The sequence below is a fragment of the Chryseobacterium sp. UYP7 genome, from assembly GCF_056279225.1.
In genome coordinates, this window is sequence record NZ_JBWBQW010000002.1 from 574,677 (window position 1) to 632,347 (window position 57,671).

Here is a 57,671-nt window from a genome sequence, read left to right on the forward strand (position 1 = left end):
ATCTAAATCCGGCAACCAGCCAATGGTGCCATAAGTCGTGTAAACGATATCGAACTTTTTATCTAAAACATTGGGCAGGTCGTAAACATCAGAGACGATGAATTCTGTATCGGTGTTGCATTGTTTAGCTAGATTTTTTGCCGCTTCGATGGCTTTATCCGACAGATCGATGCCTGTAACTTTCGCGCCCATTCTGGAAAGGGAAATCGAATCCTGACCAAAATGACATTGCAGATGCAAGATCTCTTTGTCTTTCACATTTCCTAAAAGTTCAAGTTCTATGGAATTTAAAGAAGTTCTGCCTTTTATAAATTCATCAACAAAATAGAAATCGGATTTTAAATGCGAATCGACTTTTGCATTCCACAAACTGCGGTTGATCTCCAAATAATTTTCCATCATTAAGTTTTGTCAAAAATAAGAATTTTAAAAATTATTTACTCTAGTTAAAGTTTATTGCAGTGTTTTATTAAAATTGCAATCAAGTCGACGAATTGTGTATGGAATTTTCAGTAGGTAAACCAGCAAGTTGGGCACAAGCCTTAAATAATAACTTTAGATTGAATTTTTGAAATGAAAATTTTATATTAGCAAAATAATTTTCTTTAAAATTGATGTAAGTGATATCAAAGTAGAAAAATTTCATCAAGCCTTCACCAATTAAAATATGAGGAACACTATCATTATTTTTTCTACCATAATCCTTAGTTTACAGGGTAAATCTTCTGCGAATTCTGATGTTTACCTCTGCAACAGTAAAGGCGGAAAAAAATATCATTATTCCAAAACATGTCGTGGTCTCTCTGCCTGCGATCATCAAATTATAAAAGTGAGCATTGAAAAAGCCCGAAAATTAGGTAAGACTCTTTGTGGTTGGGAATAATTTCTATTTATTTCCAGATCAAAAATAGAGTTCCGGCAACGATCAGCGTGCCTCCAACTGCTGTTTTCCAGGTTAAAGTTTCGCCTAAAAAGACAACGGCAAAAATGATGGTTAAGGCCAAACTGAGTTTATCCACTCCCGCAACTTTTGATACTTCGCCCATTTGTAGCGCTTTGAAATAAAAGATCCAGGAAAATCCCGTAGCTAATCCTGAAATCCCCAAAAAGATCCAGTTTCTTTGCGAAAGCTCGCTAATTCCTTTGTATTCATCACGAAAAAATACGATAAGCCAGATCATGACCAGAACGACAACGGTGCGAATCGCAGTTGCCAAATTGGAGTTTACATTTTCAACACCAATTTTCGCAAAAATTGCGGTGAGTGCTGCAAACAAAGCGGAAAGTAAGGCAAAGATCCACCACATTTTTTAGATTTTGAAGATTAAATTACGCGTTCTGCGCTACAAAACTTTCTATGGTAAACACTTTTTGTTCACCGTTTTCCAGATCTTTCACTGTAATATTTCCGTCTGCAATTTCCTGTTCACCAAGAAAAACGAGATTTTTAATTCCTTTCTTTTCCGCGTATGTAAATTGTTTTTTCAGTTTCGCAGATTCTGGATATAATTCTGCGGAGATTCCTTTTGAACGAAGCTGAGCGATAACTTTCATCGCCGCCAAAGATTCATTCTCGCCATAATTAGCAAAAAGATACTGGACTTTCTTTAAAGAATCTTCCGGGAATAATCCAAGTTCTTCCATCACCAAATAAATTCGGTCCAGGCCGAAAGAAATTCCGATGCCGGGAATGTTTTTCACGCCGAAAACTTCGGTCAGATTATCGTAGCGACCGCCACCACCAATGGAACCCATCGCAACGTAATTGGCTTTCACTTCGAAAATCGCTCCCGTGTAATAATCGAGTCCACGTGCTAAAGTGACGTCAAATTTTAAATTTTCTGTCGGAATTCCTAAGTTAAGACATTGGGTCAAAACGAATTCCAGCTCCTCCACTCCATTTGTTCCGATATCATTTCCCCGGAACTTTTCTTTTAATTGCAAAACATTTTCTAAAGCATTTTCACTTTGAGAAAAAAGGAAATCTAATTGGTCAATGGAATTTTGAGAAATATTTTTTTCTAACAATTCTTTGACTACCCCTTCTTTTCCGACCTTGTCGAGTTTGTCTAGTGCAACTGTAAAATCGATCAGTTGTTCCGTAATTCCCGCCAATTCTGCTAATCCGAAAAGAATCTTGCGATTATTTAAATGAATGGTTACCGGGATTTTTAATTCAGAAAAAGATTTCAGATATAATTGCACCAACTCCACTTCCTGCCACAAACTTTCGCTTCCCACAACATCTGCATCACACTGATAAAACTCACGAAAACGACCTTTTTGTGGACGGTCGGCGCGCCAAACGGGTTGGATCTGATAGCGTTTAAAAGGAAAGACCAATTGTCCATGATTCATGGCGACGTATCTTGCGAAAGGAACGGTAAGGTCGTAACGCAAAGCTTTTTCTGAAATTTGGGAGATGAGTTTTTGCGAATTTTTCGCGGACCAATCCTCCTCTTTTGTTTTTGAAGCGTAGTCACCGGAATTCAAGATTTTAAAAATCAGCCGATCGCCTTCTTCACCGTATTTTCCGGTTAAAGTTGAAAGGTTTTCAAAACTTGGTGTTTCTAAAGGCTGAAAACCAAAGAGTTCAAAATTAGTCTGTAAAATATTGGTGATGAATTTTCTGCGGTAAACTTCTTCTGCAGAAAAATCTCGGGTTCCTTTTGCTAAACTGGGCTTCATAGTGCTGAGTGATGAATGATTGATGATGAGTAATGAGTAATTGGCAATGAGTAATTATCAATGCAATGATTTTAAGTTCGACTGCAAAAATACGGAATTGAAAAGGATTTTTATTGGTATTTAAAACGAGGTTTTCTGAAAATTAAATTTTTAAATTTGAAAAAAGATTGTGTTTAGAGTTGATTTTTGAGATGAATTTTAAAAGTAATTATTCAATAACTTTTATTTTTTCTGCTACTCTTTCAGCCAGATTTTCGATATCTTCTCTCTTGGCTAATTGCTTGATCCAATTTTCTGGAATGTTTTCAAAACCATAAAGCAATCCTCCAAGTCCACCAGTGACCGCCGCGGTTGTATCGGTATCTTCCCCTAAATTGACGGCTTTCAAAGTTGCATCCTTGTAATTATCGGTCGTCAATAAGCACCAAATACTTGCTTCAAGCGTGTGAATAACATAACCGCTGCTCGAAATATTTTCTTCTGATAGATCAAAAATATCGCCTGTAAGAAGCCGATCAAAAATAAAAATTTCTTTTTGACTGATGGAGAGCAATTTTAAGAATTCTGGAATTTCAGTTTGTAGATTTTTATAAATCTCGAACTTGTCGATTCCGGAAATAAGTTGTTTAGCAAATTCTAAATAATAAAAACATGAAATTACCGAACGAATATGTCCGTGCGTAATTGAAGAGACTTGTTTTATAATTTGATAGCGCTCATCAACTGTTTTGTCGATGATGTGAAAAAGTAAAGGTAAAATTCTCATTAATGAACCATTACCATTCGACGTGACTTCAAAACCGCCGGCTAAATCAGGTCTTTCTCCTTTTGCAAGCCGGTCAATTGCTTCTCTTGTCGCGATACCAATATCAAAAACATGTCCTCTTGCCGTCCAGTAATTTTCGCGGTACCATTTTCCAAAATTTTCGCTAATTATTTTTAAATCAAAATCCTGCGTTAAAGCTTCTGCAAGGCAAAAAGTAAGCGAACTATCGTCGGAAAAAGTTCCTGGCGGTAAATTATAGGTGCCAAATCCTATCATATCTCTTACTGGATTTCGGCTGATTGTTTCTCTACTTTTAAATTCAACCGGAACGCCAAGTGCATCTCCAACTGTAACGCCAAACAGAGCAGAATTAATATTTCTTTTCAGATCTTTCATTTTTAATTATTGAAGTTTTATTTACTTTCTAGCGTTTTTGTAGCGAATAGAAAACTGTTTTCGCTGTACCTGTTTACAAAATAAATGATTTGATAAAGCAAAAAGCAAGATGCTAATTAAGAGGTAATTCGCACTAAAATTTGGAGAAAAAATTCAGCAAAGAAGAAATTTAGTTTTACTTTTTGATTAGGGAAATATATTTTAACGATATTATTATTCAAAAAAAATACCTCGACAAGCTCAGTCTGACAATTATTAATTAGAACCGTCGAGTTGAGTTTCTCGAAATATAAATTAGAGTAAGATCCGAAAGTAAGAATTCAAAAATTATTAATCTAAATTACTAAAGATGCCTGATCATCCAAAGGTTGCAACCGCTGTGTCCGGAATTTCCGAGTGGTTTTTCCAGATACGTGAAACCCTGCTTTTCGTAAATGGAAACTGCAGTGGAAAATTCGGGTAAGCTTTCAATATAAATTGATTGATAACCTGACTTTTTTGCAAACGCAATACTTGCTTCCATTAATTTTTTGCCTAAACCTTTCCCTCGAAAATCTTTATCTACATAAAACTTAACGAGTTCTGCACATTTTTCCGGGAGACCTTCGGTGGGGAAAATGCCGCAGCAACCGCCTAATTCGCCTTTAGCTTCTGCCACAAACAGTGCGGAATTTTCCTGCTTAAACAATTCGGATAAATTGTCTGTAGTTGGATCTTCGTACACCGTTCCTTTTGTAGCAACTTTGAAATCATGAAAGCAACTGCGAATAATTTTGGCTAATTTTTGATTATCTGATTCCTGAATTTTTCTAATGATCATTTCCATTTTATAAATTTAAAAAAAACTTAGTGACTTCCTCAGCAAAAAAAGAAGAATCTGGAAATCATACGACCGCCAAATCAAAAAAACCGAAGAGAATTTCCCCGGCTTTTCTGAAAATATACAAAGGTTGTGTTATTAAACCATTTCTAAGATCTCGATAATTTCTTCGCCGTAATTTTCGATTTTATACTTGCCGAAACCTTTAATATCAAGAAGTTCCTCTTTTTTAATCGGCTTGTATTTCGCAATAGAAAGCAATTCTTTGTTGGTCGCAATTAAGTAAACCGGCAGGCTTTTTTCTTTGGCTTTTTCACTGCGCCATAATTTCAGGGAATCGAGGATCTTAATTTCGTCTGGATTCATTTGTTCCTGTTCTGCACTGTACTTTTCCGGTTTCCCTTCGTTGAACTGTACTTTCAATTCTTCGTAATAAAGAATGACGGACCAGTAATTTTCTTCCTCTTTTACGAAGGCGGTTTCAAATTTCAGGATGTTGTTTTCCTGTAAAAAATGATCCAGCTTTTTCTGGTCGGCATAAATAAATTCTTCGGAGAGGCGTATTTTAAATAATTTAGTTTTCATGATTGTGTGTTTTGTCCTCACCCCAACCCTCTCCAAAAGAGAGGGAGTAAGATGGGATATTAAATTAATTATGGTGATATAAATTTAAAAGTGGTAATTTATTTAGGTCACAATTTAAATATGATATGCGCTAATCTCAAAGGAAAGAAAGCAGCAAGATATTTTATTGTAATTATTTTCCACTAAGAAGAACAAGTTCGTCGACCCGAATTTCGGTGGTGAAACGTTTGATCCCTTCTTTGTCTTCGTAATTTCTGTAAACTACTTTACCTTCCACGGCGATCTCTTTGCCTTTCTCTACATATTTCTCCATAATGTCAGCCAGTTTCCCATTGACTACCAAATTGTGCCATTGCGTTTCTTCTACTTTTTCGCCAAGAGCATTGGTGTAATGATCGCTTGTTGCTAAACTTACTTTAGCTAATTTTCCGTTTTCGAATTTTACGATTTCGACATCTTTTCCTGTTCTACCGATTAAGGTAACTTTGTTTCTTAGTGACATGGCTTTAAATTTTTATAATTAAACATTAGAATCGAGTCTCACTGAATTTCCTCGAATCTCTGTTGCAAAGGTTCACCAGGTTGCAAAAAATAGTCGGTAATGAGTCGTTTATTATCGTTTGTAGTCGTTTGAATCGCTTATTTAATTCATTATCAATGATTTAAATTTATTTTTTTAGGAGCTCGAAAATTTATTTTTTCTTCGAATATTGTTTCGCGCTGTCCGTTACTCCCTAAAATCGGGATCCACTGCCATCACGGCTAGAATTGAGTGTATCTCTTCTTTCCAAAATTTAAGAAAATATTTTTCAGAATAATTAGTATTCTAAAGTCTACGAATTTCCTTACTTGAAATTGAATTTAAAGATATAAACGGACGCAATTTGTGCGTATATTTGAGAGTTAGCAGATATGCTACAGAAATTGCGCATAACGATAAGTAAATAAAAGAAATGAAAAAACTTTTTGTTTTTGGTTTAATAATAAATTCAATCTTTACGTTCGCTCAAGTTAAGTTGACAGACAAAGAAGTTTGCTTCGCTAGTGGACAAAAAATTTACCTTGAAAAAGACACTGAAAATTATGACCAATTCTTACCAACTGTTAAAAATATAGAAATTGCAAATTCATTACTCAAAAACGAATTACAAAAGGAAAAACTTAACTACTTAAATTATTATTTCCAGTATGTCGGAGTAAAAAAACTTGACAAACAATTTATTTACGTAAATGCATCTTGCAGAAAAATAGAAAATTTTGAATCGCAAATTTTGGTAGTGAAAGGCGGAGGAAAATGCTATTTTAGCGCATTAATAAATGTTGAGATAAACAGCATAGAATACTTAAAATTTAACGCATCAAAATAAAGCACATCTGCTAACAAGGTATTTACACAAGCGGTTCTGAAGTTTTCATCGAAGCTTTTAGCGATTAATTAAGTTTTTAGCAAGTAGAAAGTTTTCGTATTTATATCCCGCCTGCATAAATACCCAACCGTTAACAATAATTAACAACCAACACAAATCAAAATTAAAAGTCACATGAAAAAATCTCTAACGGTATTATTATTACTCATTGTAACCCACATTTTTTCGCAAACCGATCGTAATGGAAATCCTATTTTTAATTCTGTTTCTACTAATGTAGAGACAATTGATGATTTTCAATTTCTTTCTAATTATTATACTTTAAAAAATAATATCGAAAACAAAAATTCTTCAGTATATATCTCAGAGAAACCAACACTCGAAGAGATTGAAAACGCCGCACTGATTTTGCCATCTGACTTTTTTATGATCACCAGGAATCAGGCAATATTGAATATGGTTATGATCATCAATAAACCGACTAGAAAATATTTTGTGATCGATCCTTCAACAGGAAAACAGGAACAATTTCCATGTCTAATTTCTGGAGATATTACAGAAAATAGAGCCAATGAAATCATCAAAGAAAATTATGATCCAACTGCTAAAATTGAAGGAAACGAATTATACTTCAACGATAAAAAATTTGTAATTATTCCAAACAAAGAAATTAAAAGAAACATTTTAAACTTCATAAAAGATCAAAAATTAGCTTCTGCAAATGATTCAAATTTGAAAGTACTTTCTAAATCAGACCTAAAACAGATGGTTCTGAAAGAAAGTAAAAAAGCAGGAAGATTAGATTTTTTCACTGAAATAAAAGGACACGAAATGGATGGTATTCAAATAAAACCAGGTGTTTTTAGCACAAAAATAGGAATTGCATTATATAAATGGGGACGCGCAAATTTTGATCTAGGAACAAATACCGTTGAAGATGCTCTTGAATTTTGGGCTGAATTGAAAGAACGACCAGCAAATCAAAGAGAAATTGAATACATTAAATTGGGTTTCAACAAAGAACTTGAAAAATAGCAATCGCATGAATGATTCTGTCTTCTACTATTGTCGAAAATTAATACTATTGTTACCTCTAATCACAAGTAGAAGATTTTCTATTTAGGTAACAAAAGAGTAAAGTTTTCATCGATATTTAATTCGCTAAATGAATTCTGGCAGCGACGAAGTTTTTGACAGGTCGGGAACGATTCAACTACAAAAATATCATTCCAAACGGGGCGCATGAAAAAAGAGTCCGCATTACAAAAATTACAAAGAAGTTTGACATTTTAATGTTGAATGCTGCATTTTATTCTTGCCGCAGATATATTTGCCTCTATTATTCCGGAGGCATGTAAACCGGAGCAAGTGAAATCGAATATCGGCTCTTTAAATAGAATGATTCTAACCAATTTTTGGGCAGCGTTACAAAGTGAAGGTATGATCTATGAAAAGCACAAACGCCGAAATGATTAGCAAATCTGATTTTAGTCAATCATTCTATTGCAAACAGTTTTAAATAGCGCTTTAAAACTGTTTTTTTATTTTGAATCTGAAATTAATGAATTTTTAGATTTTCTGTCACTGTTTTTCTGTATTTTAACATTCTTAAAACATCATATCGGGTCTCTTGTGTAGAATTCTATATCGAGCTTCTTGATCTTTTGAAATAAATATAGAATTTAACTGACCAGCAATCTCAAATTCATGAAAGATATCCAACGGCAAGACCTTGAAATCATCAGCCGATACAGCTCTATTGATGAGGAAGGTATTTCGAAAATTTTTAAAGAAGAAATTCACAGCGACAAAATAATGTGGCAGACGTTCCTGCGCTTATTTTTCATGACTTTGGGGATAGGATTTGCAGTCTCCGGAATTGTTTTCTTTTTTGCGTACAATTGGGCAGAACTCAACAAATTTGCGAAAATTGGACTCACCGAAATCCTTATTATAGCGACAACTGGCGTTGTATTATTAGGGAAACTCAGCACAACCACCCGAAACATTATTCTCACAGGATCAGCAGTTTTGGTCGGCTCTTTATTTGCGGTTTACGGACAAATCTATCAAACCGGCGCAAATGCCTACGATTTCTTTTTGGGCTGGACGATTTTTATCGCGTTGTGGGTTTTCATTTCCGGTTTTGCACCGCTTTGGTTTATTTTTTTAGCACTCATTAATACAACGTTTTATTTTTATTCGCAACAGATTGCCAAAGACTGGTCCATTCTGTTTGTGCTTACTTTTCTATTTCTTCTGAATGCTGCTGCAGTGATCACGGCTGTTGTAGCTTCAAAATTTAATAAAAACATCGCAGTTCCGACCTGGTTCATCAATACGGTTTCATTAGCTGCAATTGGTTTCGCAACGCTGGGAATGGTCCTCGGCATCATCGATTCCTACGAATCCGCATTTCCCTTATTGATCATTTCTGTGATCATCTTATTTTCTCTAGGAATCTGGTATTCTTTAAAAGAAAAAACGGGTTTTTATCTGGCGGTAATTCCTTTCAGTTTAATTGTAATCATGTCGACTCTGTTTTTCGAAAATTCTCATGAGGGAGAAATGTTCCTGGTTGTGGGCGTATTTATAATTGTGAGCATCACTTTGGTGATTAAAAATTTACTAAACTTTCAAAAGAAATGGAAAAATGAGAAATAAAGAAAATATCCAGAATCTTTTAACTGATCTTCAAAGAAAAAGTGACAAGCCAATAATTTTTGACGAAAGCGCCATAGAAACAGCCTATCAAAAAAAAGAAGATCATCAATCTCTGCCCATAAAAATTTTATCGGTATTCGGCGGTTTGCTTGCCTGTGCAGTTCTTATGGGATTCATCTTTGTTTCAAATCTTTTTGAATCTGAAACCGCAATGCTCATTTTTGGGAGCGCCTGTATTCTTGGTGCTTTGGTATTAAACAGAATTTCGAATAAAATCATTACAGATACGATAAGTGTATCTTCTTACTTAGGAGGGTTTCTGCTTTTAGGCATTGCACTCTCGGAGTTGCTCGAATCAGAAAGCATGGTTTGTCTGATCATTCTATTAATTGGAATTTTAGCACTTTTTGCAGTGCAGAACTATATTCTTTCTTTTGTGTCTGTACTTATTATTAATGCTGCTGTTCTGGCACTCATCAGCATTAGTGAACTGCAGGAGTTGATCTATGTTTATACTGCAATGATCGCCATTATTACCACATTCCTTTTTTTGAACGAAGTAAAGATCATGATGTTTAAAAACAAGATCTCCAGAATTTACGGGCCGCTCCGTTCAGCATTTGTCTTCACTTTTTTAGGAATGATGATCTATTCGAATCACTATAAATTCTGGGAAATTTCGCCGGTCTTTATTTGGATGACTTCCGGCGTTTTTATTTTAGCTATTCTTTATGTTGTTTCTATTCTTTTTTCCATTTTGAACATTACAGAAACCAAACATAAGATAATAATCTTTTTGGCAACCGCTCTTTTACTAGCGCCAACTATTTATTCGCCGGCGATCTCGGGTTCAATTTTGATTATTCTGCTAAGTTTCCTGGTCAGTTATAAAACAGGATTTGCCCTGGGAATTATTGCATTTATCTATTCCATTTCGATGTATTACTACGACCTTAGTTTTACGTTGCTCACTAAATCCATCATTCTTTTCTTTTCTGGAATTTTATTTTTACTCATTTATTTATTCACGCACAAAAAACTGACTACCAATGAAAAAGTATAAATGGTATATGATCCTTCTGAACCTGATCATTTTGCTGGTGTACTTCAACTTTTCGGTTTACAAAAAAGAAGAATTATTAAAGAACGGACAACTGGTCTTATTACAATTGGCACCAATTGATCCAAGATCTTTGATGCAAGGCGATTACATGTCTTTACGTTATGAGATTTCTGAGAACTTCGATGAAAAAAAGTCCCCAAAACGTGGGTATTGCGTTGTAAAAATAGGAAACGATGGGATTGCAAGAAAAGTACGTTTTCAAAAGAATCTCACTCCTTTGAAAGCTGGTGAACATTTGATCGAGTATCGTTCTTCAGACTCCTGGAATGTAAATATTGGAGCGGAATCTTTCTTTTTTCAGGAAGGGCAGGCGGAGAAATACGAAAAAGCAAAATATGGGGCTTTAAAAATAGATGATAAAGGCAACAGTCTGCTGTTTGGACTTTATGATGAGAGGGCAAAACAGATCAAATAATTCCTTTTTTTCCGCAGTCAAAGAGTAAACGATCTGGAAGTTATTTATTGACAATCTAGAAATATAAAAAAGCGCGAATTTTAAATCGCGCTTCTGTTTTTTTTTGAAATTAATGGTTTTACCAATTAGAATTATCTCTTACCGATTATTTACCGTTAAGTAATTTGACAAAACTTTAGCAACCAATTCCTCTTTCTGCTATGATGAAAATTGGTCTTCTACTTTAGCTCTTCTATAAATTAGGAGTCGTTTTTTTATCCGATAGGATTGATCTTAATTTTCGGATTTGCTTCCTTCACTTTTTGTATCAAATACGTTTGTTCCTCGTAATTATTGACTTTGAAATGTAAATTTTTGCCTTTTAAGGTTTTAAAATGTATTCCAAAAATGGCACCCCCACGGTTATATCCTGTAAAAGGACGAATCTCTGTAATTTGGTTGAAATAATATGTCGGCTGAACGACTCCCTGAAAAACTCTCACGTAATCTGCGGTGATGATAAAAGCCGGAAAGATGCTTCTCCATTTTGGTACCGCCGCGTTTCTGATTTTTAATTCTGCAAGATCAGATTCACTCAGTTGAGCAATCGTTTCTTCATAACTGTTGAACCATTTTTTGGAGATAAAGAAAACCCCTAAAAGCAAAATCATTGTCAGAATATCGATAAAGCTGACATGTTCATTATTGTAGAATTGCATGATTCTAATAGCAGCACTTATTACCAGTAAAAAAGCGATTAAAAAAAGTACAATTCTTTTAACGCGTTTTATTGCCTGAAGCCATTTTTCGTTTTCTTTCGTAATCATAATTTTAAGGTCGTAACTGTAATTTGTATTCTTAAATCTAAAACTTTAAATGAAATAAAATTTATTAAAATCTAAAGCTATAAAATCGGAAAATCAGGAATCGTAATAATCGAAAATCTATAGATAATAATTTAGACATCATTAAATATTCACGCATATGAAACTTTTGAAAACATACCTTCGAATATCCCAAATCCCCTAGCCCTGATGGAAGTGGCAGCCTTTTTCGGCCTGCTTCAGGACGAAAAAGCTATAACGGACAGCAGGATAAAGCTTCTGAAAAACTTTCGTCAAATTACCTGGAAAGAGATAAAAAGTTTCTTCAAGAAATTAAGCCTGATGGTTATGCTCCGCTAAATAATTGGACAAAACTTTATCGACCAGTTCTTCTTTTGTCAAGTGGTGAAAAATGGTTTTTACCTGCTGCTTCACCTCTTCCGGAATTTCCCGATTCGGTTTTGTTTTGAAAACTTTTTTTGCCCAAACCAAAGTATTATTCCATTCGATGGCTTCGGAATCTGCTTTTTTAACGGGTTTAAAATGAATTCCCAGTTCATCTTCGAAACCGGCAATATCTTTAACTTCATCCTGCTGAATAATCGTCATCGAAAGTCCGTTTGCTCCGGCTCTACCCGTTCTACCACTTCGGTGAACGTAAGCTTCGTGCGTGTCCGGCAAATGGTAATTCACCACGTAAGCCAGTTCTTTTACATCGATTCCTCTCGCAACCAGATCGGTCGCCACCAGAATATCGATGTAGCCTTCGCGAAACTGATCCATAATCCGATCCCGGATTCCCTGCGTTAAACTGCCGTGCAAAGCGCCGGAAGAAATTTTGCGGATTGCCAGATTTTTTGCCAGTTTGTTCACTGCAGCTTTGGTTTTACAGAAGATAATTCCGCGGCCGCCTTCCTGTGAATTTAAAAAATGCAAAAGCACATCTAATTTCTCAATCGGTTCTACGACAATATATTGATGATCAATACCTTCATGTCCGATCGTTGCCATATCTGAGTTGATGGAAATGGCACTTTTTGATAAATAGTTGTGAACGATATCTTTCAGTTCTCCCGGCATTGTCGCACTAAATAAATACGTGTGACGGTCTTTCGGAACTGCTTTTAAGATCTGCATTAAATCATCTTTCAAAGCCTGAAACATTTCATCGGCTTCGTCTAAAACTAAATTTTTTAAAGATTTAATGTCGAAAGCGCCTTTCTCTAACAGATCTAAAAAACGACCTGGAGTTGCGACAATAATATGAGTGGGCGATTTTAATTCTTCTATTTGCGATTTAACAGAACTTCCACCAGAAAGCAAAACAATGGAAATCTCCGGAATATATTTTGCAAATTCGGTAAGATTGGTGTAGATCTGCTGACTCAGCTCTCTCGTAGGCGACAGGATCAAAGTCTGAACGTTGTCATTTTCAACATCTATCAGTTGCAAAAGTGGCAGTCCGAACGCGGCGGTTTTACCCGTTCCCGTTTTAGCGAGGGCAACCAGATCCTCCTTCTGATCCAGAATTACGGGAATTACCTGCTCTTGAATATCGGTCGCAACAGTGATCTCTAAATCGGTTAAAGCATTTTGAAGTTTCTTTATAATTCCTAAGTCGGATATGAGTCTGGACATATTTCTTTTTTTGCAAAGATAACGACTGTTTTCGTGAATAGATTTAAATCACGATTTTATTGAAGATTAAATGCATAAATATTTAGAACACAGATTTCACAAATTTACACAGATCCTTCAAATTTTTGATTTTGTAATGAAATTAACAATCATTTTAAATTTTAATTCTATCATTAACAGAAGCCTTTTCATCTGTGAAAATCTATGAGATCCGTGCGAAACTGAATATCATAAATACGTTTATCGCTAATTTTGCACAATCCACTTTTTACTATCTTCACAACGATCTTTCAAACAATCTCTTTGATAATAAATGTTTAAATAATGTCAAAATTTCTAAAGCCGTTCTCAATCCTTTTATTAGCAATAGTTATTTGCCTCCAATCCTGTGAAGAAAAAGTGCAGAAATCAACGAAAACAGAGATTAATCCTAAAGCAAATCAAGTTCAAAAAAATAAAATCCCGGACTATTTTAAATCTGATCTTCGACCCAACGAAAATCTAGAGCTTGGAAAAATTTATACCGACACCGTTCAGTACGTTAACTTTAGCGATGAGGGCGACGATTATCTTTTTATAGTCAAGAAAAATACCGACACCACTGCTTTGATCTATAACAAAGATGAGGTCGATCTTGTTCGTGGAAGCACAACTGAAATCAAGTGGAAAAAGGATAGTATGCGCTACGCCGGTGACCCGGAATTTCTCAATTTTACAGAATTCTTAGTTACAGCGAAAACCTTGAAAACCCTGCAACTGGTTGATAAAAAAATCAAATTTTTGTGGCGGGAAACAAAATATAATAAGGATTTAAAAACAGACATCAACTCGATCGTTCTTAATGAAAATTATATTAAAACGATTTCTGATCCCGAAAAGGCAGCTTTGGCCTATGTGGCTACTTTCGTAGGCAACGAATGCGAGTGGGAAGGTGATGCGAAAGAGGATCGAAGCAATTTAAATTGCAAAATTCTATCGGCCTTAAATCTCGGTTATCAATGCTCTTACCAGCATTTAAGTTTTCTGCGGACGTGGTTCAGAAGCAATAAAGATATTATTAAAGACCTTGAAAACTGCCCAACAACACCCGATGGAGCTACAATTCAGGACACTTTCGACGAAATTAATTTAGAAGTTAAAAACAATCAGATTACTGTTTTTTTCAAAGCAAACGGCATCAATCTTCGGGAAGGAAAATCCTGGACTTGGACAGAAAAACATGTTTTGGCTTTCAAAAAAAACGAATTGATCTTACTGAAAAAAGAAATTTCTCCCGTGATCCACGATACTTTCGAAGTTCGCGGAAATTAAAAAGTAAAATTTTAAATTATCGACAGAATCAATTTTACAATTGTTTTCAAAATAAAATTTACCGGATTTTATTTCAGGAGCACGACCATCATTTTTTCTTTATCAATGGTTACCCGCTGTCCGTTCTTCCCGAAAATTCGGGAGCCACTCCCATCGAGGCTAGAATAAAAATTGTTTCTCTTTCCTAAACTTTTAAAAAGTGCCGTCGTCGTAATAAATTAAAAATGAGATTTTTAAAAGGTTGTTTTTAAATATCATTGAATTTCGATTTATGATTATATTTGAGAAGTATAAACATTAAATTATGAAAAACGTTCGATTATCTTTTCTCTGCTTACTTGCACTCAATTCATGTTTCGGACAGAACAATAAATTAAGTGAACAGGAAATTGTCTTAATAAAAGAACTCAACTTAAATCAGGAAAAAGCCGAGAAAATTAAAAATCTTTCACACGGAGATTTTGAAATTGCAAAAGGCAATGTAGATCGTGATATGCTCTACGAAGATATTCCGGAATTAAAATCCTACTCAAAACATCTACCATCTGCGATAAAAATAAAGGCAAGTGCAGCGCTTGCTTCTAAAATTGTAAAAGATTTTAGAGAAGATTTAAAATTAGAAGATTTGATCATTTATATATCTGAGGAACATTTTGGTAAGGGAGACGATGTTGTCACGATCCTGAAATCAAAAAATAAATATGAACCTCTTTATTTTGAAGCGACAAATGCGGTAAACTACGATATGAACACGCCTGATCTTGTTAAACGTTTAAAACTTTGGGATCAATTATACGGCATCGAATTTAGTGGAATTGGATTTGACTTTCTCTCCGGAGATTTCAAAAAGTTGCCAAAAAACTTAGATCAATTTTCAAAAGAAATGTACGAGTTCTGTCCGGATATTGTGGATCAGGGAGTTGGTGATATCGATGAGTTGAAGGCAATTTTAAAAAAATCGAAACAATTCGTTTTGTGGTGGGATTAAAGATGCCGATACTTTGATTTAATTCACAAGAAAAAACGGTTCAAAAGGAAATTCACAAATTACGACGTGACCGCCATTGATAATAATTAGAAAGAAACAACACAAATCACAGAGAAAAAATGATCAAACACCTCGCTCTTTTAACTAGCTTTTTTCTAAGCTTAAACTTCTTCGCACAGTCAAAAGATTTTGTAAAAAGCGACACCATTAATTTCCCGGTTCATAGGGCGAATATGGGAAAAATTACTTTTCTGAAAGAGAATATTCCACTTGAAAATTTAAAGCAAGCTGACTTTCTTAACTCATTCGAATTAAAGGAAAACACCGATCTAAACATCCGCGTTTTTTTGAAAAATTCTTTAACAAATGAACTTCATTTATTGGCGCCAAAACTTACCTCGCAGGAATTGACCAATAATGGAAATTACCAGTTTACCTTTTTTGTAGATGCTAAAAAAATATATGTCGAGAATTTAAATATCGGAGCCGGAAATTCGGAAAGTAAAGATCAGCGTTTAACATTTAGAGTTCCACTCCTAAGTTCTACGAATGAAGATTCCTGGGGACGGTTTCTTTGGAATCGGTTTCTGGCCAATGGTGGTGAAGACGTTTTTTCAACCGGTGAACATCTTATGAAAATAGAGATCAGGCCCTATTTAAAACAAACTGAAATTTTAACGGGAAAGATCATCGCAGAAGGAGAACTAAAAATCAGCGTTCCGGAAATTGTAATTGATAATAACCTTCTTAAAGTTCAAAATATAGAACCTTTAAAAGACTGGGAAATTTCAAAAGAGAAAATCGATATTCCAAAAATTGAAGAACTGAATCGAAAGATCCTAACCAAAAAGTACAAAGAGGTAACCAGTGTGATCGTCATCAAAAATGATCAGTTACTACTGGAAGAATATTTTAACGGTACCACCAGAAATACGCTTCACGACACTAGATCGGTAGGTAAATCTTTTGCCTCAACACTCTTAGGAATTACAATTGAAGACGGATTTATCAAAAATGAAAATCAGACTTTAAAAGAATTTTACGACATCAAAAAACATCAAAACTATTCGCCTGCAAAAGAAAATATTACTTTGAAAGATCTGCTAACGATGCGTTCTGATTTCGAAGGTTCCGACATTGATTCCGATTCTCCCGGAAATGAAGAAAATATGTATCCCACAGAAAATTGGGTAGATTTCACTCTGAATCTGCCCAGCGACAAAACGAAAGCTACAGAAAAGCGCTGGGATTATTTTACGGCCGGGGTGGTACTTCTGGGAGATATTATTCATAAATCCGTTCCGGATGGTTTAGAAAAATATGCCGATAAAAAATTATTTCAACCACTTGGAATTACCACTTACAAATGGCAACTCACCCCACAAAACGTCGCAAATACGGCCGGAAGTTTGCAAATGCGTTCCCTGAATCTTGCAAAGTTCGGACAATTATATAAAAATCGTGGACTGTGGAAAGGCAGGCAAATTCTCTCCAGAGATTGGGTTGCAAAAAGTTTGTCTCATCAAATGGAGATTTCTGAAGGTGAGTTTTACGGATATCTATTTTGGAATAAAACCTACAAAATAAACGGCAAAAACTACGAAGTGTATTACTCCAGCGGAAATGGCGGCAACCGGATTTTTATTTTTAAAGATCAGCCAGTGGTCATCGTAATTACTGCAACCGCTTATAACACGCCAAACGGGGAAAAGCAGGTAGAAAAAATGATGGAAAATGAATTAATTCCGGCTATCTTTCAATAATGAAAATAACGACATTGTTTTGCACAGCGATCATTTTTTTGAGTGCCTGCAGTCAAAAAGACAACGATTCAACTTCCGCCTTAACGAAAGCAACAATACGCGTAGATTCTACGAAATTAAATGACTCCTTGATTTCAGCATCTTCACCAACAGATAATTTTAAAAATTCTACTTCCGCTGATGAAGGAAAAGAATGGCTCGCGAACATCTTCAAAAACAATCATTCAGAAAAATATTTCCCGGATTATGATGTTGAAGAAAAACTTTGTACCTCAAGATTTAAGGATTTTATTATTGATTCTAATGATATTTATGGGCCCTCCAATCTAACCGAAGAGGAACTTCCCGCAGCACAGAAAGCCTACGAAAAAAAATGGGCAAAAATATATCCATTGTATACTACAGAATGTTTTCTTTTTGGCAGAGGAAACGGCGACATGGGTGAATTAAAAGGCCTAAAAATTAAGAAGATCTCTCCTTTAAAGTACAGCGTTTTTATTAATTATGGTGGCGATTACAAAACACTAAATGAAGTTACTCTGCTCTCGAAAAATGGCAGTTATAAAATTGATTACTGCAAAACGGAATTTTTATAAAAAGATCAAAATCCTCAACTATTTTTGATTAAATAGAAAATATTTGTAGCGCAAAGTCTACATTTCTAATAATTTATGTTTTTGAAGTCTCTTTTTTCCGTAATTTAGTTTTAGGAAAAAAGCGGTAGCTTGGTGTGAGATTCTTCAAACTAAAGTTCTTTCTTCCAGACCAAAAAATACTAAGATGCCAAACTCTTTGTCCGCAATTTCGCTTGTAAGAAACGGAATAGAAATTTCTGATGCAGTGGTTTATTCCGCCAATATAGAATTTGGTTTTTCTGCATTACCGAAAGCAATCTTAATTCTCGGAGTGAAAAATAACACCGAATTTATTCTGGAATTTGAAAAGGAACGTTGGCAACTTGGCGAATCCCTCGATATTAAATTGGGTTATGATCAGGAATTAGATTTGGTTTTCTCCGGAATTATTGTGAAACAGAAGATCACGGTTTCCGAAGATGAAAATTATAAAATGGAAATTGAATTAGGTCATCGATATTACCTGACTTCCATCAAAAAAAATTCCAGGACTTTTAATTCAATGAAAGACAGTGAGGCCATTCAGCAAATCTTGAACGAATATGGAGTTGCGACGGAAATTGACGCCACTCAGGAGAATCACCATCTTTTCACGCAGTTCAATACGAGTGATTGGGATTTTATTAATTCGCGCGCCACAGCCACGAACAGATATGTAATTCCAAAAAATGAGACGTTCCTGCTAAAAAATATTACGGCTCCCGAAACCGAAAAACTAAAACTGACTTTCGGCAGCGATATTCTTGCCTTTAATTTAGAGACAGACAGTCGATTCAGTTTCGAGAGTTTTAAAGCGAAAACCTGGAACAGCGAAAATCAGGAAATTATCACCGAAGAATCTTCGGAACCTTTTCCTTCTTCAGCTGGGAATTTAAGCTCTGTAGAAATTGGAAGAAAATGCCATCACGGCTCGGCGGAAATTTTAGCACTGGGAAGTTTATCTGATATCTCAACTTCTGAAATTGCCACTCGAAACGCTCTTAATACAGAACTTTCAAAGATCAGAGGTTCAATCCGAACCGCCGGAAATACAAGTGCAGAAATCGGCGACTGGATCAAAGTGAGTGGCGTCGGAAAACAATTCAGTGGTCAATTACTGATTACCGGAATCAGACATGAAATTTCTGACGGACAGTTTACGACTACTTACCAAATCGGCACAGATCCGGAAAAATATAAATATCAAAACATACTTTCAACAGAAAATTCTATGGTCGGAAAAAATTCCGGAATCAATGGACTACAGATCGGTATCGTTGTACAACTCGAAAGTCCGGAATCTGACCATAAAATTTTGGTACAACTTCCCCATCTAAACACCAGCCAAGGTTCAGTATGGGCAAGATCCGCCAGAATGGAAGCCGGAACAGATCGCGGCTGGATCTTCCGTCCGGAAATTGGAGATGAAGTGATTCTAGGTTTCCTTAATGATGATCCCCAACAAGCCGTTATTTTGGGCGCTTTGCACAGTTCAAATCATGTTTCACCGATTCCAGCCAGTGATCAAAACAATCTGAAAGGTTATGTGAGTCGGGAAAAACTCAAGATGCTGTTCGACGAAGAGAGAAAAACAATCAGCATTTCGACGCCAAATACAAGCATCGAATTAAGCGAAGATTCCAAAAAGATCATCCTAAAAAACGAAGGACACCTAATTGAAATAAATTCTACCGGAATTACGATAGAAACCCAAAAAGATATTACTTTAAAAGCAGGTGGCGACCTCAATTTGGAGGGACTCAATATCAACCTGAAAAGCGAAGTAAATCTAAAAGCAGAAGGAACAGCAGGCGTGGAAATTATATCTCCTGTCATCACCCGGATTAAGGGAGCTCTTGTCCAGATTAACTAAAAAAAATTAAAAAATGGCAAATGCTGCAAGATTAGGTGATGTTACGAGTCACGGCGGAATAATAATAGGTCCAGGTTCTCCCACGGTATTGATCGGCGGAATGCCCGCGGCAACAGGCGGCGACCTGCATGTCTGTCCTTTAACTCAACCCGTACCACATTTACCAACTCCTTTTCCTTTCGGAAGCAACACCGTTTTAATCGAAGGAAAACCAGCCTTGCGGTCAGGCGATACAGCTGGTTGTGGCGCAACGGTTATTATTGGTTGCCCAACGGTAATGATTGGCGACTGAAGGAGCGGAAATTTCTGTCCAAAATAAAATGTTCTTTATAAGAGATTTTCGTAGAAATCCTATCTACAATCGAGATGCTAAAATTGCTATTTCCCAATATATATTTCAGGCGTTAAGACTTTATAATTCCTGAAATTAAAGTCCAAGTTGCCCTCGATTAACTGTAAATCATTTATCGGCTTCAAATTTGCAAAGGGTAGTTCTTTGATTCTTTATAATCATCATTTCTTTTACCTCGAATAAATCAATAAAAATAAATATTATGAAAAAGCTAACATTTCTTTTAGTCGCTGCAATGGCGTTTCTGCTCGTTTCCTGCACCGCAAATATGACTCCGAAAACGGATCAGTTGTACGGCAACACCTGGGAACTCGATTACATTACGGGACCAAGAATTACTTTTGAAGGATTATTTCCGGACAAAAAACCCGAAATTATGTTCAACAAAACAGACATGCGCGTGAGTGGAAACAATAGCTGCAATGGCTATTCTACAAAATATACACTCACCGGAAATAAAATATCCTTCGCAGATCCCGAAATTTCTACCATGATGTATTGTGGTGATGGAGAAATCACTTTTTTATCGACTATGAAAAAAATTAACAAATACAGCATCGACGAAAATGGGAAATTAGTCCTGATGATGGACGACATGCCAATGATGAGGTTTAAAAAATCAATGAGCAAATAATTAAAAAAAAGAAGTATGTTAATCGTGCTTCCTTTTTTTTGTCTTCTCTAGAAGTACAATAGAAACTGATTTTGTTTTAAAACCGGATTCACAAAATTTGGAAGGAGCAACACTATTATTTCTTCTGCAAAACGAGGAACCCGCTATCCGTTCCGCCCTAAAATCGGGGCTTCACTACTATCGGGGCTAGAATAACGGTAGGTTTTTTATTCCCAAAATAAGTCAGGAGAATCTCTTTCGATATTCAGTCTTCCAGCTTCTACTTTACGTCATCCTCCAAAAAGAATATTTATAAATATATTTGTTTAAAATTTAGAATATGCAATTGGTAAAAGTTGGTCTTTGTGCTTTTGGAATGAGTGGCAAAGTTTTTCACGCTCCGTTTTTAAAAGAACATCCTGGATTTTTTATGTCCGCAATTGTCGAAAGATCCAAAGAAGAATCCAAAGCCAAATATCCCGACGCAACCATCTACAGAACCGTAGAACAAATGCTCCAAAGTGCAGATATTGAATTGGTGGTCGTAAACACGCCTGTTCAAACCCATTTCGAGTATGTAAAAAAAGCTTTGGAAGCTGGAAAAAATGTGATCGTCGAAAAACCTTTTACCGTAAATGTTTCCGAAGCAGAAACCTTGGTGAAATTGGCCAAAGAAAGAAATCTTTTCCTGAGTGTTTACCAAAACCGCAGATTCGACCGCGATTATCTTCAAGTCCAAAAAATTTTAGAAGAAGGAACTTTAGGAACTTTAAAAGAAATCGAGATCCGCTTCGACCGATTTCGGACTGAACCCAGTGCAAAAGCACATAAAGAAAACCCACAACTGAAAGGTTCGGGCGCGCTTCATGATTTGGGTTCTCATCTCATCGATCAGGCGACGCAGCTTTTTGGTTTCCCCGAAAAACTTTTTGCCGATGTATTTTCTATGAAAGGTTCAGCCTTCGCCAATGATTATTTTGAGATTTTACTCTATTATAAAAATGATTTAAGAGTTCGTCTGAAATCTTCAGTTTTCAGCAAAGAAGCGCATTATGCCTATATTCTTCACGGCGACAATGGAAGTTTTTTGCAGGAAAGAACCGACGATCAGGAAATGGAATTAGTCGCGGGAGAAATTCCAACTTTTAATGAAGACTGGACAAAACCATTAAAAGAAACAGATGGAATCCTCAATTATTTACAAGAAAATTCCGAAACCGAAAGAATATTAACTTCCAGCGAACCCGGAAATTATATGAATTATTATCAGGAGATTTATGAACATATTGTTTTTGGCGCGGCATTACCTTCACCCGCATCTGAAATTATTCAGAATATGAAAATCATCGAAGCTGCTTTGGAAAGTTCAAAAGAAGAAAAAGTTGTTGATTTAACTAATTATTAATTTAATTGATAACCTCATCAATCTTAAAAATTTATCGAAATATTTTTTCCTTCCAACTTACCAAAACAATTTTCGCATCATTTAAAATTGTGAAATCTTTACGTTTACATTCAAAAACCGATTCGATTTTTATTCCTTCAAAAGCCAAAAAATCATTTCTTGAACTTCTAAATTTCGGATTTTATTATCGTTCCGAAAGACAGAAATAGATCTTCAGTTATCATTTATAATCTTTTCTAATTAGGAATTCCGCAAAAAAATCCGTATTTTAGCAATATTGCTTAAATATAAAAATCCATTTCAGAAATTGCGTATCGATGATTCATCTGCCAATTTCCATCTTGAGAGACGCTATCTCTTCCTTCTGCATTTAACAGAAATTTTTTACAAGCTATTATTAATCTGGGAAATTTGCTTTTTTAAAAGACAGATTTTCTACCCAAAATATTGTTCATGATCAATAAAAATGTAATGAAAAACAAACGCATCGGTATTATCGGTGCAGGTCCAAGCGGTTTAGCGCAAATTCGTGCTTTCGAAGCTTTGCAGGATCAAGGTTATGCCATGCCCGAAATCATCTGTTTCGAAAAACAGGATAACTGGGGCGGAATGTGGAATTATTCCTGGCGAACGGGCGTCGGTAAATATGGCGAACCGCTTCACGGCAGCATGTACAAATACCTTTGGTCCAATGGGCCGAAAGAATGTTTAGAATTTTCTGACTATTCTTTCGACGAACATTTCAAGAAACCTATTTCTTCTTATCCTCCACGACCTGTTTTGTTTGATTATATTCAGGGACGGATTAAAAAAAGCAATGCTCGTGATTACATCCGTTTCGATACCTGCGTGCGCTGGGTCAATTTTGATGAAGACACCAAGAAATTCAACGTTATTCTGGATGATCTAAAAATCAACAAAACTTATTCTGAAGAGCTGGATTATCTGGTCGTAGCGTCCGGACATTTTTCTACACCGAACATGCCTTACTTCAAAGGAATCGAAAATTTCCCCGGAACCGTGATGCATGCACATGATTTCCGAGGTGCAGATCAGTTCAAGGATCGTAATATTTTGCTCATCGGCAGCAGTTACTCTGCAGAAGATATTGGCGTTCAGTGTTACAAACACGGCGCAAAATCGGTGACTTTAAGTTACAGAACTAATCCGATTGGCATCGACTGGCCCTAAGGAATTAAAGAATTTCCTTTGGTCACCCATTTCAAAGGCGAAACCGCTTTCTTCAAAGATGGCACGACCGAGAATTATGACGCCGTAATTATGTGCACTGGTTATCAACATAAATTCCCGTTCTTACCGGACGAACTTCGATTGAAAACCAAAAACAATCTCTTCCCCGATCATTTATACAAAGGCATATTCTTTAATCAAATGCCACAACTCATTTATTTGGGAATGCAGGATCAATATTACACCTTCAATATGTTCGATGCGCAGGCCTGGGTTGCCCGCGATTTTATGATGAACCGGTTAACATTACCAACAGAAGCGGAACGACGTTTAGACATCGACAAATGGTTAGAAAGAAATGACCAGTTAGAAGGCAGTTTAGACAATGTTGATTTTCAGTCCGATTATATTAAAGACTTGCTTTCCCTTTCCGATTATCCGCATTTCAATGTCGATAAAGTCGCCCAAATGTTCAAGGAATGGCTTCAGGATAAAGAAGACAACATTCTCACTTACCGCGACAAAACCTACCAAAGTGTCGTTACCGGAACCATGGCTGCTCAACATCACACCGATTGGATGGATGAGTTAAATGATACCAAAGAGCGTTATCTTTACGAAGCGGAGGAAGAAGAAATGATTCCCGACCGCATTTAAAAATTTTACCAAAAATATTTTACCTTTTAGATTTTCTGAAGGGTATTTTTTTTTGGAGTAATACCATTCTCTGTTTTCTTTAAACTTGAGCACCCGCTTTCCACTATATCTTTTGCTTGTCTCGTCCTGAAGACGAGAGATGCCGTTGCAATCGGGACTAGAATTGGGATTAATTTTTTTGTAGAACCACTTTGAAAAGTCAAGTATTTTGAAGTAAGTTTTTTTTTAAAATGAAAATTAATTTTTGTTTTTTTATCGATATCATTGTTTTAATTTTAGAGAAACAAAAGAAAGAAGATGTTTAGCCGATATTGCAAATTTCCGTTCTTTGATATCCTTCATTCACCTTTCATATTTAATCTTCATTACCTAAATTCCCATCACCATCATCAGCATTTTCTATTTATCTCTACCCCTTTTTGGAACGATATTTCTATACCTTGCCTGCAATAAATGCAGAAAAGATTATGACGAATAAAGACCTTAATTTTGGCAAAGGCTTTATATTCACCAAACATACCCCCGAAGAAATTTCCCATTTCGATCGGGTTTTTGATGTTTTTAAAGATTTGCTCACCCACACTTCCGGCGATATTGAAGAAGCCTTCGAATGGCTCGAAATGCTGGATAAAGAATACGATATTTTTACCGATGAATACACCCTCGCAGATTTTGAAGAAGACCTGAAAAAACGCGGCTACATTAAAGAAGAGGAAAAAGACAAAGACGGAAACACCGGAACCGGAAAAGGAAAAAACATCCTCACCGCTAAACTGGAAGCAGCTTTGCGTGAATTTGCCTTAGATCAGATCTTCGGGAAACTCAAAAAAAGCGGCATCGGAAATCACAACACCAAAAAAGTGGGTGTTGGAGATGAACGCGACGGAGAAAATCGTTCTTTTCAATACGGCGATGATCTCTCAACGGTCAATATGACCGAGAGTTTGAAAAATGCCCAGATCAACAACGGAATTTCAGATCTTCGTTTAACCGAAGACGACCTCATCGTTGAAGAAACAAAGCATAAAGCTCAGATGAGCACCGTTTTGATGATCGACATCAGCCACTCCATGATCTTATACGGCGAAGACCGAATTACACCGGCGAAAAAAGTAGCCATGGCTTTGGTGGAACTGATCAAAAGGAAATACCCGAAAGATTCCATCGATATTATTGTTTTTGGGAACGAAGCCTGGCCCATCAAAATTAAAGATTTGCCCTATTTAAAAGTCGGACCTTATCATACAAACACCGTTGCCGGACTGGAATTAGCAATGGACATTTTGCGTCGAAAAAGAAATACGAACAAGCAGATCTTCATGATCACCGACGGAAAACCCAGCTGTATCCAATTACCAACAGGAGAATTTTACATGAATAGTAACGGTCTGGATGAAATGATCGTCACCCAGTGTTTGACGAAAGCCGCTCAAGCACGGAAACTAAAAATTCCGATCACCACTTTTATGATCGCCCAAGATCCTTATCTGCGGAAATTCGTGGAAGCTTTTACGGCTCAAAATCAGGGTAAAGCTTTCCTAACGGGACTTTCCGGCTTAGGAGAAATGATCTTTGAAGATTACGAAAAAAATAGAATAAAAAGAATTTAAAAGAGTATTAGATAATAGACTGATAGATAAGAGACTTCAATCAGAATGTTTCAAAATAAATTTAGAAATAAATACATGAAAAAAGATATCACATTTAAAGAATTAAAAAGTTCAGGGTACACCGATATAACCATCAACCAGGAAATTCAGCAGAATTTGATTGCCCGGATCAAAGCGAAAGAACCGGTCTTCGAAGGACTTTGGGGTTATGAAGATACCGTTGTTCCACAATTGAAAAAAGCAATTCTTGCCGGACACCACATTAATCTTTTAGGTTTGCGTGGTCAGGCAAAAACGAAGATCGCAAGAAGCATGGTGAATCTTCTGGATGAGTATATGCCCATTGTAAAAGGGTCAGAAATTAACGACAGTCCTTTTCACCCGATCTCAAAATATTCCAGAGATCTGATCGAGGAAAAAGGCGATCTCACTCCGATTTCCTGGGTGCACCGTTCTAATAGATTTTACGAAAAATTAGCGACTCCGGACGTTAACGTGGCAGATCTGATTGGAGATATTGATCCCATTAAAGCAGCGACTTTAAAATTACCTTACTCAGACGAACGCGTTTTGCATTACGGAATGATCCCACGTGCCAACCGTTGTATTTTCGTTCTGAATGAACTACCCGATTTACAGGCGAGAATTCAGGTTTCCTTATTCAATATTTTGCAGGAAGGCGATATCCAAATTCGTGGTTTTCAGTTAAGAATGCCTTTGGATATTCAGTTTGTCTTCACCGCAAATCCGGAAGATTACACGAACAGAGGAAGTATTGTAACGCCTTTAAAAGACAGAATCGGATCTCAGATCTTTACGCATTATCCAAAAACAATTGCACTTGCAAAACAAATTACGGAACAAGAAGCAAAAATTTCAGCGGAAGATAAAGCGCAGATCACCGTTCCGAGTTTGGCCAAAGATCTTTTAGAAGAAGTGGCTTTCGCCGCGAGAGACAGCGAATATGTAGATGCTAAAAGTGGCGTAAGTGCGCGTTTAACCATCAGCGCTATGGAAAACTTAATGGCCGCTGCGAAACTGCGTTTGATCGAATCAGACTCAGAAAAAACAACCATCCGTCTGGTAGATTTCATGTCTATTATTCCATCCATCACCGGAAAGATCGAGCTGGTTTACGAAGGTGAACAAGAAGGTGCAGATCACGTTGCGAAAATCTTGATCGACAAAGCCGTGATGGTTCAGTTTGAAAGTATTTTCCCCAAAATTTCAAAACTTGAAAAAGAAGGTCAGAAAAATGCTTACACCGATATTATCAACTGGTTCAATAAAAGTGTGGTCGAATTAAATTACGACGATACCGATGAAAAGTATTTTGCGAAATTGAAGAAGATCACACCTTTGAGTGATGTTGTGGAAGAATACGCCTCAGAATTGAGCAAAGTCGACAAAAATTTCTGCAAAGAATTGGTTTTATGGGCCTTAACCATCAGTAAAAAATTAGATAAGTCGGAAAATGATAATGCTTTCACTTTTGATTCGACAGGAATTGGAAAATACTACAGCAATTAAAAGTCTGATTTTAAAGAAGGTTTCGATTTATATTTAAAATAAATCTTCACAGTAAAATAAAGTAAAAGACGCTCATTAATTTGGGCGTCTTTTTCATGTTTCAGCTATTTAACTGCGGAAAAATTTAGCGGAGTTCCAAAGTAATTTATGTCCAGAACCTGAAAAATAGTTGTCGTCAGAAGTCGCTTTAGTCAACATTTAATTATTAAAAATAAAGGCCTAAATTTAATTTTCAATAATTATTGGAACATGTTACTAAAACTCGACCGATTCAATCAAAAAAACTCAATTAAAAAGTCTATGAAAATCACAACACTATTTTTAGCTGTCATCACGCTATTTTTCTCCAAACTCGATGCTCAGGATCTGAGGGAAATAATTGTTCTGAAAGGGAAAGACTTTAAGATTTTCGATAAAACAACCAATGACAGTAAAATCGAAACGACCAAATACGAAGTGGTGAACGAGAAAGGCGACAAAATTGAGCACATTGCCCGAATATTTGACAAAGCCTCAAAAACTGAAAAATACCTTGGGATCTACCGCAAAAACAATTCTGAAATTCACTTTATAGAATTTAACCAGACCAAATCTCCTGCTATGATGGATTATTTTGTGTACGCTCCCAATAATGCAGGAAAACTACAACTCATCAAAAAGCAAGTTGATCTATCGGAATACCCCAAAACCTTGCCTTCAAAATTTGTAGATAATAAACCAATTCACCCCGAATTTCCGGGCGGTGATAAGGCGCTGAATAGTTGGGTAAATAAAAATTTAATCCCAGTTCTCAAATTGAATTCTAAATCGAAAGATTTTATTCTGACTGTTGACATCGACGAAACCGGACAGGCAAAACCCGTTAATATAAGCACGCTAAATTTAGACTCAAAAACCGAAAACATTATACTCTTGAAAATAAAAGAAATGCCCAAATGGAATACGGTCATTCAGGGATATAACGTGACGGGAATGGCAATGATTCCGATCATTTTTTAAAATTTTAGCGTAGCGAACTCGCAGGATTTTTAGCGCGATGAGATTTTCATTTATTAAGCTTATCAAATACGTTTTGGGCGTGCCTTTCCTTTTTTTTAAAAAAGAAAAGTCGGTATCCGACTCCCACTTTTTTGCAGCGCAAAAAGAGTTCCGTCTCCTCCCTCACGCGAGATTTGCGTTTAAATTAAGGAGTTGTTTTTTAAGGCATAATTGGAATTTATTAAAATCCGTAAATTGAAAAATGGATGTTGAAATAATCAGCGGAATCTGTCTACCTTCACTAGAGTTTGTTCATATGAAGTTGATGGCATAATAAAATTAAAACGATACAAATTATTTGTAAAAGTTCTCTTAAAATCGAAATTACAAAAAATGAAATACCTTATTACCACTTTGTTTTCTTTTTCACAACAATGACTTTCGCGCAAGACGACGATCTGGAAATATTTAAAGAGTATAAAAAAGTGGTCGTAAAAAGTGATTCTCTATTAAAAAAATAAATTATTACTTTTAAGATTTTATATTTTAAAAACTATACTATACAAATGAAGAAAATAATTTTAGTGCTGACTCTCACTTTCATGTACAACATTTTTAGTGCGCAAAAATCAACAGGTGACATCTGGTCGGGTTCCTACGGCATTTACGCGCTTAACGGGAAAGACCTGCCGAAAGTAGACACGCTTACGATGGAAAAAACCGCCGACGCAAAAATAGAAGACGTTGCAGGAAAATTAGAATCTGATTTAAAGCGCTGGATCATTCGAACGAAATACGAAAACAAACCAGATCAAAAAGAGGTTCGCCGGTTTCTGTTTGATGTAGAAGATGATCGCAACGAATACGAAGAATTTGGCTGGACAGAACTTCACAAAAAAGGGAAAATGAACTGTATCGACGGTGGAAATTTCTTTATCTGCCAAACAACACCGAAAACTACGGTAAAGTTTAATGCCGAAGAATCATTTTATACCAAAACCGGCTTTTTGGGAATTTGGCTGCATACCGGTATTGCAGAACTTAAAAAGTTAGAATGAACAAATCATACCTTCTTAGTAATATTTTATTACTTTTATTTATAGCAGGAATGATTCTGCTGGGACTTTTTGGCTACGGAAAATACTCTTATATTTCTTACAGCCGAAAAATTACGCCACCAAATCCTGCAATTTTAGTGTTTGCAATCCCAATGATTCTGCCTTATATTATAAAAAGTTTTGCAGACTTCTTTTTATCAAAAAATGTTGATCAGCAAGGTGCCGAACTCAATACCACAAATCTTTTAGAAAAGGGAGCACGCCAGGAAATTATTTTTAAAAATGATGTGGCCGAAATGGTCGAGATGAAAGCAGAAGACCACTCAGACTTTGAAATCATAAAAGAAGAACTTCTATTTCCTTATCAATCTTTTTTTAAAAGTGAGGTAGAAACATTCACAAGGGTCACTTTAAAATATACTGCCAACAACGAAAATTATTATAAACAAATCGCTCTTCCTTTAACTCTGGAGAACGCTGCAATTTGTCTGAAAATGCAGGCAAGTACTTTTCTCTTCTATGATAAAAATAATCCCGAAAATGCAATTGTTGATTTAAACTTTTTACCAAAATTTTTGTAAAAGTATAGTTTCTCCAGATTATTCATGCCCATTAAAAATATAAAATACCTGCTGTTATTCCTCTTCGCATTTAGTTGTAAAGAAAAAAAAGAGGCGAAAATAAGTCCTGTAGAAAACGGGAATGATTCTATTACAATAAGTCCACTTCAAATTCCAGAAAAGAATCGATTAGTTGTTGCAGCAGTTAAACAATTTGGACCCGAAATTTCTTCGACTTATGAAAAAGCAGTTTGCACCGAACTGGTGATCCAGATCTTAGAAAAAGTTCAGGATCTGAACGCTATTGATAAAAAAAGAATTCGAATTATTACCAGTCAAAACATACAGGAATTGCTGGCAAATAACTCCAGCGTTCCAAAAGGCGTTTATTTTTCGCTGATCGAAAAAGGGGTTGGAATTCCCGTCGAAAATACAAATGAAGTTCAGGAAGGAGATTTTGTGCAGTTCTGGACGGAAACCTGGGGACATTGCGGCATCGTGAAAAACATAGATCCGATTACAAATGAAATGGAATTATATTCATCGTTTCCATCCACCAACGGTTACGGAATTCAAAAATTCAATATAACGAAACACACTTATTTTGTGCGCTTAAAATAGATCTTCAATTAAACAACTACAGAACAACCATCGAAGATCAAAAGACAAATACCTCAAATTAAAAACAATGGACTTACTCAATAATATTGCCTGGACTTTCAACGACACAGAATACGATTCCAAAGAGGAATTCAATCGTGCGGTGTTAGAATATCAAATTCTAACTAATAAAAAATCGTTTTGGAATCCCACCGAAATCATCATCAACAATCAAAAGGTCGACATCGTATTCATGGCCTGGATCGAGGAAAATAGTTTGGCTGACAATGAAATATTGTTAGAAGATGATGATTTTTTTGATGATGAAAGCAACAGTGAATTCGGTTTATTTCAAGCAGATATTCAATCTCGCTTTCACGCCGAAAATGGAAAAAACTTCACAGCGCTGGACTTGATGTATCAATTAGACCAACAAATGAAACTGAAAGAACTGGGCGACGATCTTATTTTTGAAGGTTTGGGTGGTCTAGAAAGCGAAGGTGACATTCCTAAATTTTACTTATTTTGCAAAAGCTGAAATTTTTAAAATTCATCACGATTTTGCTATTGGTTATTGATATTCCATTCGTGTTATTTTTTTTAGCTTTAGTGCTTCCAGAGTATTTAGCCTGCATCAACTGCGATTCAGACTGTGCGATGGGAACTGATATTTGGGGAGGCGAAGTACAATGTTTCGGAGAAAGTAAGGAATTCGGTGAGCTATTTTTTAAATTGATATTGTTGATCATTAGTGGATTAACGATATTAATTTCAGCCGGATTTTTCCTTCTTAATTATTTTAAAAAGAAATTATAATCGAATTACTATTTTTGAATTAGTGGATTATAAAAACTAACTGATCAACCACTTAAAACTGATAACAATGAACAAATATATTCTGGTCTTCCTGCTTACCGCAATTTTCTTATGCTCCTGCAAAGAAAAAAAGTCCCCGGCAAAAGTAGCTGATATTGTAAAGAATGAACAAAAAAGCGACACTGTTTTTATAACTAAAAATACCGATAGTATTTCAAATTCTGATTCTTTTATCTGGGAAAGACTTCCCTTTTGGGTAACACAATCTGAAAAAATTAATGATTTGGTCATCAACAAAAATTATAAAATTGAAAACCGCCTCAACCCACTTTATCTGGAAGCAGACTTTAACGGCGACGGAAATCTGGATATCGCTTTGCCTATTTTCGAGATCAGTACGAACAAAAAAGGGTTTGCCATTATTCACGGCAAAACAGACGAAGTTTATATTTTGGGTGCAGGAAAAATGTTCAAGAATGCTTTGGGTGATAATCAGGATTACATCAATATTTGGTTGGTTAATCATGAAAAAATTAACGAAGCTGGCGTTGAAGAGGAAACGGGAACTGGCGAGAATGGCAGTTTGATTTTAGAAAATCCTTCTCTCGAAATCGCAGCCTCGGAAGTTGGTGGCGGCCAGATCTACTGGAACGGAAACGAATATGCCTATTTTCATCAAACCTGTTAAATCAGAAAGGGGGAAACTAGAATCCAGAATTCACCAAGTTCTCTAAAACAGTTTAAGTTTTACAAAAAAGAAAACTGTTAAATGACTTTCAGTTCAACAAATCAAATTCAATTGCGAATTTAACCGCTCTGAAGACAGAAAAAATGCCAGATTACAAAACCGAAATCCTCAACAACATTTGTTACACCGATCTTGTTTACGGAAGGATCAATAAAAAACTCAATATTCAACTTTCAAGAAACGACATTGAAAAAATGATGCTTGAAATCATAACGGAAACCCCTGAAGATCAATTTCACAAGACAGGAAAAAATATTTACATCACTCATGTGGAAAGAAATATTAAAATTACCGTTAATTCCTACACCAACCGGATCATTACCGTCGATCAGTTAAAAAAATAGGGAGGGATGATATATCAATTTTTAGATCTGGGTCTGAATTTTATTTCATTGTGTTTAAGATCAAACCGATATGAGTATAATAATTTAAAGCACCAAAAAGCAGCATAAACCATCCCGTGATCATCAATCCAACATAACACAACTTGTCCAAGAGGGAAACTGCATAATCTGATCTTGAGGAGTGATTGAAAAAATTACCGGTTAACGCACTGCAGATCCCAATTCCTAAAAACACCAGCGATAATCCCCAGGCTTCTAACCAGGGCAGATCTGCAAAATTTCCGGAAATAGGTTCTTCTTTTGGCGCCGCAAAGAACTGAAATTGTACTCCCGCAAAAAATATAGCCGTGAGCATTAAAGCCAGGGCGTAAAATAAAATATTCAATGGTTTAAAGTGAGCGCTTATCAACTGTAAAGGTTCTTTTACACTTAAAATTTCTGAACTGTTTTTCCAGAAATAAAAAGCCAGCACCAGGTCTAAAGCTCCGAAAGCTAAAGTGGTTTCGCCGAAAATAATATTATCAAAGGGGAAATATTTCGCGAGCGGCCAGGTTAAAGTCATGTGCAGTCCGGTGAGAAAAAGAATAATTCCGATAGCGCCGAAATTAAGTGCCCAACCTTTTGGATTCGGAATTTTATGATGCACCAGTTCCCGCCCGATTTTTGCCAGACTTATTAAGGAAACGCCGACCAGCAAAGCCATAATGGTATTGTAAGTTGGCAATTGCGTCCAGTCGATAATAAGGTGTTGCTCCGGCATGGTATTTTATTTAATTTTAAAATTACAATTTTTTTGTCCTTAATTCTGCTTCCTCTAAAAAATTTTGAAATGATCAACACAAACCTTTTTTATTTTTTTCGGAGATTTGAATAATAAAGGCAGAAAAGAATGAGTAAATGAAAAACAAGTTGCGAAGAAGAATAACCGTTTCAATTTTTGATTTAATCATAATTCCGCAAATCATTTTCATATCGCTGCAATTTTGAAAATATCATTCCGCAAAAACCTGAAACCTTTCGCCGAAAATCCTGTCCAGAAATAGTCAACCATAATAACGCCACCACAAAATGTCCGATATCTACACTCAAGATCAAACATTCGAAAAAACCGACTTCATTACGAATCCGCTGGAGAAAGGCGAATACGAAAACTGCAGTTTCAGGAACTGTAATTTCAGCGAGAATAATATTTCCGATTTTAAATTTATAGAATGTGAATTTGTGGATTGTAATTTCAGTTTAGCCCAGGTGAACGGCACCGCTTTTCGTGAGGTCACTTTCAAGGACTGCAAAATGCTGGGTCTGCAACTGGAGCGCTGCAATAATTTTGGACTGGCATTTTCCTTTCATAACTGCCAGTTAAACCATTCCTCTTTTTTTCAACTGAACCTTCGGCGAACGGTTTTCAAGGATTGTCAGTTGCGGGAGATCGATTTTTCCGAAGCGGATTTAAGCAGTGCAACCTTTGGCGAATGTGATCTGTCTCAAGCAATTTTTCAAAACACAAATCTCGAAAAAGCAGATTTCCGGACTGCCCATCACTACTCCATCGATCCGGAAAATAACCGCTTGAAAGGAGCTCGCTTTTCTTCCGCCGGAATTGCCGGACTTTTAGATAAATATCAAATTAAAATCGAGCACTAAAACCCATTCTATTTGTCACGCTTTTCTTCGATGATCTTCCGCTCCATCCTTATTAATATTTGACTCCAGCTACTGAAACGGAAAATCTCGCATTTGACTTTCGAAATTATTTTAAAGATTCCCATCAATAATTAATTCCGGGAAACTGTTCCGCATTTTCCCTCTTCGATCCAATTTCGAGACTGTAAAAAGTTGGAATAGATCATTAGCGCATCAAATATGTTAAACTGCTCTTAAATACCTCCACAAATTCCCTTAGTGAGTACAGAATAATTATCTTTATCAAACAACAAGTAAAATCATAAATAAAAAATAATGGAAATTCTAATCAACACAGACAATAATATCACAGGAACCGCGGAAATGATCGCCTATTACAAAACTTCTCTCGCTGCAGATTTCGACAGGTTCAGCGAACATTTAACAAGGATCGAAGTAAAAATCAGCGACGAAAATGGCGATAAAAGCACCGAAAATGACAAACGATGTGTGATGGAAGCACGGATCAAAGGCATGCAACCAACCGTTGTAACCAGTCATGCTGCCACCGTAGAAAAATCCGTAAAGGAAGCTTCCGATAAACTAAAAAAATCTCTGTCCACCGTAATGGGCAGATTAAGAGATCATTAAATAGTAACTTAAGTTCTTCTCAAAAATGCATCTGACATTTATGAAAGAAAGTATTTTTGGGGAATGTAGGAATTGTATTTAACGAATATAGTAGCAAAGGCGTTCATTTATTTGGGCGCCTTTTTCCGTCCTCCGTTCCCTCCCGATTTCGCATCGGGATTCACTCAGGCAGGGGCGTATATTTTTTTTATTTAGAAAGGCGGGATCTTACAATTACAGCTTTTCTTATCTTCGCAGATTAGTATTCTGGCCGATGATCCAATTGAAAATGAATTTCAAAACAAATCAACTGAAGTAAAACGGATCAAAAGTATTCGAACAGAAAACTCAACTAATTAACCGGACTTTTACTATAATTTCAAGGACCGAATCATCAATGCAAACCCGAACAACTTCTTTTACGATCTGCCCCGAGTGTCTGGGTCTTGGCAAGCAAAAACGACGCATTAAAAAAAGTGTCCGACTTCGTTATCAGGCAGAATTAGAAGCGTTTGAAAAATCAAACGAAGGAACCACGCCGGTTCGTCCGGAAGCTTCTCTTTATACCTGTCCGAACTGTGCCGGTGCCGGAATAATTCCTTCCGATAACTTTCCTCCTCCAGACGTCGAAAATTATCCGCACGTTGCCATTATTGGCGGCGGAATTGGCGGCGTCGCACTCGCCGTTGCCTGTCTACACCGTGGCATTCCCTTTACCCTTTACGAACGCGATAACAGTTTCGATGAACGATCTCAGGGTTACGGCCTCACCTTACAACAGGCGAGCAAAGCCATCGAAAGTTTTGGAATTTTTAATTTAGAAAAAGGCGTGGTTTCCACGCGACATTTGGTTCATTCGCCCGACGGAAAAATCCTTGGCGAATGGGGAATGCGAAAATGGCTGGAAAGTAATTCCGCTATAAATGATACACCGAAAAAAACCAATATTCATATTGCCCGACAGTCTTTGCGATTAGCGCTACTCGATCAACTCGGTGGAAGTAAGGCCGTAAAATGGGGACATCAACTCCTCGATTTTAAAGAAAGTTCGGAGAATGGACTTGATCTCAACTTTCAGGTTGACGGTAAAATAAAAACAGCCAAATCCGATCTTATTGTTGGTGCAGATGGAATCCGGAGTGCCGTTCGGAATTTACTCATCGGAGAGGAAATTTCACCGTTACGTTATCTGGATTGCATTGTTATTTTGGGCATTTGTCCGTTGTCAGCTCTGGGCGATCCTGAACATTCTTTGCTGGATTCTGCTACCGTATTTCAAACCGCAAATGGCAATGAGCGAATTTACATCATGCCTTTTGATGCAGAGTCCGTGATGTGGCAACTCAGTTTTCCAATGACCGAAGATGAAGCTAAAGAGTTGAGTGCAAAAGGACCAAAAGCGCTGAAAGAAGAGGCGATTCGCAGAACGCAGTGGCACACTCCCATCCCAGAGATTTTAGCCTCAACTCAGGAAGCTCAGATTTCCGGTTATCCGGTTTACGACCGCGCTTTACTCACCTCAGAATTATTACAAAAAGCCGGCGCCGCAACTTTAATCGGTGACGCCGCACATCCAATGAGTCCCTTCAAAGGACAGGGCGCCAATCAGGCTTTGCTCGATGCCCTATCGCTGTCTCGGGAAATTTTCAAAAAATGCAAACCCTTCTCTGACTGGCGAACGGCCGGAATTAGGAAAACGGTCTTAATCGATTTTGAATCTGAGATGTTAGCACGCAGCGCTACCAAAGTCGAAGATTCGGCCGCCGCCGCACAATTTTTACATTCGGAGATCGCGCTTTTTGAAGGTAATGAACCGAGGGGACGGGTTTTGAAGCGGAAGGATGACTGAGATTCTTCTTTCTTGAAAGTTCGGAAAAACCCAAGATGATTCGTACGGTAAAATGCTGGCATCATGAGCTTATTCTTAAAAATTCATCGATAATTAAACCAGGGAAAATGCTTAGATCATTACTAAAAGATTAAAAAAAATCTAAAGGTATTGTGACTGAAATGCACGTAGTGTATATTTGCACTATACAATCGTTGTGATAAAAACTGTACCTTGACCAGGAAAAGGAAATGATCTAAAAAATTGAACAATGCCCATTAAATCCATTAAACATAAAGGCTTAAAACTATTGTTCACCAAAGGAGATGAGAGTAAAGTTCAGCAACCATTATTACCCAAAATTAGAAGACTTCTGGTTGTTATTGACTCCTTAGAAAAAGTGCCGGAAGATTTAGAAAATCTTCAAAACTTAAAACCCCATAAATTGAAGGGAGATTTAGCTGACTATTGGGCAATTACAGTTTCAGGGAATTACAGGATCATCTTTAAATTTGATAATGAAAGCCAAGCTACTGATTTAGATTTAGTCGATTACCACTAATTATTAAAAAGCGTTTTATGAAAAGACATCACACCCTAAATATTCATCCCGGAGAGATCCTCAAATATGAGGTGATTGAACCCACAAATTTAACGATAAGTGAAGCTGCAAAATATTTAAATACAACACGTCTTACCTTATCGAATATTTTAAATGGAAAGAGTGGCATAACCCCAAATATGGCACTTCGCATAAGTTTTGTATTTGGTGGTTCGCCTGATTTTTGGCTTCGGTTACAGCGGAAGTATGAATTAATACAGGCCGAAAACGACTTTAGTGAAAAAGATCTGAAAAAATTTTTAAGAAAAGAGTTTAGCGGAACATCAAATTAAATATGGAGAGTTGATCAGTAAAGACAAACCACAAAAGAGTCAAATGATAACCATCGCTCCGCAAAGTCTCCGACTTTGAGAAACTCTTCAAAACAGCATTTTAAATCTCAACACCAATTTTATCTTTTAAAAAAATCTAAATGCTTTCCCAAGGAACTCTACCCAACTGCGGAATTATATTTCTCCACCCCTTTCTTCCTCAATTTTTTCAGGAGCATGACTTAATCTTGGTAAAGGAATTTAGAAATAGAGACTCGAAAATAAAAGCGATTCAATTGCTGCATTATTTAGCAACTTCTAAAGTTGATTTTTTGGAACAGACTGACTTAGATTTTTTCAAATTTCTGGTTGGATTTCCACAGGAAAATCTGATCAACTTTCCAAAAAAACTGAATAAATCTGAGATCGCCAGTTGTAAGTTTCTGCTTCTATCTTTTGTACAACACTGGTCGCCCATGAAAGAGGTAAGCATTGAATCGTTTCAACACCATTTTATTCAAAAAAAAGGGGTGGTTTCCGAAAAAGAAACAACGATCGAGATCTCTCTTGAGAAAGGTACGATCGATTTATTATTAGACCGCTTACCTTACAGTTATGGAATGATTGCTCTTCCCTGGCTCAAAAAAATAATGATGGTACATGTTTAAGCTTTTATTAGCTAATTTATTCCGCAAGAGAAATCATTCTTTTTTATTACGCTATACTTCTCTACTTTGATCGAAAAAAGAATTAGATCCTGTACTTCGACGACATCTGTAAAAAAAAATTCCAACTTCTTTAAGACAAATCTGAAAGATTGTGTGAGAAATAAGTAGAAGCCGAAATTCCTTCAAACAAAATTTAACAGTTTGAAATCTTTGCAATTAAGGCGATAATCTGTATATTGAAGTTTGATCTGATCTTCCAAAATAATCCATCAAATCATCAAAATCGAGAAAAGACAACCTGATAAACACCTAGAAATGAACGATATAATTTGTCCACAATGTACCAAAGCCTTCAAAATCGACGAAGCGGGTTATGCAAATATCCTGAAACAGGTTCGCGATCAGGAGTTTAAAAATGACCTGCAGGAAAAGCTGGATTCTTTTAGCAGAGAAAAGGAAGCCGAATTAAGATTGTCTAAATCCACCATCGAAAATAATTTTAAAGAGTCCATCGCCCGAAAAGATACCGAGCTCCTGAAATTAAAGAACGAAAAAGAAAAGGAAATTTCGGACCTGCAAAACAGAATGGATCTGGATATTATTCAGCTGAATTCAAAGATCTCGAACTTTGAAACTCAAAAGAAACTCGCCGTTACAGAAGCGGTCAACGCCATCGAAAAAGAACGGGAAGAGCTGAAGAACAGTCTTAAAAATAAAGATTTCCAGTTTAAAATAACCGAAAATTCTTTAAAAGAGAAATACGAAAATGAACTGCGATCAAAGGACGAAAAATATGATTTCGAACTGACTTCAAAAAACGAAATGATCGAGCGTTACAAAGATCTAAAATCAAAATTGAGCACCAAGCTGGTGGGCGAAACGCTGGAACAACATTGCGAAATTGAATTTAATAAAATCCGGGCTTCCGCTTTTGGGAATGCTTATTTCGAAAAAGACAACGACGCAAGAACCGGTAACAAAGGCGATTTTATTTACCGCGAGTCCGACGAATTTGGCAACGAAATTATTTCGATCATGTTCGAAATGAAAAACAAAGAAGAAAATTCCACTACAAAAAGCCGGAACGATACCTTTTTTCAGAAATTAGACAAAGACCGAACTGACAAAAAATGTGAGTTCGCCATTCTCGTAACCTTGCTCGAAGAAGAGAACGAACTTTACAACACGGGGATTCTAGACGTTTCGCACCGCTTCCCGAAAATGTATGTCATTCGTCCCCAATTTTTTATTCCGATGATCACGCTGCTTCGAAACGCTGCCATGAATTCTTTGAAAGCCAAGGCAGAACTTGCTTTGGTAAAAAGTCAGAACATCGATATTACTAATTTTGAAGAAAACATCAACGCTTTTAAAACCGGTTTTGCTTACAATTATGATCTGGCCAGCCGAAAATTTAAAACGGCCATCGACGAGATCGACAAGACGATTGATCACCTTCAAAAAACGAAAGATGCGCTTTTATCTTCAGAGAATAATCTTCGTTTGGCCAACAACAAAGCCGAGGATCTGACCATTAAAAAACTCACGAAAGGAAATCCGACGATGAGTGCAAAATTTGCAGATCTGAAGAATAGTGACTCCATCGAAAATATTTAAAACTAAAGATTTAATTTGATGATCAATCTTATAACTTTCTTAAATTTAAAACTCGCATATTTCCATTCCACATAAAATTTCGATCGAGGCGTTCAATTATTTGGACGCCTTAATCCATCTAAAATTGATAGTTAGTCCGTGGAAGTGATTTCTACTTCTCTAATCCTTGACCCAATTCACGATAAAAAATGGTTACGTTCAAGCTGGAACGTGAAACTATTCGTTTTAGAATTATGGAGTTTTAAATGAACTTGAAAGGATTTCCTTTCAAAATAAATCGCTTTGTTTATATTTGTTTTTCCCGCTAAATTACAACCACAACATGTCTCAATTAAAAAAGATAAGAGAATTACAAAATTTGACACAGGAAGAATTATCGGAAAAGTGTGGCATTTCTGTGAGAACAATTCAGCGCATCGAATCCGGGAAAGATCCTAAAGGTTACAAGCTTCGGGTTCTGGCAAAAGAATTGAACGTAGAGGAAATTCAATTGTTAACTCCGGAAATTATAGAAGAAATAGATAATTTCCCGGAAAGTCAACCGGAACTAAATGTACCGGAAGAAGAAGTTTTGATTAATTATTCGCTGTTGAAACTCATCAACCTCTCCTCCATTCCATTCACTGTAATTCCGCCCTTAAATATTATTGTTCCTTTAATCCTGATGCTTATTTTGAAACAGAAAAATGGTCTCACAAAACAACTTATTTCAATCCAGATGATCTGGACGATCAGTGCGCCAATTGTATTTATGATCGGGATTTTTTTAAAGCTTGGGCAGAATTTTACTTTGATACTTCTGCTACTGATTGCTTTCTCGAATGTGTTTATCATTCTTCGAAATGCGATAGAGATCGACCGAAATAAAAAACTCCGTTATCGATTGAATTTCAATATGATATAAAATTCGACAAGTTATTGTCGGGTAATTGTCGGGTTCATTCTTTAGGTTTTCAACGATCGCTTTCTAAAATTTGCAAAAATATTAATTGCAGAAACAAAACGCTCATGACCAAAAAGATTCTTTTTACGCTGATCATCCTTTTCCTCTTCAGTCCGAAAAATAAGGCGCAGACGGCCAAAGATTCAGGCCTTTATAAGACGATCCTTTCACAGGACAGCTTGCTTTTTAATGTTGGTTTTAATAAATGCGATATTAAGCAGTACGAATTTCTGTTAAGTGATGATCTGAAATTCTATCACGACAAAGACGGAATTTCTGATAAACAAAAATTCCTTACCGACTTAAAAAACGGTCTTTGCAAAGATCCGGAAACGCGTCAGGTACAAAGAACTTTAGTCAAAGAAAGCACCGAAATATTTCCGCTTTATAAAAATGGCGTTTTGTACGCAGCGCTTCAAAATGGAGAACATTTGTTTTCTGAAAAAGGGGAAAGTCAAGCCGGAATTGCAAAGTTCAGCAACCTTTGGCAACTGGAAAAGGGAGAGTGGAAATTAGCAACATCCTTTAGTTTCGATCACAAAGCCTATCAAAATGAAAAAGTTGAAAATTCAATTTTTGATAATGACCGCGCAATCGAAAGCTGGCTGCAAGAAAAAAAAGTCCCTGCTCTTGGATTAGGTATTATTGAAGATGGAAAACTGAAACAGGTAAAAGTATTTGGGGAATTAAGCACGGGAGTTTCTGCACCTTACAATACTATTTTCAACGTTGCTTCTTTAACAAAACCTCTTACCGCAATGATCGCTTTAAAGTTGGTAAGTTTAGGAAAATGGGATCTGGACGAACCAATCTACAAATATTTTACAGATCCGGATATCGCCAATGATCCCCGAAATAGAAAAATAACAACGAGATTAATTTTAAGCCATCAAGCAGGTTTTCCAAATTGGCGCTGGATGAATAAGGATCAGAAACTGAACATCCAGTTTGAACCCGGCACAAAATATCAGTATTCGGGTGAAGGAATGGAATATTTGCGAAAAGCACTTGAAAAAAAGTTTAAGAAATCGCTGCAGCATTTAGCCGAAGAACTCATTTTTCTTCCGCTGAAAATGAATGACACGACCTATATCTGGAGCAAAAATGTAGATGAATCGCGTCTGGCATTAGGTTACGACCAAAATGGAAATCCCTATGAAACGGTAAAGAACAAAACACCAAATGCCGCAGATGATCTTTTAACAACGATCGAAGATTATGGCAAATTTCTGGTGAGTGTCATGAACGCCGAGGGTCTTACAAAAAAAGTTGCTGAAGAAATGCAGACCAATCAGGTCTCCAGCAAGAAAGGAAAACATTTTGGATTAGGTTTCGAAATTTATGATTTGGGAAATGGAGAATCTGCACTATCTCACGGCGGTTCGGACAAAGGAGTTCGGACCATCTTTTTTCTACTACCAAAAAGTAAACAAGGCTTAGTGATTTTCACCAATTCGGATAATGGCGGAAGCGTTTATGATGATTTAATAAAATATTATTTAGGTGAAAATGGATCTAAAATAGTTGATATAGAAATGAAGGACTGAGTGCTTCCTTTTTAAATTCAATCCTGCGGATTATAAATTCATCTTCCAAAATTCATCAGACAAAAAAACTTAAAATTTTCCATTTAAATTCCAGAGAAACAATAGGTCTAAAATAAAAAGCACAGTTTTAATCCGCAATTTTGCTTTTTCAATCTTTTTAATGATATTTCGAGTTTAGAAAATTAATATTCTTTAGTCTCACTTGTTTTTCTTCCTAATTAACTTCCATCAATTAGTCCATAAAGAAACCGAACAATTTTATAAAAAAATTATAAAATAATTCGGTCTCAATATCAGTATGAAAGAGGAAGTGAAAATAACAGATTCTCCTCATTTAAAACATTAATAAGCTTTTTAATCCTTTTTAATTACTTTTATCACTTGATTATTAATGTGCAGATAGTAGATACTGGCAGGCAGTTTCGATAAATCGATCTGATTTTTAGAACTTGTTACAATGCCTTTTAAAACAATTTGTCCTGCAGGAGAAATAAGCTCATAAGAGGAAATCTCCCGAACATTAACCTGAACTATATCTCTAGTTGGATTAGGATATAAATTAACCTTCAGTTTTGCATCTTCAACTGCTAAAATCGTATTGCACTGGTAGCTTTGGCTGATCTTAGATGCAACAGAGGCATTATTTACAAGCGTAGTCGCTAACACCGGACAGTAGCAATCATTTTTTTCCAGATAAATTTTAAGCCAGGAAAGTGCCAGTTTACCTACAGCACCTCCGCCGCCAGTCGGACTGTTTGCCACAGAATGATTCCCGTTTTTCACTTCAAAAAGAAGTTTATTTGTTGTACTCGGAGTTGCATTATAATGCACGTTTGCATGCTGTGCCGGCGGTGCCGTAGGATCGGACTGACCGCTAAAGATCAAAACCGGAACATCGTGATTCAATTGCGGATTCGTAAGATATGGACAAAGCGCAACTACTGCAGATATCGTATTATCGAGCACCGCTGCTCTTTGTGCGCCGCCGCCGCCCATCGACCAGCCGCTTACAGCGAGTTTTGAAAGATTCAGTTTTCCCATTAAAGGCGAAATTGCACGTACATTTTCCTGTTTTATAGTTTCCAGGGCATCTATAAGTCCTAAGGCTCGTGCTTCCGGTAAATCATATAAGGAATTTGTCCCAATAATAATGGTCACAATTCCGTGAGAGGCGTAGAAAGGTCCCCAATCCTGTACACTCGAGGGAAGCGAAACAAATCCGGGAACGATGGCAATACTCGCATAGGGTGGTGTCGCATTGGTCGGATAATAAATGGTGGCTCCGGCATATTTTGGTCCATTCCTAACACCGTCTGATTCCGTAAGAGTAGCTACTGTATAAGGACCGGGATTGGAAAGACTTTCTACCGTTGCTTCCGTACATTGCGCGTGCAAAATAGAAACGGAAAGGGGCGAAATAAATGCCAGAAATAAAAAAAGATAGATTTTCTTCATAATTGAATGGTATATAAATTTTAAGAACATTATTACATCAATGCTTAACAAATATATAAATTTAATTGTTTTTACTTAAAATTTTTATCGCTTTAATTAATGCTATAAAAATAATTTGAGATTAGATAATTTAGCATCTTTTGTCCTGAGATTGCTCAATTATTAATATTACATGATCTAAAAACATCACTCTTTTCAGAGATCTACTTTCCTGCCGTCGTAGATTTAAAGCGAAACTTCTCTAAAACAAAAAGCACAATCTCTTCTTGAAATTGTGCTTTAATATTTCTAAAGAAGAAAATTAATCCTCCATTGCTTCTCCGTTTTTTCTGTAGATAAAACCTCCGTAAATATGTCTTCTTGCAAAGCGGCTCGGTGAATCTGCATTCACCATTTTGATATACGTATTTCTTGGAACACCAATATACTCGTACATTTTTCCATTTAAGTGCTGAACTTTCAAGATGGATTTTTCGTAAAAGAAATCCTGAATATTAGATTTTGAAATCGTTTCCGTATATTCTTCTTTGTATTTTTCCTGCGTTTCCGGGTTAATGCTCACCAAAAAATGATAGGCTTCAATCACTGATTTGCTTTTTTCTTCAGCCTCCAGTTTTGCGTCTTCGTCGTTCACAAATTTATCAGGATGCGCATCTTTCATCGTATTCCGGTAAATTGTTTTTAAATCTTTTAATGTCGCGGTTTTATCAACCCCAAGAAGCTTTCTGTGCTCACCAACTCTTTTCATATGCAGATATCTATTGAATTTTTATGATCCTACGCAACCGCCAATTTAACCAGTGTTTTTTATCAATATTGATTGACAGCGATTTTTGTATTCACTCTTTTTTTGCGGGTGCAAAATTAAGCTTTTAAATTTTAATATTATGTAAAAATCACAGACTTTTATTAAAGATTTGAAATTGAACATCCTGTTTGCCAACCTGGTAGTAGAAACGAATAAATCAGAAAGGCTTTTGAATCAAAGAAATTTAAAATGAAGAAAATGATAATGTCCGTTCAATAAAAATTGATAGTTCTCGCAGATCCGGCAGATTATGAAGATGGAAAACTTAACAAAATCTGCCAGATCACCTTGATCTGCAAGAAAAAATTAGAGAATAACATAAATTGTAAACCGCTTTAAGGCGTGAAAAGTTTAATTTGAAATGTTTTAATAAAACTCAAACTACATTTTCCGGCTTTCTGTTCCCATCAATTTGTCCCAGAAGGTAAAATACAAACCATAATTGGTATTGAATTCTTTGTGATGAAAATGATGGTGCGTCGCATCGATCCACAATTTCCCGAATGCACTTTTCCGGAAAGATTCAGGATAAACCTCGATATCAAGATGGTTGATCATACTGCTGAACGTCATCAAAATCAAATAGAAAAGCAGCACATAAATATTAACCGGAACGATCATTAAGATCAGCGGTACGATCAAAGCTTCCAAAATACTTTCCCAGGGATGAAAGGAAAATGCAGTCCAGGGCGTTGTACTCAAACTCTGATGATGAACTTTATGAACCACTTTATAAATTTTGGGAACGTGCATGGCGCGGTGCGTCCAGTAGTAATAGGTTTCGTGTAATAATAAGACGATGAGTAAACTCAAGGGCAAATACCAATATCCATATTCAGAAGGATCCAGATAAATGGCGGTGAATTGATGCAGCCACAGCCAATACGTAGCCGCGCCAAAAAAAGCAAAGATCCCGGAGGAAATGACACTCCAGTAAATTTCTTTCTTTACCTGCTCTTTTCGCAGCGGTCTTTGACTTAATAATTTTTTATCGGTCTTGTTATTTTTCACCTTCGAATAATAGGCGTAGAAAAATCCTGCGGTCGTAAAATAACGAATGAGCAGAATCGCAAAAAAAATTAAAATATAACCGATAAAATTTCCCATTATTAAATTTGGAGGTATTGAATTTAAGGCTGAAATTAGATAATGCATCAAAAAATCCTAAGTTTTTACGCTTTAAAATCTTACGCAATCTGCAACAAAAATCACACCTCAATTTATCGCGTGACTCCTTCTGGAAACTGCACTTTATCCGGTGCCTGGTTAAGCACTGGCAAAGCATATTTTAAGATCCGGTTTCTACGGCCCGTCGTATCTGTAGGCTCAACGGGATAACTTATTACGGCTTCCATCCAGGCATAAACGTTGTTTCTAAAATATACAGCAGGTTGCCATTCCCGGTGCATATTCATTTCGTACCGCGAATATTTTTCTTTAAAATCTTTTCGAGCAGCTTCCAAAAGGCAGTCTTCCACAAACTGAAGATCACTGGAATAAGCGATCTGAATAGCGGTTTCATTCCAAATAAAAGGAACTTGTGGGCCTGAATAATTAATAATTTCTTCGCGTAAAATTAAACTGTTCGGAAATCTTATCGTTCTTCCGCTTCGTCGGTCATTGCCTAAATAATCTCCGCTGCACTCTAAAATAGAGGTATCTAAATAATTAATTTCTACAACATCGCCCCGAAAGCCTTTGATCTGAATTCGGTCGCCCACCAAATAAGATCTCCGTAAAATCAAATAAATCCAGGCGATAAAGGAAGATATTGGTGCCTGAAGAGCAAAACCTAAAACCAGGGAAATTAATCCAAAACTTACGGCTGCTGCATAAAGATTTTGAAATAAAAAGGACGCCGCCACGATCAAACTGAAAACGATAGCAAGAAACCGGACGATCCGCAAAAGATTATAGCGGTCACCTTCCAGATGATTCTGACTGTAGATCAACTTCTCCACTAATTTACTGATGAGGAAAATAACGGAGATCAAAAACAAACTTAGACTCAGTTTTCTAATGAAAGGGATATAATGTCCCCAGGAACTGAAGATCGGTAAATTGATGAGATAATAGATCACAATGAGCGCTACGGCAACACATCCATAAATGATGATCCATTTTTTATTGTTCTTTTTATCCATAAAGTTTTAATTCAAATTGAAAAGATGAACCTGAAATCCTAATTTAGATTAATGATGATTTTAAGGCCGAAAAAAGATAAGAAAAATATGGTTCCGTTGCAAATCTTTGCAGAATTCATCTAGAAGTTTAGGCAATACAGCAGATTTTAGAGTCGACTGAGCGCATTTTATTGATTTAAACGTATTCGATCAGACTATTTTCCGGATGATTTTTTTGAAAGATCAGGAACTTCTAAGCGGAAAAGTATTTTAAATTTCCTTATCGTTCAACCAATTATTTCCCTTAACTAATTTGAGATGGAATTTATTTTTATTGAAAGTCTGGTCTTATATCATAGGATGTAGTGACTTTCAAAAAGGCAATATTTTACAGGATCTGGTTTGATAATTTGTTTTTAAAGATCATTATCATTCACAAAAACTCCTCAAATCCCCTGTTTTTCACTCCAAAATTTCCCGTCAAAAATCCTATCTTTGCACCTGAAAAAATTGCAAGAAAATGAACGCTTTTATTGAAGAACTGAAATGGCGCGGCTTGTTTGCCGACATGATGCCCGGAACCGAAGAACAACTGAATAAAGAAATCACCACCGCGTATATTGGCTTCGATCCAACCGCGGATTCATTGCATATCGGGAGTTTAATTCAGATCAAAATATTAGCACATTTTCAGCAACACGGTCATAAACCAATTGCTTTGGTTGGTGGTGCAACCGGAATGATCGGTGATCCATCCGGGAAATCCAGCGAGCGAAACGCTTTGGATGAAGAAACTTTGAATCATTACGTTTCCTGCCTAAAAGGCCAGCTTTCGAAATTTTTAAAATTCGACGGAACTGAGGCAAATAGCGCAGAACTCGTGAATAATTACGACTGGATGAAAGAATTTTCTTTCCTTGAATTCATTCGCGAAGTGGGTAAAAACATCACCGTTAATTATATGATGGCGAAAGATTCTGTAAAGAAAAGACTTACCGGAGAAGGCGGCGCGGAAGGAATGAGTTTTACTGAATTTTCTTACCAATTGTTGCAAGGCCACGATTTTCTGCATTTATACAAAGCCAAAAATACGAAGCTGCAAATGGGCGGTTCGGATCAATGGGGAAATATTACCACCGGAACAGAGTTGATAAGAAGAAAAGTTCAGGGCGAAGCTTTTGCTTTAACGGTTCCTTTGATCACTAAAGCAGATGGTTCTAAATTTGGAAAATCAGAAGCTGGAGAAAATTACTGGCTCGACGCGAAAAGAACTTCGCCTTATAAATTCTACCAGTTTTGGGTGAACGCAACCGATGTTGATGCGGAAAGATTTATTAAATTCTACACCTTTTTAAGTAAAGAGGAAATAGAATCTTTAATTGAAGATCACAAAACTGCTCCACACGAAAGAAAACTCCAGAAAAAACTGGCTGAAGAGGTGACGGTTTGGGTTCACAATCAGGAAGAATTTGAAAAAGCCGTAAAAGCTTCAGAGATCTTATTCGGACGTTCAACCGCTGAAGATCTGGTGAATTTAGATGAAGCGACTTTCTTAGAAGTTTTCGACGGCGTTCCTCAAAAAGAGATTTCAAAATCGGAAGTTCTGGGAAGCAATGTGATCGATTTAATTTCAGAGAAATCCGGTTTCCTTAAATCAAAAGGTGAAGCTAAACGGGAACTGGCAGGAAATGCGATCTCGATCAACAAAGAAAAGGTGAGCGAAACTTTCGAAGTGGCTGAAAAAGACCTCATCGACGGTCAATTTCTTCTTTTACAAAAAGGAAAGAAAAATTATTTCATCGTTAAAGCGGTCTAAAAACACTGTTGACATGATATAAATTAGTATGTAAAACCGCGTTAAATTTTCACAATCAATCTAATTTCAGAGGGATTTCGTATATCTTTACACCAAATAATTACATCAATGACAATCATTATTTTTATCATAGTCCTTTGGTATTCGGGACTGTTTTTTCAGACATTTTTCTTGCACCGTTACGCAGCGCACCAAAGTTTTAAAATGTCAAAATTCGGGGAGAAATTATGTTTCGTTTTAACTTGGGTTACGCAAGGTTCCAATTATCTTTCCGCTTACGGATACGGCGTTATGCACAGAATGCACCATGCTTTTGCAGACACTGAAAAAGATCCGCATTCCCCAAAATACGACGACAACTTATTTTCGATGATGTGGCGCACGAAGAAAATTTACGCAGACATCAATAGCCAAAAGGCAATTATCGAAGAAAAGTTTACGAAGAATGTTCCACAATGGGAAGGTTTCGACAAGTTCGCAAGTTCCTGGGGATCCAGACTCGGTTGGGCGATTGCTTACACGGCGTTTTTCTACTTTTTTGCAACCGCTTGGTGGCAATGGCTTTTGCTTCCAGTTGCTTACATGATGGCACCAATTCACGGCGTTATCATCAACTGGTTTGCACACATTTACGGTTATACCAATTTTAAAGTTTCCGATACTTCTAAAAATTTATTAAAATTCGACTGGTTAATGATGGGTGAGGCTTATCACAATAATCACCACAAACATGGCGGCAGAGCGAATTTTGGAGGCGTAAGATGGCACGAAATGGATGTTACTTATCAGATCATGATTTTACTGGACAAGATGAAATTGATCAGATTGAATCCAGTTGAAGTTGTGAGAAGAGAGCATTAGAATACAAACCGTCTTATCAATCATTGATGAGGCGGTTTTTTTATGGTTTTTTAGAATTTTGGAGTGCTTTTTTAACGCAAAGACGCAAGGATTTTTTGATTACTTTTTGTACAAGAGGGCGCAAAGGCGTTTCACTTAGCAAAGGGTGGAAGTTCTAAATTGAAGTTATTTTGGTTGAAATATTTGAAGATAGAATGTAGGGGAAAAATGATATATGATTTGTTTATTTTATATGGAGATGTAAGATTTTTTTTAACGCAAAGACGCAAGGATTTTTTGATTACTTGTTGTATAATAGGGCGCAAAGGCGTTTCACTTAGCAAAGGGTGAAAGTTTTAAATTGAAGTTCTTTTGGTTGAAATATTTGAAGAGCAGGAAAAGGAAAATGATATATGGATTGTTTACTTTATAAGAAGATGAAAGATTTTTTTAACGCAAAGACACATGGATTCTTTGATTACTTGCTGTACAATAGGGCGCAAAGGCGTTTTACTTAGCAAAGGGTGAACGTTTTAAATTGAAGGTCTTTTGGTTGAATAATTGACGAGAATGAAAGGGAAACCGCAAAATGATTTATGGATTGTTTACTTTATACGAAGATGAAAGATTTTTTTGACGCAAAGACGCAAGGATTCTTTGATTACTTGCTGTACAATAAGGCGCAAAGGCCTTTCACTTAGCAAAGGGTGGAAGTTTTTAACTTCTAGAATTACGTTTTGAAATTTTGGTTCCTGTACTTCTGAAGTAATGAGCAAGGAAAAGTAGATGATTTTGAGATTCTTCCTTCGTCAGAATGACAATTTTTCGATTTAATTAAAAAGGGAATTTTGCGGTAGTTTTTTGATTGATATTGATACTGAAGGTTTGGTGAATTATGTGGAATGAAATTCTTGCTTCGTCAGAATGACAACTCTTTTAAAATATGACTTACTGCTGTTTATATTCCTATAGAAATAAAACAAATCTTTATTCTAGCCCGGATGGGAGCATTTGTTTGAGCTCTCCCGGAGTTTCGGGAAGCGAGTGCGGACAGCCGGAGGAGTTTACGGAGAACACTGACTCTTGTTGCTCCTGAAAAAATAGAATATATTTGTGCTATGGATTTAAAATATCTCGTTCGAGAACCCCAAAATATTACCTCAAAAACTCCACTTTTAATTTTACTGCACGGTTATGGCAGCAATGAAGAGGATCTTTTCAGCTTTCAGCAGACTTTGCCGGAAGACTGGCTTATCGTAAGCTTTCGCGCACCAAGAAGTACGCCTTACGAAGGTTTTTCGTGGTATGATATCGACTTAATGAATGTCGAGAATCGAATCGATGTTGAACAGGCAAAAGAATCACTGGAGCAAATTCTGGAAAACATTATGAAAGTGTCTAACCATTACGGATTGACGGATAATGAAACGCATTTAGCCGGATTTTCGCAAGGCGGAATTTTAACTTATGCACTGGCGCTGAATCATCCGGAACTTTTTTCGAAGATCGCTTGCCTCAGCTGTTATCCGGAAGAAAAACTTTTAGAAAATATTGTAAAAGAGAAAAAGAAACTGGAGCGATTGCGTTTCTTCATTTCGCACGGGATCGACGATGCTGTGATTCCCCTGGATTGGGGTAAAAAAGGTGCTGAATTATTGTACGACCTGAGTTGCTATTTCAGTTTCCGGGAATACATGAGCGGACATGGCGTTAATCAGAAAAATTACATGGATCTGATGGAGTTTTTTAAAAAATAAATTCTTTTGAACCTGTAAAATTTTCAGTTCATTAGCTTTTAATATGTTGAAAAAATTTCTACTTTTTTTGGTGCTGCTTTCTGTAAAAATCGCGGCACAAATCACGTTGAAAGTAGCAATTCCAGCAAATACTCCGGCTGGATCTGTTACATATGTTGCGGGAAATTTTAATAACTGGAATGCAGCTTCGACGCCAATGGTTGCAGATGGAATGGGGAACTATACTTTAACCGTTCCCGAAGGAAGTGGCGTTTTGCAATATAAATTTACGCGTGGCGCCTGGACTTCGGTCGAAGCAGATGCAAACGGAAATGACCTCCCAAACCGAAGTGTGAAATTTACCGGAAGCGCACAACTTTTAAATCTAAATATCCTGTCCTGGAAAGATCTGCGTGGAAGTGGAAATCCAAGTACAGCTTCCTCTAATGTTCATATTTTAAGCAATTCTTTCGCAATACCGCAATTAAATCGTACCCGAAAAATCTGGATCTATTTACCACCGGATTACGAAACCAGCACCAAAAACTATCCTGTAATTTATATGCAGGACGGTCAAAACTTATTCGACAATACGACTTCATTTTCGGGGGAATGGCAGATTGATGAAACCCTTAACAGTCTTTTCGCACAAGGAGATTACGGTGCGATCGTAATTGGAGTCGATAATGGTGGCGCCGAAAGAATTAATGAATACACACCCTGGAACAACCCGCAATACGGCGGCGGCGAAGGTGATCTTTATATGCAGTTTATGGCGAAAACTTTGAAACATTACGTCGATGCTAATTACCGGACCAAACCGGGAAAAGAATTCAATGCTTTAATTGGAAGTTCTTTGGGTGCTTTGATCTCTACTTATGGTGGGATAAAATACAGCGGAACATTTTCCAAAATAGGATCATTCAGTCCGGCGTACTGGATCGTAAACACGCAGTTCAATAATTACATCACGACTTCTACGGCAGATTTATCGGCAATGCGGATTTATTTCGTCGCAGGATCCGGAGAAAGTTCTACGATCGTAAATGAAATAGAAATGGTGAACAATAATTTGCAAACCAAAGGTTTAACACCCGCAAATACCAAGGTAAAAATTGATTCTTACGGTCAACACAATGAAAACTATTGGAAAGGAGAATTTAGTGCGGCTTACAAATGGCTTTTTCAAACCACGCCATTAAAAACCGCCGAGACTTCAAAAAAAAATAACTGTTGGTTTAAAAAAAATCAAATTTGCAATAATGGTTTGGTGATAAATTGTCAGGCGAACATTTACGATCTTTCCGGAAATTAATTGAAAATTTACAATGGAGAAACGGCTTGAATCCCTTTCGAATTCATTTGCAAACCGAAAACTAAATTTTACAGACCAATCTTTAATCTGTTCGGTTCATGACAAAATAAATTTTTGAACAATCAAAAATTAGTAAACGAAGTTGATGATCAGCTTCGTTTTTTATTTTTTCGGATCCGTAAAGCAAAAATTTAGTAGTGGTTTAAATCCAAAATTATTACGGTTCGATTACCGTAGAATTTTTTACTTCTTTGATCATAAATGAACTTTGCGTACTTGCGATATGTTCCAGATTCGTGAGTTTGCTCACCATAAATTCGCGGTATTCCTCAATATCACGCACGCAGATCTTCAGAATATAATCTGAATCACCGGAAACATGAAAACATTCCAAAACTTCGGTAAACTGCGTGATCTCTTTTTCAAATTGCGCGATATATTCCTTTTTGTGCTGAATAAGTTTTACGTGACACAAAACGATGAAGTTTTTATTCAGTTTTGATTTGTCAACGAGTGCGACATATCGAGCGATGATGTGTTGCTTTTCTAATTTTTTGATGCGTTCAAAAACCGCAGTTACCGACAAGTCTAAGTCGTGAGCGAGTTGTTTGGTGGTTTTCTTAGAATCATTTTGCAACAGCAGCAGTAATTTTTTGTCTTTTGCATCTAACATCAATGAAATATTTTCGGTGAAGGAACTTATTATTCATCAAATATAAATTTTAAATCTAAGAATTAAAATAATATCCAATTTATTTTCTACTTTACTTAATTTACCTTGTTTTTTAGTTGGAAAATAAGGACTTTTAAGAAAATAAAACTTACGATTATGGAAAAATTTAATGCAGCAAATAATATTCAGGATCTGCAATATTTCGGTGAATTTGGAGGCGTGAATCCTTCAATTTCCGACAGTTCGACCTACACTTTTCTGTCCGCCAAAACAATGTTCGATACCTTCGAAGGAAATACCGAAGGCTGCTATTTATATTCGCGACATTCCTCGCCAAGCAATCTTTATTTGGGAGAAGCTTTAGCCCAAATGGAAGGTACAGAAAGTGCCAATGTAACCGCGTCCGGAATGGGTGCAATTACGTCTACCCTGCTCCAACTCTGCAAAAGTGGAGATCATATTATTTCGAGCCGCACGATCTATGGTGGAACCTACGCCTTCATGAAAAATTTTCTACCGGGCTTTAATATAAAAACTTCGTTTGTTGATATTACAGATCTGTCCATCGTAGAAAATGCTATAACCGAGAATACGAAAGTCCTGTTTTGCGAAACGGTAAGCAATCCTTTACTAGAAATTGCGGACTTAGCAGAGTTGGCCAAGATCGCCAAAAAACATAACCTCAAATTGATCGTTGATAATACGTTTTCTCCGCTTTCAATTTCTCCTCAAACTTTAGGAACCGATATTACGATCCACAGTTTAACGAAATTCATTAACGGAAGCAGCGATGCTGTTGCCGGCGTGGTTTGTGCAAGTTCTGAATTTATTAACGATTTAAAAGATGTGAATTCCGGCGCCTGTATGTTGCTGGGTCCAACTTTAGACAGTTTCCGGGCAGCAAGCATCCTCAAAAACTTACGAACGCTTCATATCAGAATGAAGAAACACAGCGAAAATGCGCAATATTTAGCCGAACAGTTTGAAAACGACGGGCTCACCGTAAAGTATCCGGGACTAAAAAGCCATAAGCAGCACGACCTTTTTAAAAGCATGATGAACTCAGAATACGGTTTCGGTGGTTTGATGACTTTAGATGTAAAAACGGTGGAAAAAGCGAACGAATTAATGGAATTGATGCAACAGGAAAATCTTGGTTATCTTGCGGTAAGTCTAGGATTTTACAAGACTTTATTTTCAGCGCCCGGGAGTTCAACCTCTTCAGAAATTCCGGAAGAAGAACAAAAAGAAATGGGACTGTCGCCGGGTTTGATCAGAATGTCGGTTGGCCTGGATCACGATATTAAAAGAACTTACGAAAAAATGAAATGGTGCATGCAGCAGGTTGGTGTTTTATAGAATTTTTTTTAAGTATTTTAGATGATAATTGATAGCAAAAAAGACTTCGTATTGAAGTCTTTTTTGTTTTTATATCCGAAGGAATCTACTGATCAAATTTATTTGGATGAAGTTCCTTAATCGCTGAAACCGTTCCCAAAACTTTATCTTTCAGTCCGTTTTGATAATGTTCTAATCGTTCAGAAATCTTATTATCGAAAGTTCCCAGAATTTTCGCCGCTAGAATACCGGCATTCATCGCACCATTTAAGGCAACGGTCGCCACTGGAATTCCGGAGGGCATTTGTAGAATTGAAAGGACAGAATCCCAACCATCAATAGAATTGGAGGACAAAATTGGAACTCCAATCACGGGCAAAGTGGTACAACTCGCCACCATTCCCGGAAGATGAGCGGCGCCACCTGCGCCTGCAATGATCACTTTCAGACCTCGATCTTTTGCAGATTTTGCATAATCGAACATTCTTTCCGGCGTGCGGTGTGCGGAAATCACGGTTAATTCGTAAGGAATTTCCAGAGATTTTAAAAATTCTGCTGCCTGTTCCATAATTTTCAGATCGCTCTGACTTCCCATTATTATTCCGACCATTTTTAGTTTCAATTTTAAGGTATAAAGTTAAGAAAATTTAAGAATTGAGGAGAAAGGTTTGTATCTTTTCCTTTACACGCAATGCCGCAAAGTTTAGGGAAAAGTGCTTCATAACATAATGAAAGCACAGGCGTTTCACTCAGCAAGGAGCCACAGAATATAAACGCCATAAAAGTGCTTTTTTAAAATTACACTGCAATTCAGACAAAAAAGATTTGTGCTAATCTGTGAAATCCGTGTGAGTTTACTAATAATTTGCAATCGAATTTCCGACCCAAAATCCTGTGCTGAAACAGGCCTGCAAAAGGTAACCTCCCGTTGGCGCTTCCCAATCGATCATTTCGCCTGTACAAAATACATTTGGAAAATTATTCAATTCCAGACTGGAGTTCAATTCAGAAAAAGCCACGCCGCCGGCAGTAGAAATAACCTCATCGATCGGACGAAAACTAAGAACCGCAACCGGAAAGGTTTTGATCAAATTGGAGAGAATTTCAACATTTGTAAAACTTTCTTTATCTAAAGTTTTAAGCAGATTCAAAGCCGTTGTCGATAATTTTAATTTCCTTTTTAAAACGGAACTTATTTTTTCAGAACCTTTTAATTCTTCTAAAATTTCAACTTCGGAAAGATTCGGTTTTAAATCGATATGAAGTGTAACTGGAAAATCATGTTTTCTCGTAAATCTGTTCAAATAATAAACTGGACTTCCTTCGAGGCCATATTTGGTGAAAACGATTTCACCCACTTTAAAATTATCCTGAAACGAGATTTTAATATTTTTCAGGTATTGACCTTGCAAACAATGAAACTTAGGATCTGTATTGTAACCGGAATTGCCAGATTCCAAAGGTGTTATTTTAATATTCTTCCGAGAAACCATTTTAACCCATTTCGCATCGGAACCCGTTTTTTTCCAGGAACCGCCGCCCATTGCCAATATTAATTTTGAATACTGAATGGAAATATCTTCCTCCTTATTTTTAAGATAAACTGTAGAATCATCAAAATCAAGAAAAGTGTAACCGTAATGAATAGTTACTCCGAGATCTTCCAACCGGTCTAACCAGGCTTTTAAAACCTGGATCGGTTTAAAGTTTTTGGTCGGAAATATCTTGCCCGAACTTCCCACATAAGTCGTTATGCCCAGATCGGAAAGCCACTGAATCACTTTTTGATTATCAAAATTTCGAACAATTTCCTGAATTTCCGGCTTTTCATATTTCTTTAGAAAAGCGTCAAGTTCCTCACTGTGCGTCAGATTAAATCCACCGTTTCCGGCAACCAGAAATTTTCTTGCCGCAGCCTTGTTTTGTTCATAAACATGAACTTTAAACCCTTTTTCGGCTAAAGTTTGCGCTGCCATTAATCCGGCAGGACCTGCGCCAATAATGATAATTTGATCTTCGCTCATGTGGTGCAAAAGTACGGATTTAGTTTTCCTGATTGAATTAAGATTTGGCGAAAAGACCTATGATTTGTAAAAAATTTTTGACCAGGAATGCACGAATTTTCTCAGACTAAATTGTTGCGAGACATTTGCAAATTCTCGGTTTTTTAGTCCCAGTTTTTAAAAGGTAAAATGGTAAGATTTGAATTATAATATTTCTCTTCTCCCGTCACTTCTCTATCGATCCAGTCGGGAATAGTAAATTTTTCATCTTCACTGCTTAACTCGATCTCAGCAATCAGCAAACCTTCATTCTTATCCAAAAACTCATCAATTTCCCAGATATGTTGATCCACGGAAATTATAAATCTGATCTTCGAAAGTTCCGCCACCGAAAAATGATCCAGCAATTCTTTGGCTTCCTGAAACGGAATTTCATATTCATATTCCGGTCTCGTTGCTCCGACCGAAAGCCCTTTGATCGTTAAAAATCCTTTATCAGAAGTTTGTCGAACACGAATGGTTTTCGTGGGATCGGTTAAAAGATAACCTTGTCTGTAAAATTCTCCACTAGGTTTTTCAGCAGCTTCCCATTTATTTTTGTTGACCAAAAACTTTCTTTCTATTTCTACGCCCATAATTTAGTTGCTCTCAATATTCACTGGTAAATTACAAAATGTAATGGATTAAGTTTGAATATCTGCGCGCTGAATTTTTAAAATAATCCTCAATTTCAATTGGCATTGGAGTTCATAAATTCTACCTTTGCGCACGTTAAAGCAAGTTCAAAATAATTGAGTATTGCTGTGCTTTTTCTCAATTAAAATTCCGCAATTTTCATGTTCAAAGATCCCAAATTAGCTCTCGCAATTATCACCGTCGCTTTGGTTTGGGGCACCACTTTTCTTGGGATCCGTATCGCTGTAGAAACGATTCCGCCTTGGTTTGTTGCGGGAATCCGTCAGTTTTTAGCAGGAATCGTTTTACTGGTCGTTCTTTTATTTTCCAGAAATTTAAAATGGATCGGCTGGAAAAATTATGGGAACCAACTGATCCTCGCTTGCCTAATGCTCATCGTCGCAAATGGCATGACGACCGTTGCAGAGGAACATCTTTCCAGCAGCCTCGCCTCCCTGATCAGCGCCGCATCTCCACTTTTGGTCTTCATTCTTAGTATATTTTTAAACTTACAAAAATTCAGCTACCGAGGTCTGGTGGGAATCATCCTGGGATTTTCCGGCATCGTTTTGATTTTTAAAGACGGGTTAGATGACCTTCTCAATCAGGAATATCGAATGGGCGTCATCTTTATGTTCATTGCAATTGTAGGTTGGGCTCTAGGAAGTGTTTTCACCAAGAAAATGAATCATCAGCCTCAAAACATTTCTTTAAATCTCTTTTATCAGTTCAGTTTTGCGGGCATCGTTCAGGTTTTGTTTGGATTTATGTTCTCCGATCATATTAATGTTTCTGCGTGGTCCGCAACAAGCATTTTAGCGACGGTTTACTTAGCCATCTTTGGTTCCGTGATCGCTTTTTTTGCCTTTCATTACGCTTTGAAA

59 protein-coding genes (2 of these 59 cut by a window edge) are annotated in these 57,671 nt (G+C 36.6%); 41 read left to right on the forward strand and 18 right to left on the reverse strand.

The features are described from left to right. Window positions 1-399: the 5' portion of a class I SAM-dependent methyltransferase gene (locus tag ACZ9HT_RS06950; protein WP_476039873.1), read on the reverse strand. It extends 393 nt beyond the left edge of the window; 399 of the gene's 792 nt are visible here — the first part of the coding sequence; the start codon lies at window positions 397-399; the stop codon falls past the left edge of the window. Window positions 400-667: 268 nt separating this feature from the next. Here ACZ9HT_RS06950 and ACZ9HT_RS06955 point away from each other — a divergent pair, with 268 nt between their 5' ends. Further along, window positions 668-883, forward strand: coding sequence for a hypothetical protein (locus ACZ9HT_RS06955; RefSeq protein ID WP_476039737.1), 216 nt, complete (start codon window positions 668-670; stop codon window positions 881-883). 7 nt (window positions 884-890) lie between these two features. On the opposite strand, the gene ACZ9HT_RS06960 is transcribed toward ACZ9HT_RS06955, so the two are convergent. The 6 genes from ACZ9HT_RS06960 to ACZ9HT_RS06985 all read right to left on the reverse strand — a co-directional run bounded on the left by ACZ9HT_RS06960 (window position 891) and on the right by ACZ9HT_RS06985 (window position 5,757). Beyond that, window positions 891-1,307 (reverse strand): EamA family transporter, encoded by a 417-nt coding sequence (locus ACZ9HT_RS06960; protein WP_476039738.1) that lies wholly within the window; start codon window positions 1,305-1,307, stop codon window positions 891-893. Between the two features lie 22 nt (window positions 1,308-1,329). Beyond that, window positions 1,330-2,688, reverse strand: coding sequence for a histidine--tRNA ligase (gene hisS, locus ACZ9HT_RS06965; protein ID WP_476039739.1), 1,359 nt, complete (start codon window positions 2,686-2,688; stop codon window positions 1,330-1,332). Window positions 2,689-2,896: 208 nt separating this feature from the next. After that, complete coding sequence (locus ACZ9HT_RS06970) at window positions 2,897-3,850, reverse strand: ADP-ribosylglycohydrolase family protein (RefSeq protein ID WP_476039740.1); 954 nt, start codon at window positions 3,848-3,850, stop codon at window positions 2,897-2,899. Between the two features lie 343 nt (window positions 3,851-4,193). Continuing rightward, window positions 4,194-4,676, reverse strand: a complete 483-nt coding sequence (locus tag ACZ9HT_RS06975; protein WP_476039741.1) for a GNAT family N-acetyltransferase — start codon at window positions 4,674-4,676, stop codon at window positions 4,194-4,196. 132 nt (window positions 4,677-4,808) lie between these two features. After that, a complete protein-coding gene (locus ACZ9HT_RS06980) occupies window positions 4,809-5,255 on the reverse strand; it encodes an HRDC domain-containing protein (protein ID WP_476039742.1) in 447 nt (148 codons plus the stop codon). Between the two features lie 172 nt (window positions 5,256-5,427). Then, window positions 5,428-5,757 carry a single-stranded DNA-binding protein gene (locus ACZ9HT_RS06985; RefSeq protein ID WP_476039743.1) on the reverse strand — a complete coding sequence of 110 codons (330 nt, stop codon included), beginning with the start codon at window positions 5,755-5,757 and terminating at the stop codon, window positions 5,428-5,430. A gap of 451 nt (window positions 5,758-6,208) precedes the next feature. Between ACZ9HT_RS06985 and ACZ9HT_RS06990 the strand changes: the two genes are divergently transcribed. From ACZ9HT_RS06990 to ACZ9HT_RS07010, 5 genes are all read left to right on the forward strand, one after another. Next, a complete protein-coding gene (locus tag ACZ9HT_RS06990) occupies window positions 6,209-6,622 on the forward strand; it encodes a hypothetical protein (RefSeq protein WP_476039744.1) in 414 nt (137 codons plus the stop codon). A 174-nt stretch (window positions 6,623-6,796) separates the two neighbouring features. Beyond that, complete coding sequence (locus ACZ9HT_RS06995; RefSeq protein WP_476039745.1) at window positions 6,797-7,657, forward strand: hypothetical protein; 861 nt, start codon at window positions 6,797-6,799, stop codon at window positions 7,655-7,657. A 672-nt stretch (window positions 7,658-8,329) separates the two neighbouring features. Further along, window positions 8,330-9,286, forward strand: coding sequence for a DUF2157 domain-containing protein (locus tag ACZ9HT_RS07000; protein WP_476039746.1), 957 nt, complete (start codon window positions 8,330-8,332; stop codon window positions 9,284-9,286). Next, window positions 9,276-10,349, forward strand: a complete 1,074-nt coding sequence (locus ACZ9HT_RS07005) for a DUF4401 domain-containing protein (RefSeq protein ID WP_476039747.1) — start codon at window positions 9,276-9,278, stop codon at window positions 10,347-10,349. The genes ACZ9HT_RS07000 and ACZ9HT_RS07005 overlap by 11 nt, the downstream gene beginning before the upstream one ends. Then, window positions 10,336-10,824 (forward strand): GDYXXLXY domain-containing protein, encoded by a 489-nt coding sequence (locus ACZ9HT_RS07010; RefSeq protein WP_476039748.1) that lies wholly within the window; start codon window positions 10,336-10,338, stop codon window positions 10,822-10,824. The genes ACZ9HT_RS07005 and ACZ9HT_RS07010 overlap by 14 nt, the downstream gene beginning before the upstream one ends. A gap of 254 nt (window positions 10,825-11,078) precedes the next feature. Here the strand turns inward: ACZ9HT_RS07010 and ACZ9HT_RS07015 are convergent, their stop codons facing one another. Together ACZ9HT_RS07015 and ACZ9HT_RS07020 are read right to left on the reverse strand one after the other, a co-directional pair. Continuing rightward, window positions 11,079-11,630 carry a hypothetical protein gene (locus tag ACZ9HT_RS07015; protein ID WP_476039749.1) on the reverse strand — a complete coding sequence of 184 codons (552 nt, stop codon included), beginning with the start codon at window positions 11,628-11,630 and terminating at the stop codon, window positions 11,079-11,081. A gap of 330 nt (window positions 11,631-11,960) precedes the next feature. Continuing rightward, window positions 11,961-13,265 (reverse strand): DEAD/DEAH box helicase, encoded by a 1,305-nt coding sequence (locus ACZ9HT_RS07020; protein ID WP_476039750.1) that lies wholly within the window; start codon window positions 13,263-13,265, stop codon window positions 11,961-11,963. A 324-nt stretch (window positions 13,266-13,589) separates the two neighbouring features. On the opposite strand from ACZ9HT_RS07020, the gene ACZ9HT_RS07025 reads away from it, so the two are divergent. From ACZ9HT_RS07025 to ACZ9HT_RS07120, 20 genes are all read left to right on the forward strand, one after another. Further along, window positions 13,590-14,576 (forward strand): hypothetical protein, encoded by a 987-nt coding sequence (locus ACZ9HT_RS07025; RefSeq protein ID WP_476039751.1) that lies wholly within the window; start codon window positions 13,590-13,592, stop codon window positions 14,574-14,576. Between the two features lie 304 nt (window positions 14,577-14,880). Then, window positions 14,881-15,564, forward strand: coding sequence for a DUF4253 domain-containing protein (locus tag ACZ9HT_RS07030; RefSeq protein WP_476039752.1), 684 nt, complete (start codon window positions 14,881-14,883; stop codon window positions 15,562-15,564). A 119-nt stretch (window positions 15,565-15,683) separates the two neighbouring features. Next, on the forward strand, window positions 15,684-17,327 hold the full coding sequence (locus tag ACZ9HT_RS07035; protein ID WP_476039753.1) for a serine hydrolase domain-containing protein: 1,644 nt from the start codon (window positions 15,684-15,686) through the stop codon (window positions 17,325-17,327). Next, window positions 17,327-17,923, forward strand: coding sequence for a putative periplasmic lipoprotein (locus tag ACZ9HT_RS07040; RefSeq protein ID WP_476039754.1), 597 nt, complete (start codon window positions 17,327-17,329; stop codon window positions 17,921-17,923). Before ACZ9HT_RS07035 ends, ACZ9HT_RS07040 begins: the two co-directional genes overlap by 1 nt. Window positions 17,924-18,107: 184 nt before the next feature. After that, window positions 18,108-19,814 (forward strand): type VI secretion system tip protein VgrG, encoded by a 1,707-nt coding sequence (gene vgrG, locus ACZ9HT_RS07045; protein WP_476039755.1) that lies wholly within the window; start codon window positions 18,108-18,110, stop codon window positions 19,812-19,814. Between the two features lie 13 nt (window positions 19,815-19,827). Next, entirely contained in the window at window positions 19,828-20,106 is a 279-nt protein-coding gene (locus tag ACZ9HT_RS07050; protein WP_476039756.1) for a PAAR domain-containing protein, read from the forward strand. A 262-nt stretch (window positions 20,107-20,368) separates the two neighbouring features. Then, window positions 20,369-20,800 (forward strand): META domain-containing protein, encoded by a 432-nt coding sequence (locus ACZ9HT_RS07055; protein ID WP_476039757.1) that lies wholly within the window; start codon window positions 20,369-20,371, stop codon window positions 20,798-20,800. 319 nt (window positions 20,801-21,119) lie between these two features. Further along, on the forward strand, window positions 21,120-22,184 hold the full coding sequence (locus tag ACZ9HT_RS07060) for a Gfo/Idh/MocA family oxidoreductase (RefSeq protein WP_476039758.1): 1,065 nt from the start codon (window positions 21,120-21,122) through the stop codon (window positions 22,182-22,184). 453 nt (window positions 22,185-22,637) lie between these two features. Beyond that, window positions 22,638-23,375 (forward strand): NAD(P)-binding domain-containing protein, encoded by a 738-nt coding sequence (locus ACZ9HT_RS07065; protein ID WP_476039759.1) that lies wholly within the window; start codon window positions 22,638-22,640, stop codon window positions 23,373-23,375. A gap of 18 nt (window positions 23,376-23,393) precedes the next feature. Next, entirely contained in the window at window positions 23,394-24,032 is a 639-nt protein-coding gene (locus ACZ9HT_RS07070) for a hypothetical protein (protein WP_476039760.1), read from the forward strand. 467 nt (window positions 24,033-24,499) lie between these two features. Further along, window positions 24,500-25,642 carry a vWA domain-containing protein gene (locus ACZ9HT_RS07075; RefSeq protein WP_476039761.1) on the forward strand — a complete coding sequence of 381 codons (1,143 nt, stop codon included), beginning with the start codon at window positions 24,500-24,502 and terminating at the stop codon, window positions 25,640-25,642. Between the two features lie 75 nt (window positions 25,643-25,717). Further along, the gene (locus tag ACZ9HT_RS07080; protein ID WP_476039762.1) at window positions 25,718-27,172 is read left to right on the forward strand and encodes a sigma 54-interacting transcriptional regulator; all 1,455 of its coding nucleotides are present in this window, start codon (window positions 25,718-25,720) and stop codon (window positions 27,170-27,172) included. A gap of 300 nt (window positions 27,173-27,472) precedes the next feature. Next, a complete protein-coding gene (locus ACZ9HT_RS07085; RefSeq protein ID WP_476039763.1) occupies window positions 27,473-28,171 on the forward strand; it encodes a hypothetical protein in 699 nt (232 codons plus the stop codon). Window positions 28,172-28,716: 545 nt separating this feature from the next. Further along, window positions 28,717-29,208, forward strand: a complete 492-nt coding sequence (locus ACZ9HT_RS07090) for a phosphate ABC transporter permease (protein WP_476039764.1) — start codon at window positions 28,717-28,719, stop codon at window positions 29,206-29,208. Then, window positions 29,205-29,789 carry a hypothetical protein gene (locus ACZ9HT_RS07095; RefSeq protein ID WP_476039765.1) on the forward strand — a complete coding sequence of 195 codons (585 nt, stop codon included), beginning with the start codon at window positions 29,205-29,207 and terminating at the stop codon, window positions 29,787-29,789. Before ACZ9HT_RS07090 ends, ACZ9HT_RS07095 begins: the two co-directional genes overlap by 4 nt. Before the next feature lie 24 nt (window positions 29,790-29,813). Then, window positions 29,814-30,389, forward strand: a complete 576-nt coding sequence (locus tag ACZ9HT_RS07100) for a hypothetical protein (protein WP_476039766.1) — start codon at window positions 29,814-29,816, stop codon at window positions 30,387-30,389. Between the two features lie 67 nt (window positions 30,390-30,456). After that, window positions 30,457-30,906 carry a hypothetical protein gene (locus tag ACZ9HT_RS07105; protein WP_476039767.1) on the forward strand — a complete coding sequence of 150 codons (450 nt, stop codon included), beginning with the start codon at window positions 30,457-30,459 and terminating at the stop codon, window positions 30,904-30,906. Further along, window positions 30,894-31,184, forward strand: coding sequence for a hypothetical protein (locus ACZ9HT_RS07110; RefSeq protein WP_476039768.1), 291 nt, complete (start codon window positions 30,894-30,896; stop codon window positions 31,182-31,184). Before ACZ9HT_RS07105 ends, ACZ9HT_RS07110 begins: the two co-directional genes overlap by 13 nt. A 67-nt stretch (window positions 31,185-31,251) precedes the next feature. Further along, window positions 31,252-31,872, forward strand: a complete 621-nt coding sequence (locus ACZ9HT_RS07115) for a hypothetical protein (protein ID WP_476039769.1) — start codon at window positions 31,252-31,254, stop codon at window positions 31,870-31,872. Window positions 31,873-32,015: 143 nt separating this feature from the next. After that, a complete protein-coding gene (locus ACZ9HT_RS07120) occupies window positions 32,016-32,276 on the forward strand; it encodes a DUF3781 domain-containing protein (protein ID WP_476039770.1) in 261 nt (86 codons plus the stop codon). 40 nt (window positions 32,277-32,316) lie between these two features. Here the strand turns inward: ACZ9HT_RS07120 and ACZ9HT_RS07125 are convergent, their stop codons facing one another. Continuing rightward, the gene (locus ACZ9HT_RS07125) at window positions 32,317-33,036 is read right to left on the reverse strand and encodes a DUF981 family protein (protein ID WP_476039771.1); all 720 of its coding nucleotides are present in this window, start codon (window positions 33,034-33,036) and stop codon (window positions 32,317-32,319) included. 308 nt (window positions 33,037-33,344) lie between these two features. Between ACZ9HT_RS07125 and ACZ9HT_RS07130 the strand changes: the two genes are divergently transcribed. The 9 genes from ACZ9HT_RS07130 to ACZ9HT_RS07170 all read left to right on the forward strand — a co-directional run bounded on the left by ACZ9HT_RS07130 (window position 33,345) and on the right by ACZ9HT_RS07170 (window position 42,005). Then, window positions 33,345-33,920 carry a pentapeptide repeat-containing protein gene (locus ACZ9HT_RS07130; protein WP_476039772.1) on the forward strand — a complete coding sequence of 192 codons (576 nt, stop codon included), beginning with the start codon at window positions 33,345-33,347 and terminating at the stop codon, window positions 33,918-33,920. Window positions 33,921-34,235: 315 nt separating this feature from the next. Further along, the gene (locus tag ACZ9HT_RS07135) at window positions 34,236-34,550 is read left to right on the forward strand and encodes an HPF/RaiA family ribosome-associated protein (protein ID WP_476039773.1); all 315 of its coding nucleotides are present in this window, start codon (window positions 34,236-34,238) and stop codon (window positions 34,548-34,550) included. Window positions 34,551-34,926: 376 nt separating this feature from the next. Next, window positions 34,927-36,378 carry an FAD-dependent oxidoreductase gene (locus ACZ9HT_RS07140; RefSeq protein ID WP_476039774.1) on the forward strand — a complete coding sequence of 484 codons (1,452 nt, stop codon included), beginning with the start codon at window positions 34,927-34,929 and terminating at the stop codon, window positions 36,376-36,378. A 250-nt stretch (window positions 36,379-36,628) separates the two neighbouring features. Beyond that, window positions 36,629-36,919, forward strand: coding sequence for a type II toxin-antitoxin system RelE/ParE family toxin (locus ACZ9HT_RS07145; RefSeq protein ID WP_476039775.1), 291 nt, complete (start codon window positions 36,629-36,631; stop codon window positions 36,917-36,919). 17 nt (window positions 36,920-36,936) lie between these two features. Next, window positions 36,937-37,251, forward strand: coding sequence for a HigA family addiction module antitoxin (locus tag ACZ9HT_RS07150; protein ID WP_476039776.1), 315 nt, complete (start codon window positions 36,937-36,939; stop codon window positions 37,249-37,251). A gap of 140 nt (window positions 37,252-37,391) precedes the next feature. Next, window positions 37,392-37,898 (forward strand): contractile injection system tape measure protein, encoded by a 507-nt coding sequence (locus tag ACZ9HT_RS07155; protein ID WP_476039777.1) that lies wholly within the window; start codon window positions 37,392-37,394, stop codon window positions 37,896-37,898. Window positions 37,899-38,213: 315 nt separating this feature from the next. Further along, on the forward strand, window positions 38,214-39,515 hold the full coding sequence (locus ACZ9HT_RS07160) for a DUF2130 domain-containing protein (protein WP_476039778.1): 1,302 nt from the start codon (window positions 38,214-38,216) through the stop codon (window positions 39,513-39,515). 322 nt (window positions 39,516-39,837) lie between these two features. Then, window positions 39,838-40,419, forward strand: coding sequence for a helix-turn-helix domain-containing protein (locus ACZ9HT_RS07165; RefSeq protein ID WP_476039779.1), 582 nt, complete (start codon window positions 39,838-39,840; stop codon window positions 40,417-40,419). Between the two features lie 104 nt (window positions 40,420-40,523). After that, the gene (locus tag ACZ9HT_RS07170; RefSeq protein ID WP_476039780.1) at window positions 40,524-42,005 is read left to right on the forward strand and encodes a serine hydrolase; all 1,482 of its coding nucleotides are present in this window, start codon (window positions 40,524-40,526) and stop codon (window positions 42,003-42,005) included. Window positions 42,006-42,359: 354 nt separating this feature from the next. On the opposite strand, the gene ACZ9HT_RS07175 is transcribed toward ACZ9HT_RS07170, so the two are convergent. The 4 genes from ACZ9HT_RS07175 to ACZ9HT_RS07190 form a co-directional block, all read right to left on the reverse strand. Next, window positions 42,360-43,460 (reverse strand): poly(ethylene terephthalate) hydrolase family protein, encoded by a 1,101-nt coding sequence (locus tag ACZ9HT_RS07175; RefSeq protein ID WP_476039781.1) that lies wholly within the window; start codon window positions 43,458-43,460, stop codon window positions 42,360-42,362. Window positions 43,461-43,761: 301 nt separating this feature from the next. Next, window positions 43,762-44,208 (reverse strand): KTSC domain-containing protein, encoded by a 447-nt coding sequence (locus ACZ9HT_RS07180; protein ID WP_476039782.1) that lies wholly within the window; start codon window positions 44,206-44,208, stop codon window positions 43,762-43,764. 441 nt (window positions 44,209-44,649) lie between these two features. Further along, window positions 44,650-45,375: a sterol desaturase family protein gene (locus ACZ9HT_RS07185; RefSeq protein ID WP_476039783.1), complete on the reverse strand. Its 726-nt coding sequence runs from the start codon at window positions 45,373-45,375 to the stop codon at window positions 44,650-44,652. Window positions 45,376-45,488: 113 nt separating this feature from the next. Further along, window positions 45,489-46,412: a mechanosensitive ion channel family protein gene (locus tag ACZ9HT_RS07190; RefSeq protein ID WP_476039784.1), complete on the reverse strand. Its 924-nt coding sequence runs from the start codon at window positions 46,410-46,412 to the stop codon at window positions 45,489-45,491. A 499-nt stretch (window positions 46,413-46,911) separates the two neighbouring features. On the opposite strand from ACZ9HT_RS07190, the gene tyrS reads away from it, so the two are divergent. The 4 genes from tyrS to ACZ9HT_RS07210 all read left to right on the forward strand — a co-directional run bounded on the left by tyrS (window position 46,912) and on the right by ACZ9HT_RS07210 (window position 52,098). Next, the gene (tyrS, locus tag ACZ9HT_RS07195; protein WP_476039785.1) at window positions 46,912-48,207 is read left to right on the forward strand and encodes a tyrosine--tRNA ligase; all 1,296 of its coding nucleotides are present in this window, start codon (window positions 46,912-46,914) and stop codon (window positions 48,205-48,207) included. A gap of 108 nt (window positions 48,208-48,315) precedes the next feature. Beyond that, window positions 48,316-49,068, forward strand: coding sequence for an acyl-CoA desaturase (locus tag ACZ9HT_RS07200; RefSeq protein ID WP_476039786.1), 753 nt, complete (start codon window positions 48,316-48,318; stop codon window positions 49,066-49,068). A 1,097-nt stretch (window positions 49,069-50,165) separates the two neighbouring features. Next, window positions 50,166-50,804: an alpha/beta hydrolase gene (locus ACZ9HT_RS07205; RefSeq protein ID WP_476039787.1), complete on the forward strand. Its 639-nt coding sequence runs from the start codon at window positions 50,166-50,168 to the stop codon at window positions 50,802-50,804. 43 nt (window positions 50,805-50,847) lie between these two features. Further along, window positions 50,848-52,098: an alpha/beta hydrolase gene (locus ACZ9HT_RS07210; protein ID WP_476039788.1), complete on the forward strand. Its 1,251-nt coding sequence runs from the start codon at window positions 50,848-50,850 to the stop codon at window positions 52,096-52,098. A 217-nt stretch (window positions 52,099-52,315) separates the two neighbouring features. On the opposite strand, the gene ACZ9HT_RS07215 is transcribed toward ACZ9HT_RS07210, so the two are convergent. Next, window positions 52,316-52,774, reverse strand: coding sequence for an Lrp/AsnC family transcriptional regulator (locus ACZ9HT_RS07215; RefSeq protein ID WP_476039789.1), 459 nt, complete (start codon window positions 52,772-52,774; stop codon window positions 52,316-52,318). Between the two features lie 153 nt (window positions 52,775-52,927). On the opposite strand from ACZ9HT_RS07215, the gene ACZ9HT_RS07220 reads away from it, so the two are divergent. Beyond that, window positions 52,928-54,130, forward strand: coding sequence for an aminotransferase class I/II-fold pyridoxal phosphate-dependent enzyme (locus tag ACZ9HT_RS07220; protein WP_476039790.1), 1,203 nt, complete (start codon window positions 52,928-52,930; stop codon window positions 54,128-54,130). An 85-nt stretch (window positions 54,131-54,215) separates the two neighbouring features. Here the strand turns inward: ACZ9HT_RS07220 and purE are convergent, their stop codons facing one another. The 3 genes from purE to ACZ9HT_RS07235 all read right to left on the reverse strand — a co-directional run bounded on the left by purE (window position 54,216) and on the right by ACZ9HT_RS07235 (window position 56,747). Further along, window positions 54,216-54,719, reverse strand: coding sequence for a 5-(carboxyamino)imidazole ribonucleotide mutase (purE, locus tag ACZ9HT_RS07225; protein WP_476039791.1), 504 nt, complete (start codon window positions 54,717-54,719; stop codon window positions 54,216-54,218). 247 nt (window positions 54,720-54,966) lie between these two features. Further along, window positions 54,967-56,142 carry a BaiN/RdsA family NAD(P)/FAD-dependent oxidoreductase gene (locus ACZ9HT_RS07230; protein ID WP_476039792.1) on the reverse strand — a complete coding sequence of 392 codons (1,176 nt, stop codon included), beginning with the start codon at window positions 56,140-56,142 and terminating at the stop codon, window positions 54,967-54,969. 134 nt (window positions 56,143-56,276) lie between these two features. After that, window positions 56,277-56,747, reverse strand: coding sequence for a CYTH domain-containing protein (locus tag ACZ9HT_RS07235; protein WP_476039793.1), 471 nt, complete (start codon window positions 56,745-56,747; stop codon window positions 56,277-56,279). A gap of 201 nt (window positions 56,748-56,948) precedes the next feature. Between ACZ9HT_RS07235 and ACZ9HT_RS07240 the strand changes: the two genes are divergently transcribed. Beyond that, window positions 56,949-57,671: the 5' portion of a DMT family transporter gene (locus tag ACZ9HT_RS07240; protein WP_476039794.1), read on the forward strand. It continues 177 nt past the right edge of the window; 723 of the gene's 900 nt are visible here — the first part of the coding sequence; it begins with the start codon at window positions 56,949-56,951; the stop codon falls past the right edge of the window.

Coding starts and splice junctions, on each gene's coding strand:
- ACZ9HT_RS06955 (WP_476039737.1), top strand. CDS start 668: ATGAGGAACACTATCATTATTTTTTCTACCATAATCCTTAGTTTACAG.
- ACZ9HT_RS06960 (WP_476039738.1), bottom strand. CDS start 1,307: ATGTGGTGGATCTTTGCCTTACTTTCCGCTTTGTTTGCAGCACTCACC.
- hisS (WP_476039739.1), bottom strand. CDS start 2,688: ATGAAGCCCAGTTTAGCAAAAGGAACCCGAGATTTTTCTGCAGAAGAA.
- ACZ9HT_RS06970 (WP_476039740.1), bottom strand. CDS start 3,850: ATGAAAGATCTGAAAAGAAATATTAATTCTGCTCTGTTTGGCGTTACA.
- ACZ9HT_RS06975 (WP_476039741.1), bottom strand. CDS start 4,676: ATGGAAATGATCATTAGAAAAATTCAGGAATCAGATAATCAAAAATTA.
- ACZ9HT_RS06980 (WP_476039742.1), bottom strand. CDS start 5,255: ATGAAAACTAAATTATTTAAAATACGCCTCTCCGAAGAATTTATTTAT.
- ACZ9HT_RS06985 (WP_476039743.1), bottom strand. CDS start 5,757: ATGTCACTAAGAAACAAAGTTACCTTAATCGGTAGAACAGGAAAAGAT.
- ACZ9HT_RS06990 (WP_476039744.1), top strand. CDS start 6,209: ATGAAAAAACTTTTTGTTTTTGGTTTAATAATAAATTCAATCTTTACG.
- ACZ9HT_RS06995 (WP_476039745.1), top strand. CDS start 6,797: ATGAAAAAATCTCTAACGGTATTATTATTACTCATTGTAACCCACATT.
- ACZ9HT_RS07000 (WP_476039746.1), top strand. CDS start 8,330: ATGAAAGATATCCAACGGCAAGACCTTGAAATCATCAGCCGATACAGC.
- ACZ9HT_RS07005 (WP_476039747.1), top strand. CDS start 9,276: ATGAGAAATAAAGAAAATATCCAGAATCTTTTAACTGATCTTCAAAGA.
- ACZ9HT_RS07010 (WP_476039748.1), top strand. CDS start 10,336: ATGAAAAAGTATAAATGGTATATGATCCTTCTGAACCTGATCATTTTG.
- ACZ9HT_RS07015 (WP_476039749.1), bottom strand. CDS start 11,630: ATGATTACGAAAGAAAACGAAAAATGGCTTCAGGCAATAAAACGCGTT.
- ACZ9HT_RS07020 (WP_476039750.1), bottom strand. CDS start 13,265: ATGTCCAGACTCATATCCGACTTAGGAATTATAAAGAAACTTCAAAAT.
- ACZ9HT_RS07025 (WP_476039751.1), top strand. CDS start 13,590: ATGTCAAAATTTCTAAAGCCGTTCTCAATCCTTTTATTAGCAATAGTT.
- ACZ9HT_RS07030 (WP_476039752.1), top strand. CDS start 14,881: ATGAAAAACGTTCGATTATCTTTTCTCTGCTTACTTGCACTCAATTCA.
- ACZ9HT_RS07035 (WP_476039753.1), top strand. CDS start 15,684: ATGATCAAACACCTCGCTCTTTTAACTAGCTTTTTTCTAAGCTTAAAC.
- ACZ9HT_RS07040 (WP_476039754.1), top strand. CDS start 17,327: ATGAAAATAACGACATTGTTTTGCACAGCGATCATTTTTTTGAGTGCC.
- vgrG (WP_476039755.1), top strand. CDS start 18,108: ATGCCAAACTCTTTGTCCGCAATTTCGCTTGTAAGAAACGGAATAGAA.
- ACZ9HT_RS07050 (WP_476039756.1), top strand. CDS start 19,828: ATGGCAAATGCTGCAAGATTAGGTGATGTTACGAGTCACGGCGGAATA.
- ACZ9HT_RS07055 (WP_476039757.1), top strand. CDS start 20,369: ATGAAAAAGCTAACATTTCTTTTAGTCGCTGCAATGGCGTTTCTGCTC.
- ACZ9HT_RS07060 (WP_476039758.1), top strand. CDS start 21,120: ATGCAATTGGTAAAAGTTGGTCTTTGTGCTTTTGGAATGAGTGGCAAA.
- ACZ9HT_RS07065 (WP_476039759.1), top strand. CDS start 22,638: ATGATCAATAAAAATGTAATGAAAAACAAACGCATCGGTATTATCGGT.
- ACZ9HT_RS07075 (WP_476039761.1), top strand. CDS start 24,500: ATGACGAATAAAGACCTTAATTTTGGCAAAGGCTTTATATTCACCAAA.
- ACZ9HT_RS07080 (WP_476039762.1), top strand. CDS start 25,718: ATGAAAAAAGATATCACATTTAAAGAATTAAAAAGTTCAGGGTACACC.
- ACZ9HT_RS07085 (WP_476039763.1), top strand. CDS start 27,473: ATGAAAATCACAACACTATTTTTAGCTGTCATCACGCTATTTTTCTCC.
- ACZ9HT_RS07090 (WP_476039764.1), top strand. CDS start 28,717: ATGAAGAAAATAATTTTAGTGCTGACTCTCACTTTCATGTACAACATT.
- ACZ9HT_RS07095 (WP_476039765.1), top strand. CDS start 29,205: ATGAACAAATCATACCTTCTTAGTAATATTTTATTACTTTTATTTATA.
- ACZ9HT_RS07100 (WP_476039766.1), top strand. CDS start 29,814: ATGCCCATTAAAAATATAAAATACCTGCTGTTATTCCTCTTCGCATTT.
- ACZ9HT_RS07105 (WP_476039767.1), top strand. CDS start 30,457: ATGGACTTACTCAATAATATTGCCTGGACTTTCAACGACACAGAATAC.
- ACZ9HT_RS07115 (WP_476039769.1), top strand. CDS start 31,252: ATGAACAAATATATTCTGGTCTTCCTGCTTACCGCAATTTTCTTATGC.
- ACZ9HT_RS07120 (WP_476039770.1), top strand. CDS start 32,016: ATGCCAGATTACAAAACCGAAATCCTCAACAACATTTGTTACACCGAT.
- ACZ9HT_RS07125 (WP_476039771.1), bottom strand. CDS start 33,036: ATGCCGGAGCAACACCTTATTATCGACTGGACGCAATTGCCAACTTAC.
- ACZ9HT_RS07130 (WP_476039772.1), top strand. CDS start 33,345: ATGTCCGATATCTACACTCAAGATCAAACATTCGAAAAAACCGACTTC.
- ACZ9HT_RS07135 (WP_476039773.1), top strand. CDS start 34,236: ATGGAAATTCTAATCAACACAGACAATAATATCACAGGAACCGCGGAA.
- ACZ9HT_RS07140 (WP_476039774.1), top strand. CDS start 34,927: ATGCAAACCCGAACAACTTCTTTTACGATCTGCCCCGAGTGTCTGGGT.
- ACZ9HT_RS07145 (WP_476039775.1), top strand. CDS start 36,629: ATGCCCATTAAATCCATTAAACATAAAGGCTTAAAACTATTGTTCACC.
- ACZ9HT_RS07150 (WP_476039776.1), top strand. CDS start 36,937: ATGAAAAGACATCACACCCTAAATATTCATCCCGGAGAGATCCTCAAA.
- ACZ9HT_RS07155 (WP_476039777.1), top strand. CDS start 37,392: ATGCTTTCCCAAGGAACTCTACCCAACTGCGGAATTATATTTCTCCAC.
- ACZ9HT_RS07160 (WP_476039778.1), top strand. CDS start 38,214: ATGAACGATATAATTTGTCCACAATGTACCAAAGCCTTCAAAATCGAC.
- ACZ9HT_RS07165 (WP_476039779.1), top strand. CDS start 39,838: ATGTCTCAATTAAAAAAGATAAGAGAATTACAAAATTTGACACAGGAA.
- ACZ9HT_RS07170 (WP_476039780.1), top strand. CDS start 40,524: ATGACCAAAAAGATTCTTTTTACGCTGATCATCCTTTTCCTCTTCAGT.
- ACZ9HT_RS07175 (WP_476039781.1), bottom strand. CDS start 43,460: ATGAAGAAAATCTATCTTTTTTTATTTCTGGCATTTATTTCGCCCCTT.
- ACZ9HT_RS07180 (WP_476039782.1), bottom strand. CDS start 44,208: ATGAAAAGAGTTGGTGAGCACAGAAAGCTTCTTGGGGTTGATAAAACC.
- ACZ9HT_RS07185 (WP_476039783.1), bottom strand. CDS start 45,375: ATGGGAAATTTTATCGGTTATATTTTAATTTTTTTTGCGATTCTGCTC.
- ACZ9HT_RS07190 (WP_476039784.1), bottom strand. CDS start 46,412: ATGGATAAAAAGAACAATAAAAAATGGATCATCATTTATGGATGTGTT.
- tyrS (WP_476039785.1), top strand. CDS start 46,912: ATGAACGCTTTTATTGAAGAACTGAAATGGCGCGGCTTGTTTGCCGAC.
- ACZ9HT_RS07200 (WP_476039786.1), top strand. CDS start 48,316: ATGACAATCATTATTTTTATCATAGTCCTTTGGTATTCGGGACTGTTT.
- ACZ9HT_RS07205 (WP_476039787.1), top strand. CDS start 50,166: ATGGATTTAAAATATCTCGTTCGAGAACCCCAAAATATTACCTCAAAA.
- ACZ9HT_RS07210 (WP_476039788.1), top strand. CDS start 50,848: ATGTTGAAAAAATTTCTACTTTTTTTGGTGCTGCTTTCTGTAAAAATC.
- ACZ9HT_RS07220 (WP_476039790.1), top strand. CDS start 52,928: ATGGAAAAATTTAATGCAGCAAATAATATTCAGGATCTGCAATATTTC.
- purE (WP_476039791.1), bottom strand. CDS start 54,719: ATGGTCGGAATAATAATGGGAAGTCAGAGCGATCTGAAAATTATGGAA.
- ACZ9HT_RS07235 (WP_476039793.1), bottom strand. CDS start 56,747: ATGGGCGTAGAAATAGAAAGAAAGTTTTTGGTCAACAAAAATAAATGG.